This window comes from Pseudomonas nitroreducens (assembly GCF_010994165.1).
Taxonomy (GTDB): domain Bacteria; phylum Pseudomonadota; class Gammaproteobacteria; order Pseudomonadales; family Pseudomonadaceae; genus Pseudomonas; species Pseudomonas nitroreducens.
This window is the reverse complement of record NZ_WMBX01000007.1, coordinates 112,633-168,299: the sequence shown is the minus strand read 5'-3', so window position 1 is coordinate 168,299 and position 55,667 is coordinate 112,633. Positions and strand designations below refer to the sequence as shown.

The following is a 55,667-nucleotide window of genomic DNA, read 5'->3' as shown; positions in this document are numbered from 1 at the left end:
GGCTCTTTCCCGCAGACGGCCTCCATTCGCCTCGCGCGGCAGGCGTTCAGGCAGGGCAAACTGAGCGCCGCCGACTACACCGAGGCGATGCACAGCGAAATCCGCCATGCCGTGGAAATCCAGGAACAACTGGGCCTTGACGTGCTGGTACACGGCGAGGCCGAGCGCAACGACATGGTCGAGTACTTCGCCGAGCAACTCGACGGCTACCTCTTCACCCGCTTCGGCTGGGTGCAGAGCTACGGCTCACGCTGCGTGAAGCCGGCCGTGATCTTCGGCGACCTCAGCCGCCCGCAACCGATGACCGTGGAGTGGATCCGCTACGCCCAGAGCCTCACCGCGAAGGTCATGAAAGGCATGCTGACCGGCCCGGTGACCATGCTGATGTGGTCCTTCCCGCGCGAGGATATCTCTCGCGAGGAGCAGGCACGCCAGTTGGCCCTGGCGATCCGCGACGAAGTGGTCGACCTGGAGGCCGCCGGCATCCGCATCGTGCAGATCGACGAAGCCGCGTTCCGCGAAGGCCTGCCGCTGCGCCGCAACGACTGGGGCGGCTACCTGGCCTGGGCCACCGAAGCCTTCCGCCTGTGCGCCTCCGGCGTGCGCGACGAAACGCAGATCCACACCCACATGTGCTACAGCGAGTTCAACGACGTGATCGAGTCCATCGCCGCCATGGACGCCGATGTGATCACCATCGAGACCTCGCGCTCGGACATGGAGCTGCTGGAGGCCTTCGAGAAGTTCGAATACCCAAACGAGATCGGCCCAGGCGTCTACGACATCCACTCGCCGCGCGTGCCGGGCAAGGACGAGATGGTCAAGCTGCTGCGCAAGGCGGCACAGCGCATCCCCGCCGAGCGCCTGTGGGTCAACCCGGACTGCGGCCTGAAAACCCGCGCCTGGCCGGAAACCGAGGCGGCGCTGGTGAACATGGTCGCGGCCGCCCGCGAACTGCGCAAGGACCTGGCGCTGCTGGGCTGAACGCCGGTCGATGACGCCCCGTAGGGCGCATAACGCCCCAGGCGTTATCCGCCACGACGGATAACCCGTACCGGGTTATCCGCCCTACGTTACTGCTACCGCGTCGGTCCGGTAGATGAGCGCGTCGCCGGACAGGCGTAGTCTTGAAGCCCTTCGATCCACGGCACGCAGGACCAGACATGAAGCAGTTGCTCATCATCGGCATCGGCGCAGGCGACCCCGAGTACCTCACCGTCCAGGCCATCAACGCGATGAACCGCGCGGACGTGTTCTTCCTCATGGACAAGGGCGCGAGCAAGGACAAGCTGAACCGGCTGCGCCGGGACATCCTGCAGCGCTACGTCAACCACTCCGACTACCGCATCGTCGAGGCCGACAGCCCCGAGCGCGTGCGCGAAGGCGACTACACCGGGCAGGTGCGCGACCTCAACCACGCCAAGCAGCAGGTTTTCGAGCGGCTGATCAGCGATGAACTGCCGGAGGGCCAGTGTGGCGCCTTCCTCGTCTGGGGCGACCCATCGCTGTACGACAGCACCCTGCGCATCCTCGACGCGATCCTGCGCCAGGGGCGCGTGCAGTTCGACTACGAGGTCATCCCCGGCATCACCAGCGTGCAGGCCCTCGCGGCGCGCCACCGGGTGCCGCTCAATGCCATCGGCCAGTCGGTACAGATCACCACCGGTCGGCGCCTGGCCGAAGGTTTCCCGGACAACGCAGAGAGTGTCGTGGTGATGCTCGACGCCGAGGACACCTACCGCCAACTGGAGGACCCGCAGCTGGAAATCTACTGGGGCGCCTACGTCGGCACGCCCGATGAAATCCTCCGCAGCGGCAGGCTCGTCGAGGTTGCTGAAGACATCCAGCGCACCCGCCGGGCAGCCCGCGAGGCCAACGGCTGGATCATGGACACCTACCTGCTGCGGCGCGCGCCGAAAGGCGATTGAGCGACCACGCAGGGCGGATAACCTCTGCCGGGGTTGCGCCCTGCGGTTCCGGGCAGGCTCGGCAAAAGCGACTAGAGTGACTTCCGTTGTGTCGCCAACACCCGCCGGAGCGCACCGCTCATGCCGCATGCCACCCTCTCCCGCTTCATCGACCAGGCCACCCGCCTGAGCCGCGAGGAATCCGAACCCTGCCAGTGCGTGGCCTCGCTGGCACCCTTCATGATGGAACTGCTCGCCCATGCCGGTGACTTCCTCGAAGCGCACCACTACCAGAGCGACCCGGCCCACTATGCGCGCAACCTGATCTACCAGTCGCCGGACGACAACCTGTCGCTCTATGCCCTGGTCTGGTCCCCGGGCCAGTGGACGCCGGTTCACGACCACGGCAGCTGGGGTGTGGTCGGCATTGTCGAAGGCGTGCTGGAGGAGCGCAGCTACGTCTGCCTCTCGGCCGACCGCTCGCGAGACGACGGCATCGAACTGGTCAAGGGCGGCATGATCCTGCTGCCACCGGGTGCGGTGACCAGCTTCGTGCCCAATCCCGACCACATCCACGTCACCGGCGTCCCGGCCGACCGCACACGGGCAGTCAGCCTGCACCTGTACGGACGGATGATGAACAACTACCACATCTACGATGTCGAGGCCGGCACACGGCACTTCGTCGAGGTGGAGCACAACGGTTGAGCCGCCTTACAGCGTCCTGATCGACGTACTGATCGCCCTGGCGCACTCAATGGCCGCCGGCGCCAGGCGGCGCTCGGCATCCTCGCGACTCCAGCGGCTGGTGGGCGCCACCACGTGTACCGAGGCCACCGGGCGGCCCTGACTGTTGCGTACCGGCGCAGCCACCGCCATGTCTCCCAGGAACAGTTCCTCGCTGTTGATCGCATAACCCTTGCGGCGAATCTCGGCGATCTCGGCGAGGATTTCCTCCAGCGAAGTGCGGGTGTACTGGGTGTGGCTGGACAGGTCGCTGTCCCGCAGCAGCTCCAGCACCTCGTCGTCGCTCAGCGCACTGAGGAATGCGCGGCCCGAAGCGGTGCAGTACATGGGGATGCGGCTGCCGATGGGCAGGTGGATCGGGATGAATTTCGGCCCCACGAAGCGCGCCACGTAGAGCATGTCGGTGCGCACCGGCTCGGTGAGGTTGGTGGTTTCGCCGGTGGTCTGTGCCAGCTCCGCGAGGAAGGGGTTGGCGACGTCCACCAGGGTGTCGGCGGCGAGGTAGTTGTAGCCGATCTCCATCACCTGCGGGGTCAGCTGGAAGCGCTTGGTCTGGGGGTGCTTGCAGACATACCCCAGCGCTTCGAGCGTATGGATCATCCGCTGCGCGGAGCTCTTGGTAATGTCGGCGGCCTCCGCCACTTCCGCCAGGTTCATGGTGCGGCTGCGCGCGTTGAAGGCACGCAGCACGGCCAGGCCCTTTTCCAGCGACTGGTTGAACAGGCTGTTTTCGTTGTCGCTCATGTCTCGTCCTTGCGAAGGATCAGGTTCTTATTAGACTGCCAATATCGATATGCGATATTTATAAATCTCTTTACGATTTTTGTAAATCATTTATATTGCGACCAATGCCTCCTGCCGATACTCGAGGCTATCCATAACGCATAAAGACAACAAACCGCGTCAAATGGGAGTTCATCCATGCATCCTCGCTTCCGCGTGTTTTCCTGCGCCCTCGCGCTCGTCGCCAGCTGCGCCGCATCCCTGGCCGCCCAGGCCGAACCTCTGAAAGTCGGCGCCACCGCCACCGGCGTTCCCTTCACCTTCCTCGACGTCAAGACCAACAGCATCCAGGGCATGATGGTCGACTCCGCGCAGGCCGTGGCCAAGGCCGGCGGCTTCGAAGTGGAAATCGCCCAGACCACCTTCGCCGCGCTGATCCCCTCGCTCACCGCGAAGAAGATCGACCTGATCTCCGCCGCCATGCTGCGCACTCCCGAGCGGGAGAAAGTGGTGCAGTACTCCGACCCGGTGTTCGAGTACGGCGAAGGCCTGGTGGTACGCGCCGACGACGACAAGGCCTACACCAGCATGGATGACTTCAAGGGCGAGATCGTTGGCGCCCAGGTTGGCACCATCTTCATCGACAAGCTCAACCAGCGCGGCATCTTCAAGGAAGTGCGCGGCTACGACTCCCTCGCCGACCTCACCCGCGACCTGGCCCTGGGGCGCATCAAGGCCGGCTTCGGCGACCACCCGATCCTCGCCTACCAGATGGCCAAGGGCAGCCTGAAGAAGGTGCGCCTGGTGGACAGCTACCAGCCGCAGATCAAGGGCGAGGTCTGCCTGATCCTGCGCCAGGGCGATCCGGCTCTGCTCGCCCAGGTGAACAAGGGCATCGCCAGCATCAAGGCCGACGGCACCCTCGCCGGCATCATCGACAAGTGGCACCTGGACTGACGGTCGCCCTTCTCGCGCGCCTCCTGCGCCCGGCCACGGGCGCTCTCTGATTTACGCTCACGGACACTTCCCATGTTTCTCCAGAATGCTCTGGACTTCCTGCCCATTCTCCTGAGTGGCGCGGTGGTCACCGTGCAGGTCACGATTGCGTCGTTCCTGCTCAGCTCGCTCATCGGCCTGGCCTTCGCCCTGATGATGGTGTCGAAGATTCGCGCCGTGGCGCTATTCGGCATCTCCGTGGTCAACGTGATCCGCGGCCTGCCGATCATCGTGCAGCTGTTCTACATCTACTTCGTGCTGCCGGACTTCGGCGTGCAGCTCAGCGCCATGCAGGCCGGCATCATCGGCCTGGGCATCGCCTATTCGGCGTACCAGGCGGAGAACTTCCGCGCCGGCATCCAGGCCATCCAGCAGGGGCAGATCGAAGCCGCCGAATCCCTCGGCATGCGCGGCCCGATGATCATGCGCCGGGTGGTGCTGCCGCAGGCCTTCCGCATCGCCCTGCCGCCCTACGGCAACACCCTGGTGATGATGCTCAAGGACTCCTCGCTGGTGTCCACCATCACCGTGGCCGAGATGACCCGCGCCGGCCAGCTGATCGCCTCCTCGACCTTCGAGAACATGACCGTCTACACCTTGGTGGCCCTGCTCTACCTGGCCCTGAGCCTGCCGCTGTCGTACGCCCTGCGCCGCCTCGAAGCGCGCATCGCCACGAGGAAGAAAGCATGATCCGCATCCAGTCGCTGCACAAAAGCTACGGCAGCACCCGTGTCCTCGAAGGCATCGACCTGTCCGTGGAGAGCGGCCAGGTGGTGTGCCTGATCGGCCCGTCCGGCTCGGGCAAGTCCACCCTGCTGCGCTGCATCAACGGCCTGGAGACCTACGAGGGTGGCGACATTCTCGTGGGCCAGGAGCGTGTCGACCGCCACGCCAACTCCATCCACGAGATCCGCACCCAGGTGGCGATGGTCTTCCAGCGCTTCAACCTGTTCCCCCACCGCACCGCGCTGCAGAACGTGATGGAAGGCCCGGTGTACGTGAAGAAGGAACGCCCGGGCGAGGCCCGCGAGCACGCCCGCGCGCTGCTGGAAAAAGTCGGCCTGAGCCATCGCATGGATGCCTACCCGGACGAACTCTCCGGCGGCCAGCAGCAGCGCGTCGCCATCGCCCGCGCCCTGGCCATGCGGCCCAAGGCAATCCTCTTCGACGAGCCGACCTCGGCGCTGGACCCGGAACTGGTGGGTGAAGTGCTGGCGGTGATGCGCAAGCTCGCCGACGAAGGCATGACCATGGTCGTGGTCACCCACGAGATGGGCTTCGCCCGAGAAGTGGCGGACAAGGTGTGCTTCCTCTATGGCGGGCGCATCGTCGAGGAAGGCGCGGCCAAGGACGTGCTCGGCGCGCCGAGCCAGCCGCGCACCCAGGAATTCCTCCGCCGCCTGCTCAACACCGACGGAGGCCAGGCATGAACGCCCAGCCCCTGGCGCTGCCACCCTCGCTCTGGGCGGCCACCGCGAACGCCGGCCCGGCAACACCGGCGCTGGCTGAAGACAAGCAGGTCGACGTCGCCATCGTCGGCGCCGGCTACACCGGCCTGGTCACGGCGCTGCACCTGGCCCGCAATGGCGTGCGCGTCTGCGTGCTGGACGCCGGCGAGCCCGGCTGGGGCGCTTCCGGGCGCAACGGCGGGCAAGTGATTCCCGGCCTCAAGCATGACCCCGACGACCTGCGCCGGATGTTCGGCGGCGACAAGGCCGAGCGCCTGATCGAAGTTGCCGGGGGCGCTGCCGATGAAGTCTTCGCGCTGATCCGCCGCTACGACATCGACTGCGAAGCCACCCGCAAGGGCTGGATTCAACCGGCCGCCTCCCCGGCCGCCCTGCGCGCCATCGAAAAACGCGCCGAGCAGTGGCGCCAGCGCGGCGTGCCGGTGGAGATGCTCGAAAAGAGCAGCGTCGCCCAGCGCATCGGCAGCAACGACTACCTCGGCGCCTGGGTCGACCCGCGCGCCGGCAGCGTGCAGCCGCTGAGCTACGTGCGTGGCCTGGCCCGTGCCGCGCTGGCCGAAGGTGCCGCGATTCACGGCCACAACCGCGTGACCGGGCTGCGCCGCCACGGCAGCGGCTGGCAGCTCAGCACGTCGACCGGGCACAGCGTGACTGCCGAACGCGTTGTCCTCGCTACCAACGGTTATACCGACGACCTGTGGCCGAAGCTGCGGCAGACGGTGATCGCCGCCAACAGCTTCATCGTCGCCACCAAACCCCTGCCGGAGAACCTGCGTCGCAGCGTGCTGCCGGGTGGCGAGGTCTGCTCGGATGCGCGTCGCCTGCTGCTGTACTTCAAGCAGGACGCTCGCGGCCGGCTCTTGCTGGGTGGCCGCGGCCCATTCGCCGAGCCGCGCTCGCCCGGTGACTGGCTGCATCTGAAGCGTTCGCTGCTGGGGCTGTTCCCGCAGCTGGCCGAGGTCGAGTTCGAGTACCAGTGGAGTGGCCGCGTGGCGCTGACGCCGGACTTCATGCCGCGGCTGCACGAACCGGCGCCGAACCTGAGCATCCTGCTGGGCTACAACGGCCGCGGCATTGCCATGGCTTCCGCCCTGGGCCGCCACCTGGCAGAGCGCCTGCTGGACCGCGAGAAGGACTTCCCTTTCCCGGTCACGCCGGTGCGGCCGATCCCCTTCCACGGGCTGCAGCGCCTCTATCTCGGCGTCGGTATCGCCTGGTACCGGCTGCTCGACGCGGTCCTCTGACCGAGCCCGGCCTGACGCCTGCGTCAGGCCGGGCCTCCCTCCTGCATGGCCGCCAGGTACGCACGCGGCGGCTGCCCGGTGTGCTCGCGGAAGCAGCGGTAGAACACCGACAACGAATTGAAGCCCACCGCGAACGCCAGTTCGTCGATGCGCGCCGCCGGCTCCTCGCGCAGGCGCTCCAGCAGGTGGCCGATGCGCGCCTGGTTCAGGTAGCGGTAAAAGCTCTGCCCGAGCACCTGGTTGAGCAGATAGGAAATCTGGTTGCGCGTGTAGCCGGTGGCCCGTGCCAGGCGCTCCAGGTCCATCTCCGGATCGAGATAGGGATGGGCGCTGCCGAAGTAGGACTCGATATCCAGCAGCATCTTCCCCACCTGCGCGGAGTTCAGACCGAGGCGGCGCTGGTCCTTGACGCCCTCCTCGCGCTGCTCGCGCACGGGCGTGGCGTACTCATGGACACGCCAGATCAGCCCATCGCGCACGGTGATCGCCTCGCTGGCGCGGAACGAGGCCAGCCGGCTGCTGCGCCGCAGCGTCAGGCGCGAGCGGTACTGGATGAACGCGGTGTCGCCATCGGCACGGATCTGGTCGATATGCTCGATGTGATGCTGCGGGCTGCGCGGCATCGCCGTGCGGATGTAGCCGGGCAGCTCGCTGGCGGGGATTTCCAGGTCGTTGTAGAAGTCGCAGTACTGCACCTGCGGATGGAACATCGCCAGCACGCCTTCGACGTCGCGATTCATCCAGCACCGGTGGTAGCGCGTGACCACTTCGCGGGTGCGCTCGGTTTCTTCATTCATGGTTTTCCCTCCGCCCAGGCCCGCAGCGTAGGGCGCGAGGATCGCGCTGCACAGTGCCGCGGGTCCGCAGCAGCATCGCCGATTCCGCCCGTGCACGGAAGAACGACGCAAAACCGCGCCACGCCTAGTTTTCGGCCAGGGCCGAAAACAACAGAACAAGGCCCGATTCCCACCTGCCGATCGCATGGGCGCTGCGCAAGCCGGCGCCCTCAGGAGTGAAGATGAACAAGCGTGCTTTGGGTTGTCTGGCCGGCCTGCTGGCCGGTGTCGCGTTGCCGGTGATGGCGGCGCCGCAGGAAGTGCATTTCGCCAACTGGGCCGACTACATCGGGCCGACCGTGCTGCAGGACTTCCAGAAGGAAACCGGAATCAGGGTGGTGCTCGACGCCTTCGAGTCCGACGAAGTGCTGGAAACCAAGCTGCTCACCGGGCATTCGGGCTTCGACGTGGTGGTGCCCTCGGCGGACTTCCTCGCCCGCCAGCTCAAGGCCGGCGTCTACCGCCCGCTGGACGACGCGCTGCTGCCCAACCGCAAGAACCTCGACCCCGACCTGCTGGCCCGCGTCGCCCTGTCCGACCCCGGCAACCGCTTCGCCGTGCCTTACCTCTGGGGCACCGTCGGCGTGGGCTACAACCCGGCCAAGGTCAAGGCCGCGCTGGGCGCCGACGCGCCGCTGGACTCCTGGGACCTGGTGTTCAAGCCGGAGAACCTCGCCAAGCTCAAGGGCTGCGGCGTGGCCTTCCTCGACTCGCCGGCGAAGATCCTGCCGCTGGCCCTGCACTACCTGGGCAAGGACCCGAACAGCAACAACCCGGCGGACTACGAGGCGGGCACCAGGCTGCTGGAAAGCCTCAAGCCCTCGGTGACCTACTTCAGCTCGACCAAGTACATCGCCGATCTCGCCAACGGCAACGTCTGCGTGGCCATCGGCTTCTCCGGCGACGTGCTGCAGGCGCAGAAGAGCGCCCAGGAAGCTGGCGGTTCGGTGCGGGTGGAATACAGCGTGCCGAAGGAAGGCACCAACATCTGGTTCGACAACCTGGCCATCCCCAAGGATGCACGCAACCCCGAGGGCGCCCACGCATTCATCAACTACCTGATGCGCCCGGACGTGATCGCCAGGACCAGCGACTACCTGCACTACGCCAACGCCAACGCGCCGGCCAAGGCGCTGATGGACCAGAAGGTCCGCGAGAACCCGGCGGTCTACCCGAATGCCGAACTGGTCAAGGGCATGTATGTCAGCCTGCCGCCGAGCCCATCGATCCTGCGCCTGATCACCCGCGACTGGAGCCGGATCAAGTCCGGGGTCTGATTCCCGAACCGCTCCTTTTGCACCAGCAGCCCCGGTCGCCACGGCGTCCGGGGCTTTCTGCATTGGAAGCAGGCGCTTTTTTGCAGCGATTCCCAAGCCTTGCGGAAAGTGGATAGAACACACTCCCGCCTCCAGCCGACACTAGTCTCGCCTGGCAGCAAGATGCTGTGCGTGCATCCATTACAAAATCAAAACCGAGGCTTGTATGACCACCCCCGCCGAGCAACTGGAGCAACGGCTGAAGCAACAGAAAATCACCGAAGTCGAATGCGTGGTGAGCGATCTCACCGGCATCGCCCGCGGCAAGATTTCTCCCACCAACAAGTTCCTCGGCGAGGGGGGCATGCGTCTCCCCGAAAGTGTTCTGCTGCAGACGGTCACCGGCGATTTCGTCGATGACGACGTCTATTACGACCTGCTCGACGAAGCGGACATCGACATGGTCTGCAAACCCGACCCGGACGCCATCTTCCTGGTGCCCTGGGCGCTGGAGCCGACCGCGATGGTCATCCACGACACCTTCGACAAGGTCGGCAACCCCATCGAACTGTCCCCGCGCAACGTCCTCAAGCGCGTACTCAAGCTCTACGCCGACAAGGGCTGGAGCCCGGTGGTGGCGCCGGAGATGGAGTTCTACCTGACCAAGCGCAGCAGCGACCCGGACTTCCCGCTGGAAGCCCCCGTGGGCCGTTCGGGCCGCCCGGAAAGCGGCCGCCAGAGCTTCTCCATCGATGCCGCCAACGAATTCGACCCGCTGTTCGAGGACGTCTACGACTGGTGCGAACTGCAGGGCCTGGACCTCGATACGCTGATCCACGAGGACGGCCCGGCGCAGATGGAAATCAACTTCCGTCACGGCGACGCGCTGAGCCTGGCCGACCAGATCATCGTGTTCAAACGCACCATGCGCGAGGCCGCACTCAAGCATGACGTCAGCGCCACCTTCATGGCCAAGCCGATCACCGACGAGCCCGGCAGCGCCATGCACATTCACCAGAGCGTGCTGGACATCGCCACCGGCAAGAACATCTTCGCCGCTGAAGACGGCTCCATGAGCCAGCTGTTCCTGCACTACATCGGCGGCCTGCAGAAGTACATCCCGAAAGTGCTGCCGATGTTCGCGCCGAACGTGAACTCCTTCCGCCGCTTCCTGCCGGACACCTCCGCGCCGGTGAACGTCGAATGGGGCGAAGAGAACCGCACCGTGGGCCTGCGCGTCCCCGCTGCTCCGCCGGCCGCCATGCGCGTGGAAAACCGCCTGCCGGGCGCCGACGCCAACCCCTACCTGGCACTGGCTGCCAGCCTGCTCTGCGGCTACCTGGGCATGATCGAGCAGATCAACCCCAGCGCCGCCGTCCAGGGCCGCGCCTACGAGCGCCGCAACCTGCGCCTGCCGATCACCATCGAGGACGCACTGCAGCAGATGGAAGACTGCGCCGTGCTCAAGGAATTCCTCGGCGAGAAGTTCGTGCAGGGCTACGTGGCGGTGAAGCGCACCGAGCACGAGAACTTCAAGCGGGTGATCAGCTCCTGGGAGCGTGAGTTCCTCCTGCTGAGCGTCTGACCCTTCTCAACCGACTTCACAACAACAATTCGGGAGTCCCCATGAGACTGCTGCGCACCCTTGCGCCCTTCGCCCTGGCTGCCATTGCCTCGGCCGCACACGCTGAACCGACGGTCAGCATCTACAACTGGACCGACTACATCGCTCCGGACACCCTCGCCGGCTTCCAGAAGACCACCGGGATCAAGCCGGTGTACGACGTCTTCGACTCCAACGAGACCCTGGAAGGCAAGCTGCTGGCGGGCCGCTCGGGCTACGACGTGGTGGTGCCGTCCAACCACTTCCTGACCCGCCAGGTGCAGGCCGGCGTGTTCCTCGAACTCGACCGCAGCCAGCTGCCGAACTGGAAGCACCTGGACCCGACGCTGCTCAAGCTGCTGGAACAGAACGACCCGGGCAACAAGCATTCGGTACCCTACCTGTGGGGCACCAACGGCATCGGCTACAACGTCGCCAAGGTCAAGCAGGTACTGGGCGTCGACAAGATCGATTCATGGTCGGTGCTGTTCGAGCCGGAGAACATCAAGAAGCTCAGCACGTGCGGCGTGGCCTTCATGGACTCGCCCGACGAGATGATCCCCTCGGTGCTCAACTACCTGGGCCTGGACCCCAACAGCACCAACCCGGCGGACTACCCGAAGGCCGAGGCCAAGCTGGTGGCGGTGCGTCCGTACGTCACCTACTTCCACTCCTCGAAGTACATCTCGGACCTGGCCAACGGCAACATCTGCGTGGCCTTCGGCTACTCCGGCGACGTGTTCCAGGCCGCCGCACGGGCCAAGGAAGCGAAGAACGGCATCGAGATCGCCTACAGCATTCCCAAGGAAGGCGCGAACCTGTGGTTCGACCTGATGGCGATTCCCTCGGATGCGACCCATCCGGAACAGGCCCTGGCGTTCATCAACTACATCCTCGATCCGAAGGTGATCGCCGGCATCAGCGAGTACGTCGGCTACCCCAGCGCCAACGCTGACGCCAAGACCCTGCTGCCCGAGGAAATGCAGAACAACCCCGAGGTCTACCCGAGCCAGGCCGTGCTCGACAAGCTGTACATCGCCAAGGCGCCGCCGCCCAAGATCATGCGCCTGATGACCCGCAGCTGGAGCAAGATCAAGTTCAACCAATGATGCGAGAAAGTCCCATGAAGCACACCGAGGAGCACGCCGCGTCCTATTACGCCGCGACCGCCCGCGACCGTCAGCAGTACCCTTCCCTCACCGGGGATGTGCGGGCAGACGTCTGCGTGATCGGCGGCGGCTTCACCGGCGTGAACGCAGCCCTGGAGCTGGCCCGGCTTGGCCACTCCGTGGTGCTGCTGGAAGCCCGGCGCATCGGCTGGGGCGCCAGTGGACGCAATGGCGGGCAACTGATCCGTGGCATCGGCCATGACGTCAGCGGCTTCGCCAAGTACGTCGGCGAGGAAGGCGTGCAGTATCTGGAGCAGGCAGGTGTCGATTCGGTGGCCCTGGTCGCCGAACGCATCCGCGAGCTTGCCATCGAGTGCGACCTGCGCTGGGGCTTCTGCGAGCTGGCCAATACCCCGGCGCAATATGCCGCCATGGTCCGCGAGCAGGAATCGCTGAGCGCTTCGGATTACCCGCACGAAACCCGGCTGGTACCGCCGGAACGCATGCGCGAAGTGGTCGCCAGCGACTGCTACGCGGGCGGGCACATCGACATGGGCTCGGGCCACCTGCACCCGCTCGACCTGGTGAAGGGCGAGGCCCGGGCGGCCAAGTCCTTCGGCGCGCAGATATTCGAGCAGAGCCCGGTGCTGCGCATCGAGCACGGTGCAACCGCCGTCGTTCACTGCGCCCAGGGCCGCGTACTGGCGAACACGCTGGTACTCGGCTGCAATGCGCACCTGGAGGAGCTGGAACCAAAGCTGACGGGCAAGGTGCTGCCTGCCGGCAGCTACGTGGTAGCCACCGAGCCGCTGTCCGAGGAACTGGCGGCTCAGTTGATCCCGCAGAACATGGCGCTGTGCGACCAGAAGGTGGGGCTGGACTACTACCGCCTGACGGCCGACCGCCGCTTGCTGTTCGGTGGCGCCTGCCACTACTCCGGGCGCGACCCGGCGGACATCGGCGCCTACATGCGGCCGAAGGTGCTCAAGGTGTTCCCCCAGCTGCAACAGGTGAAGCTCGACTACCAGTGGGGCGGCATGATCGGCATCACCGCCAATCGTTTCCCGCAGGTCGGGCGGCTCAAGGCCCATCCCAATGTGTACTTCGCCCAGGGCTATTCCGGCCACGGACTGAACGTCACGCACTGGTCGGCCAAACTGCTCGCCGAAGCCATCCACCAGGGCGAGAGCAAGGGGTTGGACCTGTTCAGCGCCGTCCCCCACCTGACCTTCCCCGGCGGCAAGCTGCTGCGTTCGCCCCTGCTGGCGTTGGGCATGGCGTGGTATCGGGTGCGCGAGCTGATCGGCTGATCAATCGCGCTGCTGTAAACGAAAAGCCCCCGATTCGGGGGCTTTTTCTGTGATCTCTGCACGTCTCGGCCGTGGGGCCACCGTCCGCGATGGCTCAGCTACCGCTGCGTTGCAGGCAATGGGATCAGGCTCGGCCGCCCAGTTTGGCCGTCGTCTTCGGATACTCGCCGAACAGCGCGAAATAGGACTGGGAAAACCGCCCCAGGTGCCAGAACGACCATTTCATCGCCACCTCGGCCACGCTCATGCCGGATTCGGCGGCAGCCAGCAGGTCGCGGCGCGCGGCGTTCAGGCGGCGGTTGCGCAGCCAGACGATGGGCGGGATACCGGCGTAATGCAGGAACGACTGCTGCAGCGTGCGTGGCGAGACGCCCGCCTTGGCGGCGAGGTCGGCCATGCCGAACTGCTCGTCGGGGCAGTCGTTCACCACTTCCTTGACCCGCTGCACCACGCGCTTGGCCTGGACGATGGAGCGCGCGCGACGCTCGCCATCCAGGGGCGCCTCGCACAGCAGCGAGAAACAGTTGGACACGATGCTCTGCGCCACGCCCGGTGCATCCATCGGGTCATCGCCCGTCGTCGCGCCGGTCAGGAGGTTGCTCAGCGAGGTTGCCACCGACTGGCAGTGGCCCGAGCGCAGCGGCGTCAGCACCAGGTCGGCGAAGGCATCCGCCGGCTGGCCCCAATGCGCGGACTCCTTGATCACCACCGCCACCTCGCGGTAGTTCTCCGGGGTGACCCAGGCGTTGCGGGTTTCCCCGTCGAGCAGGTAGAGCGCGTTGTCGGACATGTCGAAGCTGAACACCAGCGCACCGGGCGGGGCATGGAATTCCTGCTCCACGCGCAGGTTCATCTGCTCCTCGTAGAGCTCGATCCCCTCGACCTCGGCATGCAGGATGCGCCCGGCGAAGCGCCCGGCGGACATCTGCGTGTACTGCTGTTCCCAACCAGGAATGGCTATTCGCTGCTGATCTACTTCTTGTGCTTCGACAACCCGGATCGCCATACCCAGCCCTGCTGGTTTTTTCAGATGGGGAAGGCTACCAACCGGCGTATACCGCGTGCAAGACGGGTTCAGCTGTCAATGGTCGGGGCAGCGTATTGCCGCAGAGCCGGAGCCCTGTGAAAACAGACAAGAAAACGAGGCGCCTGAGCGCCCCGTCATTCTTTCGAGCTTCCTGCAAGGATCCCTCCCGCCGAGTTTCCAGCGGGAAGGATCCGCCGATTTACCAGTTGTAACCCACCCCCGCACCGAGGGAGAAGTTGCTCTGGGTATCGACGCTACCGCCGACCTTGGTCGTCCACTTGCCGTCGTTGGAGACGTGCGATACGCCCACCGACACGGCCGACTGGCCATTGAAGTTGCCAATACCGGCGGCGGTGGTGCTACCGCCATTGCTCATCGGTTGCGGCAGGCTGGCGATGGCGATGGCACCGGCGATGCCGGCACTCAGGCGGTCGTCCTGCTCCTTCAGATCATTGCGCAGGCTGTTGAACTGCGAGTTGGTCTGCCCCGCAAGGCTGCCCAGCGCATCCTCCACCTGGCCGACGTTGACGGCGTCGGTACGCTCCACGCCTGCCGCCACGTGGGTGATCTGGCGCTCGTTACCGGCGCTACCGACGGCGACACTGTTGTCGCGCTCGGCTACCGAGTTGGCGCCGACGGCCACCGAGTTCCTGCCTTTGGCCTTGGCGTTGGAGCCCACCGCCGTGCTGCTGGCACCCGAGGCCTCCGCCCCCGGGGCGACAGCGACAGCGTTGGTACCGGTGGCGGTCGGCTTCTGCAGCTTCGCGGTATTGTTCACCGCGCCCATACTGCTGACGCTGTCTTCGACCTGAGTAACCCGGTTGTCGACCTTGGCGATACTCTCATCGACATTGGCGACGCTCCCGGCGATCCCTTCGACCCGGCTATCGGTGTAGGACTTCGATGCAGCCACTGCCCCATCCAGCTGACGCAGGTTGACGGCGTCGCCGGCTTCCTGGGCATCAGCCACGTTACTGATGGTGCGGGTCTCGCCAGTTGCAGCATTACCGACGGATACCGTGCCCACGACCTTGTCGTTGCTCGCTCCCGAATACTGCCCGACGTAGGCCTCGGCCGGCGCACCGCGACCGCCGTCGCTCGCCCCCTGCCCCAGCGCCACGCTGCCCTTGGCCGAAGCTTCGGCGCCCTCACCCAGCGCGACCGAACCGTCGCCGCTGGCCTTGGCATTGCCGCCGACGGCGATCGCATTGGCGCCGCTGGCCACCGAATCAGCCAGACTCGACGAGGTGTGGAAGTACTTGATGCCACCGCCGCTGACGATGTTGTTGACGCTGCTTTCCAGGCCGGTGACGCGACCGTCGATCACGGCGACCTTGTTGTTGGTATCGAACAGCTGCGCACCGTTGACCGCATCGGTGCTGTCTTCGGACAACTGGCCGGCCTTGACGTTGGTCAACTGGACGCTCTTGCCGGTACTCCCGAGAGTCACCTTGTCGTGCGCCGCCGAGTCGTAGACCAGGGCATCGGACAGCGTGCCGCTCATGCTGGCGAGGGTGGTGTTGATGCCACTGATATCCGTGGTGTTCTGGGTGACACGGCCATCCAGGCCGCTGATCGCCACCGTGTTGCCGGCGATATCAGCGGTGTTCTGGGTGGTACGGGTATTCAGGTCACCGATCGAGGCCGTGTGGCCGGCGATATCCGTAGCGTTCTGCTCGACCCGCTGATTGGTGTTGAACAGCTGGCCACCATTCACGGCCTCCTGGCTGTCGGCGGCCACGGTGCCGTCGGCCACGTTGATCAGCTTGCGCGCACCGGCGGTGCCGAGGAAGTCGACGGCGGCGCCATCGCTGTCCTTGCCCACGGTCAGGTTTTCACCGGCAGCGGACTGCTGGACCATGCCGATGGTGCCGCTGTTCAGGTTGGTGGTGATGCTGGTGATGTCGCCTTCCACGCTGCCCATGCGGCCATCGAGACTGGTGATCGAAGCGGCGTTGCTCGCGATGTCGGAGCTGTTCTGGGTGACACGGCCGTCCAGGCCGGTGATCGCTGCAGTATTGCCAGCGATGTCCGCAGTATTCTGCGCCACGTCCTGGTTGGTGCTGAACAGCTGGCCACCATTCACGGCCTCCTGGCTGTCGGCGGCCACGGTGCCGTTGGCCACGTTGATCAGCTTGCGCGCACCGGCGGTGCCGAGGAAGTCGACGGCGGCGCCATCGCTATCCTTGCCCACGGTGAGATTTTCACCGGCGGCGGACTGCTGGACCATGCCGATGGTGCCGCTGCTGAGGTTGGTGGTGATGCTGGTGATGTCGCCCTCGACGTTGTTCATGCGGCCGTCGAGGTTCGTCACGCTGCCTTCGACGTTGGTCACGCGGCTGTCGATGCCGGTGATCGCTGCAGTATTGCCAGCGATGTCAGCAGTATTCTGCGCCACGTCCTGGTTGGTGCTGAACAGCTGGCCGCCATTCACCGCTTCCTGGCTGTCGGCGGCCACGGTGCCATCGGCCACGTTGATCAGCTTGCGCGCACCGGCAATGCCGAGGAAGTCGACGGCGGCGCCATCGCTGTCCTTGCCCACGGTCAGGTTTTCACCGGCAGCGGACTGCTGGACCATGCCGATGGTGCCGCTGTTCAGGTTAGTGGTGATGCTGGTGATGTCGCCTTCCACGCTGCCCATGCGGCCATCGAGACTGGTGATCGAAGCGGCGTTGCTCGCGATGTCGGAGCTGTTCTGGGTGACACGGCCGTCCAGGCCGGTGATCGCTGCAGTATTGCCAGCGATGTCCGCAGTATTCTGCGCCACGTCCTGGTTGGTGCTGAACAGCTGGCCACCATTCACGGCTTCCTGGCTATCGGCGGCCACGGTACCGTTGGCCACGTTGATCAGCTTGCGCGCACCGGCGGAGCCGAGGAAGTCGACGGCGGCGCCATCGCTGTCCTTGCCCACGGTGAGATTTTCACCGGCGGCGGACTGCTGGACCATGCCGATGGTGCCGCTGCTGAGGTTGGTGGTGATGCTGGTGATGTCGCCCTCGACGTTGTTCATGCGACCGTCGAGGCTGGTGATATTGCCTTCTGCCGTGGTCATGCGGCCGCCCAGGCTGGCGATCGAAGTCGCATTGCTAGAGATATCGGCGGTATTTTGCGTGACGCGGGTATCCAGCCCGGCGATCGATACAGCATTGGCAGCACTATCCGTGGCGTTCTGGGTCACACGACCATCCAGTTTGCCCAGAGCACCATCCACCTTGTCAAAGCCCGCTCCCACATTGGTCGCGGCGCCACTGGTTCCGCCAATGGTATTGGTCTTGGCCAGCAGGTAACTCGGCGCAGTGATCGCACCGTTGGTGCCCACGGTAGTGCTCAGAGCCGATGCGGCTGTCGCGGCGAGGTTCTCCACCTTGGCGTCTTCCGACTGCAATTGGCTGACGTTGACTGCGTCGGTTGCCTGCGAGCCAGCTGCCAGGTTGGTCAAGCGGCGCTCCTGGGTGGATGCGCCGATGGACACTTCGCCGTTGGTGGCGGAAGCCACACCCGACAAGGTGGCGATTCCCGGGTTGTAACCGGCAGCGGCAAGATTCGCAGTGGTGCTGGAGTTGGCACCCAAGGCAACCGAGTTGCCCGCCGTGGCGACGGCGGAAGTACCCAGTGCCAGGCTGCTGGCGGCTGTTGCGCTGGCGGAAGTACCCAGCGCCAGGCTATCCACGCCCGAGGCATTGGTGCCATAGCCCAGCGCAATCGCATGGTCGGCCACCGCGTTAGCCAGGGTACCCATGGCGATCGAGCCGTTGCCCTTGGACGAGGAGTAGATGCCCATGGCGATGCCGCCGGAATCCTGCGCCATGGAGCCAAAGCCCATTGCGGTGGAGCCGAAGCCATAGGCGCGGACGGCACAACCGATAGCCGTGGAGTTGTACCCGTATGCCAGGGTCGATCCGTTATTGACCGCGGTACCGCCGGCGTTGTTGCCAATGTTGCCGGTGCCGCCGATGAACTGGCTCGAGCCCCAGTTGACGTATCCCGTGCCTTTGTTGGCCTGCGAGCCATAATCGACTGTGGTTGAGTATTGCGGAGCCAGGCTGCTGAACAGACTGCTCATGTTGCCCAGCGCCCCAGGACCGGTCGTGTAGGTAGCGGTGAGGTCCTGGCAGTCGCCGTCAGGCGTCATCGCCAGGCCCTGGTAGTTGGCTTGCGCCCCCCAGCCACCACTCGAACCGGCAGCCCGAGAACCGTTGTTGCCGTTGACCGCTGCCCCCGTGTCGGAGAACGACGCTCCCGCAAACGCCTCGGGCAGGAAGCCGAATACGCTCATGAGGGCAGCAGCGATCAGACCACCGATGCGCCCTGGCTTGGTCCGACTTTTGGCCGTCTCCGCAGCCGCGACATAGGTCCCTGTTTTTTCACACCAGATACTGCGATATACGCGATTCATAAGAATTTCCCTCATGCCAAACGTAGGAATCGTCTCGTTTAAAAATCGAAAAGAGACGGGATGAGCGCATGTTATGGAGAGGCAAATTCCTATGAACTCAGATAATCCCATTACTTAGGTAGGATGATTCCTAAGACCATTTCCGCATGAAGCACGGAATACGCAATAAACGACCAGAACATAAATCTGGCCGACTCGTTTGAATCGTCACTTACAGAAATAGGAGATATCTCATCATGATGATTTCTCCTACAGACTGGAGTTGGAACCTACTGGCTGCCGCTTCGTAGCCGAGTCAGATAAAGTACTGCCTGCATCTACTACCCGGCGTGCGGAAGTGCCCCCTCTCGCGGGTAAAAAAGCGGCAGCCTGAACCAGCCCAGGCGCGTCGTCGGCGAAGGCTCGAGCGCGCACAGAAAACAGAAAGGAAAACGCCAGGACTGTCCCACAGGGTAGGACAGTCCTGGCGATAAGAGCTGCTCCCCCGCGCGACGGGGCCACTGCACGGGGAAGAGCGGCTGGTATCAATCAGGGTAACGTCGTCGAAAGATAATAGTTCTTGCCAAGTATCACTCCCCGGCCGAGCCAGAGCTGGCCGTAGCGTTTCAACACCACCCCCTCCCTTTTTGACACGTCGTAACGCAGGCCGGTGTCGGAGCTGAAGGAGAACTGATCGCTAGTCAGGCGATCCAGGCGATACCGGGTACTCGCGGGCGGAATATGCTGTTTCAGATCGTTCAGATAGCGCGGTGCCAGCTCCGCGAACAGTTTGGCAGCACTGCTCCGGTAATCACTCTCGGTCAGGCCCGGCGTGGCAGCCAGACGCCCAGCGATGAGTGCAAAGACGTCCGCATTGGCGCGGCTTTGCGCAATCCGCAAATCCATCAGCCTGCCCAGTGCGACGCTATCGAGTGTGACGGCTGAATCCGCCTTCACTTCACTTTTCCTTGTCTCCTCACCTGCAACTTTCCTGGCATCAGCGACGCTCCGAGCAGCCTGTGGCGTCGTCTCATGGGGCCGCATGAAGTCCTCGGGGGCAACAGGGGTCAGTGCGGAAACCGCATGATAGGCGGCACAGGCCGCAGCCTGAGCAGCCGTATTGCCGTTGACCAGTAGAGCCAGAGCGTCATTCCCCTGATGCGGCACCGAAGTCGGGTCGATCCCCAGCTTTCGCAACTGGGCACTGTTCTGCTCCGCGGTAACGCCACCATTGGCCAAGGAGCACAATTGATGGACAAGGGCGGGAACGCTTCGGCCATTGAAGGTGGGATACAGGGAGCGCACCGCCTCCTGAATGACCGGCAGTGCGGGCATGCTGACCGAATGGGCGGACGGCCCAGCCCCGGAGCCTTCATGCGGGCCGCAGCCAGCCAGAGTGAGCAATACCGCCGAGAAAACGAGGGATTTTGAGTTCATAGCAGCACCAGTTAGAAAGAGTGGCTCTCCGATATTGAAAGTCTTCAGAGAATGACCTGGTGATACTAGGAATTTACCCACTCGTTCTCGGTCATAAAATCCCACAACTCATGTAGGATATTTCCTATTAAGAATAGAAATCCATCGAAGTATTTCCTACGAATAAGTCTCGGGCGCTTTGGTTGATCAATTAAAAACCTACGAGAACCTGCTCTCGAAAATTCATCCCCCTGCGAACTCCCACCCCGGAACTGTGAGCACAATCGTGACACCCCAGACACTCGCCTCAAGGTGAAGTGATGCTACTCGGCGCTATGTGCAGCCCCATGAATAAACCATCCCGAAGTACAAGGGTTTTCTCAAGGCTGAGCGGCGCTATCGGCGGGTGATGATCTGGGCGCGTGCACGCAGTTGCCCGCAGCCACCATCAACATCCTGCCCGGCGCTGTTGCGCACCTTGGTCAGCACCCCACGGCTGTGCAGATAACGGACCATCTCGACGATGCGGTCGCTGTCCGGGCGCTGGTACTGGTCGCCTTCCAGGGCGTTGAACGGGATCAGGTTGAGCACGGCGAACTTGCCCTTGAGCAGGCGCAGGATACCGTCGAGTTCTTCCTGACTGTCATTGATACCCTTGAGCAACGTCCACTGGTACTGGATCAGATAGTCCGTGGCGCGAGCGTAGGCCTCGCCCAGCTCCACCAGTTCGTCGGGGGTAATCTTCGGCGCACGCGGCAGCAGGTGCTCGCGCAACGCCGCATTGCTGGTGTGCAGCGAGAGCGCCAGCGCCGGCTTGATCCGTTGCTGCGGGAGGCGCTCGAACACGCGCGGGTCGCCGACGGTGGAAAACACCAGGTTCTTGTGGCCAATACCGCCGTCGGTGCCGAGGCGGTCGATGGCCTCCAGCACATTGTCGAGGTTGTGCGCCGGCTCGCCCATGCCCATGAACACCACCCTCTTCACTGGCCGCATACGCCGCGCGAGCACCAGTTGGGCAACGATCTCGCTGGTGGATAGCTGGCGCAGCAGGCCGCTCTTGCCGGTCATGCAGAAGCGGCAGCCCACGGCACAACCGACCTGAGTCGACACGCAAACGCCGCCGCGCGGCAGCAGCACGCTTTCCACCATCTGCCCATCGGCCAGGCGTACCAGCAGACGCTCGGAGTTGTCGCCGCCCGGGTGGCGCGACTGGATGGTCGCCAATGCATCCAGCTCGGCGGCAATCTGCGCCACGCCGTTGCGCACGCTCAGCGGCAGGAAGTCCTCGGTCGCCTGCCGCTTGGTGCCGGCATCCAGCGCCTTGCCCTGAAGCCAGGCACGCAGCATCCGGGCGCGATGCAGGGGCAGCGCGCCAAGGTCGGCAAGGCGTTGGTCGAGGTCGGATATTCGCATGGGGCGCGAATCCTACCACCCGCTGCCGGCTCGGCGTAGCGCTGCCGGTCGAAGGCGCGGAAATATCCGTCCTAGACGCCTTGCTGTGACAATCACGTGCATCTTCCTTTGAGATTCGTCTTATTCAGCAACCGTTCATCGGGGCCCTACAGTGCCGCCGCCCCCAATCCAATGCAAAAAGGGGCATTTGCATACAAGGAGTAAGCATGAAGAAGTTCCTGAGCGCCGCCGCACTCGTCTCGGTCGCCGCACTTGCCACCGGCTGCACCAGCTACAACGTCAGCCAGCCGATCGCCCCGATCGCCGGTGCCGTCAAGACCGACCTGAAGGCAGACGTTGCCGTCGGCGGCCCGATCAGTGGCCAGTCCCAGGTCAACATCCTGTTCGGCTTCATCAAGTTCGGCGGCGACAGCCAGTACGCCGATGGCGTCACCTACGGCGCCGAGAGCGGTTCGGGCATGAGCCTGGCTGCCTTCGACCCGGTTTCCTCGGTCAAGGCCGCTGCCGCTTACAAGGCCGTGAAGAGCTCCGGTTCCGATCTGATCGTCGCACCGCGCTACGAAGTGAACGTGCAGGATTACTTCATCTTCAAGAAGGTGGACGTCAAGGTCACCGGCAACAAAGGCAGCATCAACAACATTCGTTGATGGACGCCGGGCGGGGCATCGTGCCCCGCCTACCGCTGGAGCGACGGAGCAGGTGGTGCTAGGTTCAGTCCTTCTACACCGCAACAGGACGTCTTCATGCGCCGGACCGCTCCCCTCGCGCTCAGCCTCATCGCACTCGCATTCTCCAACCTCGCCCAAGCCACCCCGCCGGACTTCGATGCGAAGGTGAACAAGCTCGCCCAGCAGGTCATGCGCGAACAGAACATCGCCGGCCTGGCCATTGGCGTCACCAACCATGGCGAGCAGCATTTCTACAATTTCGGCGTGGCGTCGAAGCAGAGCAAGCAGCCGGTGAGCAGCGATACGCTGTTCGAGATCGGCTCGGTGAGCAAGACGTTCACCGCCACCCTTGCCGGTTTCGCCGAGGCCAGCGGCAAGCTCAAGCTGCAGGACAGCCCGACGCATTATCTGAAGGAACTGCGCGGCAGCGCCCTGGACAAGGTAACGCTGATCCAGCTCGCCACCCACGTCACCGGTGGTTTCCCACTGCAACTGCCCGACGAGGTGAAGACCCCCCAACAGCTCACCGACTACTACAGGACCTGGCAGCCGCAGTACCCCGCCAACACCCAGCGGACGTACGCCAACCCCAGTATCGGCCTGCTCGGCATCGCCACCGCGCGCGCCCTCGATGTGCCGTTCAAGACCGCGATGCAGCGCAACGTCTTCGCCCCGCTGGGGCTGAGCAATACCCATATCGACGTGCCCGTGACGCGCCAGGGTGTCTATGCCCAGGGCTACGACAAGGACGACCAGCCCGTGCGAGTGAACCCCGACCAGATCGCCGATGAGGCCTACGGGGTGAAATCCAGCAGCCGTGACCTGCTGCGTTTCGTCCAGGTGCAACTGGGCGAGGTCAAGCTCGGTGCCAAGTTGCAGGCGGCGGTGGATGCCACCCGCACTGGCTATTACCAGGTCGGCCCGATGACCCAGGACCTCGTCTGGGAGCAGTATGCCTACCCCCCCAAGCTCGCCGAACTGCAGCAATACAACGGCCCTTCGATGGTGCTGGAGAGCCAGCCGGTGAAGGCTCTGCGCAAGCCGCTGCCGCCGCAGCAGGACGTCTGGGTGAACAAGACCGGCGCCACCGGCGGCTTCGGTGCCTACGTCGCGTTCGTCCCGTCGAAGCAGCGTGGCATCGTCATCCTCGCCAACCGCAACTACCCCAACGAGGCGCGGGTGAGGCTGGCCTGGGACATCCTCTCGAAGCTGGATTGACGCGCTTGCTGTGGCAACGAATCTTGGCCGCGATGTCTCCCGGCAGCTCCGGCGCCCAGCGGTTCGCGAGCAAGCTCGCTCCAGCAGGGCCTCTCCCGAGGCGCGCGGCTTGTATCGATGCCGGTGATGTTCTGAATCAAAATGCCGGTAATGATCCCTGGCGGCGGAGCCTGTAGCGTGCTGTCCTGACAGACTCCGCCTCCAGAGGATCAGTGCCTTGCCCCGCCTCCCACTGCAACGCGCCCCCATCGGCAACTACGACCACTCCGCGCAATCGCGCGGAGGTCGCTTCCACAACCTCACCCCTCGCCCGGCCGACATGCCCGAGCCCAGCGCGAGGGTGCTCTGGGATGTACTGTTCAACAAACCGAAGAACACCGTGCCGCGCGCTCCAGTGCCCGTGCGCGCGCTGACTCCGGTCGAGCTGGACTCAGCGCCTGACCGTAGCCTGTATCGCCTCGGCCACTCCACCCTCCTGCTCAAGTTGCGCGGCGGCTGGTGGCTGACCGACCCGGTGTTCTCCGAGCGCGCGTCACCCTTCCGCTTCGCCGGGCCCAAGCGCTTCCACGCACCGCCGATTGCCCTGCGGGACCTGCCGCCGATCCGCGGCGTGATCCTCTCCCACGACCACTACGATCACCTCGACCGCGCGACCATCGCCGTGCTGGCCGAGCGCGCGGAGGTCTTCCTCACCCCGCTGGGCGTGGGCGACCGCCTGCTCGACTGGGGCGTACCAGCTGAGAAGATCCGCCAACTGGACTGGTGGCAGAGCACCACGGTGGACGGCCTGTGCCTGACCGCTACCCCGGCGCAGCACTTCTCCGGCCGCGGTGTACGCGACGGCAACCGCACCCTGTGGTGCTCCTGGGTGATCGAGGACGACAGCCTGCGCATCTTCTTCAGCGGCGACACCGGCTACTTCGACGGCTTCGCCGAAATCGGCCGGCGCTTCGGCCGCTTCGACCTGACGCTGATGGAAACCGGTGCCTACAACGAGCACTGGCCTTACGTGCACATGCACCCGCAACAGACTGTGCAGGCGCACCAGGACCTCAACGGCCGCTGGCTGCTGCCAATCCACAACGGCACTTTCGACCTGGCCATGCATGCCTGGTACGAACCCTTCGAGCGCGTGCTGGAAATCGCCGGTGAACGCGGCCTGCCCGTCACCACGCCGATGATGGGCGAGCGTATCGCCATCGAAGTACCGCATAGCGGTGAGCGCTGGTGGCGCGGCGTAGTGGCAGAGGAGGCCCGCGCACCGGCGCCGCGCTGTGGTTGTCGTGCCGCCCGCGAAGGATGAAACCACAGTAGCCTGACGCCAATCGCGAACCGAATCCGCTCCTACGCGCGGGGTGAAGTCGGCATTTGTAGGAGCGAGCTTGCTCGCTCCTACGAAAAGCCATGGATGCTCGCATACTCAATCGCTGGCCAGTTCGAACAGCTGCCAGCGCACCGAACTGACGCCCTTCTCCAGGCTGATGCGGCTGACCATGCGCTCCAGCTGTCCGGCGGCGCCATGGCCGCCGAGCAGTTCGGCGCGCACTTCCAGTTTCGCCGGGTTGGTTTGATCCTCGCTGTGCAGCGATTGCAGGCGCAGTTCGCTGCTGTCCAGGCTGTGCAGCATCAGGCTGCGCACCTGGATCTCGTCTTCGGCGCGGCAGATGATCGCGACCCCGTAGCGCTGCTCCGCTTCACTGGCCGGCACTACGTCCTGGTGGTTCAGGCGCAGGGCGATGTCGCGCAGCAGGATGTTGGCGCAGAGCACCACCACGCTGCCCAGCGCGGCTTCGAGCAACAGCCCCATGCTGCACAGCACACCGATGGCGGCGGTGCACCAGAGCGTGGCAGCAGTGTTGAGGCCGCGCACGTTCAGGCCATCGCGCATGATCACGCCGCCGCCGAGGAAGCCGATGCCGGACACCACATAAGCGGCGATGCGCGGAGCGTCGGCCGAGAGCCCCGGCATCGCCTGGGTCATCAGCACGAAGAGACAGGCACCGGTGCTGACCAGCGCATTGGTGCGCAGGCCGGTCAGGCGCTGACGCAGCTGGCGTTCGGCGCCGATCAGGGCGCCCAGGATGAGTGCCGCGGCAACCCGCAGCAGGAAGATTTTCCAATCCATGTTCCACCTCGTTTGCGGCGCTCGGCCGCTCCATGCGCCGGGCGATGCCGGCGCGCATTCGGGTGGTGGATTGCGAGGGAGCGAAGGGCCGGTTGGCCCCGCAGGGGAATGGTGAGACGTCATCCTGCGGCGGGATGCGTATCGCCACTGTCCGCAACGCAGCGAGACAGTGGCAGGGTTCTGCCGGACGGCTCGCTGTTCAGACCTGTCGCAATCGACCAGGGCAAGTGTCCAAGGCAGGACTCCTCTATTGATTCAAAAAAAGCGACCGGGCCCGGTGTGAGCACTGCCCGGGACAGCCCCGGCCGCGAGTCCTCATCATCCCCGGGCAGCCTTAAGGTTTCCTTAGTGTCCGGCCAATGGTTGGCATTGGCCGGGACAGGGTCCTACCATGCGCCCCTGCCCCGATCAGGAACACATCATGTCGTCCGCCATCGTCACCCGCGAGCACTGGATCAGCAGCGAGAAAGGCCAACTGTTCGCCCAGGCCTGGACACCCGCCGGGAACACTGGCGAGCCGATCCTGCTGCTGCATGATTCGCTCGGCTGCGTCACCTTGTGGCGCGATTTCCCGGAAAGCCTCGCCGGCGCCACCGGCCGCCCGGTCATCGCCTATGACCGCCTCGGTTTCGGTCGCTCAGAACGCTACCCCGGCGCCTTGCCCCTGGACTTCATCGACGAGGAAGCACGCACCGTCTTCCCTCTGCTGCAGCAGCACTTCGGTTTCGAGCGCTGCGTGGTGTTCGGCCATAGCGTTGGCGGCGCCATGGCCGTGACGTGCGTGGCACGGCATCCGCAAACCTGCGTGGCGCTGATCACCGAGTCAGCGCAGGCCTTCGTCGAGCACCGGACCCGCGACGGCATCCGCGCCGCGGAACTGGAATTCGCCCGCGAGGGGCAGTTGCAACGCCTGCAGAAGTACCATGGCGACAAGGCTTTCTGGGTGCTGCGCGCCTGGGTCGACACCTGGCTGTCGGACGACTTCAGCGACTGGAACCTGGACGCCGAACTGGCGCAGGTAAAGTGCCCGACCCTCAGCCTGCATGGCGAGCAGGACGAGTACGGCTCGGCCGCACACCCGCAGCGTCTCACCTCGATACCGGGCGTACCGACGATGCTCAGGCTGCTGCCCGATTGCGGACATGTTCCGCACCGCGAACAGCAACCTGCCGTGCTGCAGGCGGTGGCCGAGTTTTTCCAGCGCCATGTGCCCCAGGCCCCGTCAGTCGTGGGGCGCAGGTAATACCGTCTGAAAAATTGAATCCGGGTTCGTGCAGGGCGGTCACAACGACCAGGCGCCGTCGCTTCGCTTTCTTTTCCCAGGGAGCAGCCTCAAGGGCGCCGTCGCGCGGGTACCGGAAGGGCCCTGCGCAACGGCCGGACTGGTTTTGTCGCGCAGGTAGGTTCGATCATGTGCCGCCTTCATTTTCTTCCGCTGTTATTGCTCGCGCTCTGGGCACCCTCTTCCATCGCCGCTGAGCTGGGCACATCCAGCGATGAGAAAGCCCAGGCCGCCGTGACCAAGGGCGAAGTCCTGGAACAACAGGTCGCCCACCCCGCTACCGCGGTAACCACCGCAGCACCCATCACCAAGGCCGAAGTGAAAGCCGTCGACCCCGCCGGCAAGGCGCCGCTGGACGACGCCGTCGTCTGCCTGTCGCGGACCCTCTACTGGGAAGCCAAGGGCGGCGGCCGCGCCGACATGGAGGCGGTGGCCAATGTGGTGCTCAACCGCATGGGCCACGATGGCTTCCCCGACACCGTGTGCGGCGTGGTCAAGCAGGGCCAGGAGCAGAAACACTGCCAGTTCTCCTGGTGGTGCGACGGCCGCTCCGACCAGGTGGAGGAGAAGAACCGCTACGACATCGCCAAGGAGATTGCCCGCAAGGCGCTGAACCAGCAGCTCAGCGACCGTACGCGCGGCGCGATGTACTTCCACGACCGCCACGTCTCGCCGTCCTGGGCGAAGGAATACATCCGCACGGCCGAGACAGACGAGTTCGTCTTCTACAAGCCGCGCGGCGGCGATGCGCGTTAGCTGACGGCATTGCTGCCGTCGCGCTGGGCATCCATCCAGCGCACCAGGGCCTCGCCGAACTCCGGCGGCGCCTTGCGCCCGACGCGGCGTGCGAGATCGAGCACGGTGTGCTGGGCCAGCGCCTCTTCCATGCGTTTCTGCGCGGTCAGCATGACGGCGTGGATCGAGCAGGTACCGCAGGTCGCCCATTCCGGCGGCGAACCTTCGAACACCGCGCAGCGGCCGCGGATGTCGCGGCACTCGAAGATCTGCTTGTCGCCATCGATGGCCCTGACGATGTCCAGCACGGTGATTTCGTCCGCCGGCCGCGCCAGGCGGAAACCACCGCGCACGCCTTCGGTGGCTGCTACCAGCCCAGCCTTGGCCAGTTTGGTGAAGACCTTGGCCAGCAATTCCTGGGGCACACCCTGCAACTCCGCCAGCGCTCGCACGCTGGAGTCACGGCTGTCGCCCTTCTCATCCGTCAGAAAGAGCAGGCAGTGAATGCCGTACTCCACCCCTGCACTGTATAAAGCCATCACAAACTCCGACTAATTTAGTCGCACAAATATCAAACTACAGCCTGCACCCGACCAGCACTTAAGCATGCAACCAGGGGAATTGTAACCCGCCGAGCCCTGCTTGCAGTACTTCCAAGCGTGCGGAGAACAAACAGAAGCAGGACTACCGCCTCCGCCGTAGGGGTGACGAACGGTCGGAGTTTGAGGGAAAAACAATTGCCTCGGATAACTACGACAAATATAGTCGTAGTTATCCGAGGCAAGCCGGGAAGCAAACCGCTCCGATGTCGGGCACTCGGGAACTCTACAACCTGAATTCATCCTTTCGTCGGAGAGACCATGAAACAACGTATCCTGATCGTCGGCACCGGTTTCGCGGGTATGTGGAGCGCCCTGAGCGCCACGCGCCTGCTCGATCTGCACCAGCGCGGCGACGTCGAAGTCGCGGTGCTCGCCCCGCAGGCCGAACTGCGCATCCGCCCGCGCTTCTACGAGCCGAACGTGCACCAGATGGCCGCGCCGCTGGGCGACCTGTTCGGCGCCGTGGGCGTGACCTTCATCCAGGGCAGCGCCGAGCAGATCGACGTCGACGGGCGCCAACTGGATTACCGCGATGCCAGCGGTGAGATCGCCACCCTGGGCTTCGACCGCCTGATCCTCGCCAGCGGCAGCAAGGTTGCTCGCCCCGCCCTGCCGGGCATCGAACACGCCTTCGACGTCGACGACATCGACCAGGCCATGCGCCTTGAGACGCATATCCGCTCGCTGAACCAACTGCCGGAATCTGCAGCGCGCAACACCGTGGTCGTTGCCGGAGGCGGCTTCACCGGCATCGAGACCGCCACCGAAATGCCCGCGCGCCTGCGTGAAGTTCTGGGCGCGGACGCCAAGGTACGGGTGGTCGTGGTCGATCGCGGCGCCGAGATCGGCGGTGCGCTGGGCGTCACGTCGCAATCCGTGGTGGCCGAAGCCTCCGCCGAACTGGGCGTGGAATGGCGCCTGAAGGCCTCGGTGGAATCCATCGACGACAGCGGCGTCACTCTTTCCAACGGCGAACGCATCGAGGCGAAGACCGTGATCTGGACCGCCGGCGTGCGCGCCAGTTCGCTGACTGAACAGGTTGCCGGCGAACGTGACCGCCAGGGCCGCCTGCATGTGGATCGTAACCTCCAGGTGATCGGCCAGGATGCGGTTTTCGCCACGGGCGACGTGGCCTATGCCGCCGTGGACGACGCCGGCAACTACGCGCTGATGACCTGCCAGCATGCCATTTCCCTGGGCCGCTCGGCCGGCAACAACGCTGCCGCCGACCTGCTGGGCGTAGCCCCCATCCCCTACAGCCAGGAGAAGTACGTGACCTGCCTGGACCTGGGCGCCTGGGGCGCATTGTTCACCGAAGGCTGGGACCGCCAGGTGCGTTTCCTGCGCGAGGAAGGCAAGAAGATCAAGACCGAGATCAACACCGTGTGGATCTACCCTCCGGCCGCTGATCGAGCCACCGCGCTGGCAGCGGCCGATCCGATGATCCCGGTCGTGGCCTGATCGGTTGAGAAAAGCCCCGGTTGGCGCGAGTCTTCCGGGCTTTTTTACGGGCGGACCCAGCCTCACTCCTTGCATGCGCAGGCTCGCCGGGAGAAGACAGCCGCCCCTACGGATGCCGCACAGCGCGCGGCAGGCACAGGGCTTCAACCATCCGCGCCAGGGTATCGATCACTTCCTCGCGCCCCAGCAGCGGCTGCGCATCGCTCAGGTAACGCGCGCAGGTGTACTGCACGGAGTTGATCACCACGAAGAGCACCGCCGGCAGGTTGTCGATGCGGTAATCGTCGAAGTGCCGAATCAGGTACTGCCGGCACACCTCCATCATCTGCTGCTCCAGGGCATGGAACACCGGCGCGGAATTGAGCCGGTGCCAATGCCGCAGCAGCTCGCACTGCGCCGAATCTCCCTCCACCTGCTGGAAGATGCCCTCCAGCACCGCACGGGTGACGCTGCCGATGTCCGCGCCCAGTAGCGGCGTCACGCGCTCGTGCACCACCTTCATCAGCGTGCCGGCGCGCTGCATGAGCAGGGCCTCGACGATCATTTCCTTGTTCGCGAAGTACTGGTAAAGCGAGCCGACGCTCACCCCGGCTCGACGCGCGACGTGGTTCGTGGTCAGGCCATCCAGGCCGTGCTCGCCGATCTCCAGTGCAGCGGCCTCGAGCAGCACCGCGACCATCTCGCTGGCGCGCTGCTGCTTGGGTTGCTTCCTCATGCCTATCCCCCGATGCGAGTCGGATGCGAGTTGAATGCGAGCAAATACTCGCAATAGCGTAACTCGACGAATCCGCCCGGCAACCAAACCAAGGTATGAATCGATGTGCGCAACTGACCTGCCTACCCGTCACGGCGCTGACCTGCAGCGCGCTCGGCGCACCGCTGCGCCGGTCAAGCGCTTCCTCAAGGGCCCTAGCGAGCCGGATACCGCGACCTGGAAGGCCATCGGCGCGTCCCTCACGGTGGGCGATGCTCCCATGGATGCGCTGCTGGAGTGGATGTTCGAAGTCGGCCTCGGCAAGAGCATGCGGTTGTATGAACAGGCGCTGCACCAGGGCATTGCCGCCATCCCCGACGCACCCGAGGCACTGAGAACCTTCTTCGCCCGTGTCGAAACACCGCCCGCCTGGGTCGACCCGCAGCGCCTCGACGAGGGCGCCCGCGCCTGCGGAATTTCCGGGCTGACCGGTATGCGCGTGCTGCGCGACCTTGGCTTGCTGGCCGGATACCAGGCCTCCGCGATCAACCGTACCCTGGTACTCACCGGCGCGCTGGAAAAAGGCCCGCAGCGGCGTATCGCCGAGACCACCAAATGGTGGATCGACTGCACCCGCCCAAGGGGCATGGCGCGCGGCGCAGCGGGCTACCGCAGCACGCTGCACGTACGGCTGGTGCATGCATTGGTGCGACGTCGGGTGTCGCGCCTGGAGCAATGGGACTTCGCTCACCATGGCCTGCCCATCAACCAGGGAGACATGCAGGCGACCTATCTGGCCTTCTCGGCGATCTTCCTGATCGGCCAGCGCATGCTGGGCGTAGTCCTGAGCCAGCGGGAGCGCGAAGCCATCAGCCACCTCTGGCGCTACATCGCCTGGTTGATGGGCGTCGAGGAGCGCTGGCTGTGCGCCAGCGAGAACGACGCGATACGCGCGCTCTACCACAACCTGCTGTCCCAGGCACCGCCGGACGAGAGCAGCCGCATGCTCGGCTGCGCGCTGGTGGACGAACCCCTGCAGCGCCACTACGCCAACTTCCCCTGGTTGCGCGGGCGCCTGAACCGGGCGATCCACCTGAGCATCGCCAGCACCTTCATCGACGACCAGGGGCGACGCGCCCTCGGCCTGCCCCGCGGCAGCCTGCCTTGGTACCCGTTGCTTACGGCCCCGCCCCGCTTCCTCGGCCACTGTCTGCTGCGCGTCGTACCGGGCGGTCGCAACTGGCTGGTGCGCCGCGGCCTGCGAATCCAGGAGGATTACCTGCGCACCCTGTTTGGCGGTAGCGACCCCAGGCTGATCTCGCCCGTGCCTCTGGCCGTCGAGGATCGGCACTCCTGAGCTTGGCCATCCCGCCGGCGGATGAAAAAAAACCGCACTCCCGATGCCCTTTCGCGATCCATTACCGAAGAGACCTCGAGGAGCCGCCATGAGCACACCGCCGGAGCTGCTGGACCTGCCCCCCGACCTGCACTACGTCGACGACAGCCTGCCGGGCATCAGCCGGCGTCGCCTGCGCGGGCGCTTCGCCTACTTCGACCCGGGCGGCGAACGCATTCGCGTCGAAACAGAGATCGAGCGGATCGACCGCCTGGCGATCCCGCCAGCCTATATCGATGTGTGGATCTGCATCGACCCGCTCGGCCACCTGCAGGCAACCGGCCGCGACGTGCGCGGGCGCAAGCAGTACCGTTACCACCCGCGCTGGACCGAGGTCCGCGACAGCGCCAAGTACGAGCGCCTGCTGCGCTTCGGGGAAAGCCTGCCAGCGCTGCGCAGGCGTATAGAACGGGACCTGGCGCTGCCCGGCCTGGGAGCGGAAAAGGTCATGGCGACCGTGGTCGAACTGCTCGATCGCACCTTGATCCGCATCGGCAACGAACGCTACCGCAAGGAAAATCGCTCCTTCGGCCTCACGACGCTGAACAACCGCCATGTCGAAGTCCAGGGCACGCGCATTCGCTTCGCCTTTCGTGGCAAGAGCGGCATCCGCCACAGCGTGGACATCGAACACCCGCGCCTGGCGCGCATCCTCCGGCGTTGCCTTGAGCTGCCCGGGCAACAGCTGTTCCAGTACCTGGACGCAGACCGCCAGCGGCACATGATCGACTCCCGCGACATCAACGCCTACCTGCGCGAGCACGCCGGCGAGGAGTTCACCGCCAAGGACTACCGCACCTGGGCTGGCACCACCCTGGCCCTTGAGCACTGCCGCAGGACCCACTGGGAAGACGAGAAGAGCGCCAACCGCCAGCTCAAGTCGATCATCCAGCAGGTGGCCGACGAACTGGGCAACACTCCGGCGATCTGCCGCAAATGCTACGTGCATCCGCGGGTGATACAGGCCTTTCTTGCTGGCGAACTGAGCGGATTAGCGAAGGCGCGCAAGCGCAAGAACCTCAGCGCCGAGGAAGCTACCCTGCTGGCTTTTCTCCAGTCCGACTGAGCTGCTCATGGCGCCGCGAAGACTGCCGAAGCGGAAATGCCTAGACAAATGGCCCTCGGCCATTAGTGCGAAAAGCGTCTAATACGGCCAAACTGAAAAACTTTCATACGGGACTAACAGAGTATTCCCGCAACCAACTTCCGGCTCACAGAGTCGGTCCCCAACGGAGTGCCTAACCTTGCCCGCCGCAGAGACCGCCCTCGAACAAGCCATGGAGCGCTGCGCCCAGGAGCCGATCCAACTGCCCGGCAGCATCCAGCCGCAGGGATTCCTGTTGGTACTGGATGAATCCGACCTGCGTATCCTCCAGGCCAGCGAGAACGCCCAGCGCTGGCTCGGCCTGCCCGCCAGTGACTTGCTGGGCCGCGACTTCGCCGCACTGCTGGCCGATGACTTCGACCTGCGCGAACACCTCAAGCGCCTGCCCGACAGCGAAATATTCCCTTTCCACATCGGCGACGTCAGGCTGCGAAACAGCCCAGGCGCCGGTGAGCCCACCTCGGTGATGGTGCACCGCCACGATCAGGTCCTGATTGCCGAATTCGCGCCGCACCAGGAGCGTCCCGGGAACCCGTCCAACGTCGATTTCTATCCATTGGTGCGCGCCTTCGTGGCCGGCCTGCACAACGCCAACAGCATCGATGAGCTGTTGCAACGCTCGGTGCAGGAGGTCAAGCGCATTACCGGGTTCGGCCGGGTCAAGGCCTATCGCTTCGATGCGGAAGGCAATGGGCTGGTCATCGCCGAGGCGGCCGCCCCCGGCTATCCGCAGTACCTGGGATTGTGCTTCCCGGCCTCCGACATCCCCCGCCAGGCCCGTGAGCTGTACCGGGTCAACCGCATCCGGGTCATCGAAGACGCCAACTACCAGGCTTCGCCACTTGTACCGGTCGACAATCCCCGCACCGGGCGCCCGCTGGACATGAGCTTCGCCGCCCTGCGCAGCGTCTCGCCCGTGCACCTTCAGTACATGCGCAACATGGGCACGCTGGCTTCCATGTCGCTCTCCATCGTCGTCGATGGCCGCCTCTGGGGGCTGATTTCCTGCCACCACCGCGAGCCGCGCGCCGTCGGTTTCCAGACACGCACCGCCTGCGAGTTGCTCAGCAGCGTGCTGTCGTTGCAGATCGAGTCCCGCGAATCCCATTCAAATACCCGTCGATTGCTCGATCTGCGCCAACGCATCGTGCAGATGCTTTCCGCAATGGCCGACCACGACAGCATCAGCGGCGGCCTGCTGGAGCTGCCCGCAGTAATGCTGGAGTTCGCCGCGGCCACCGGCGCAGCGATCGTATCCGCCGAGCGGATCGATCTGCTTGGCGTCACCCCGCCAGCCGCGCAGGTCAACGCGCTGACTCACTGGCTGGCCAAGCGTGGCGGCGAGGTGGTGTTCCAGACCGACAACGTGAAGCGCGACATCGACGAACTGCCTGAACTCGCCCAGCATGCCGGCGGCGTGCTGGCCGTGGCAATTTCACAGATTCACTCGCACTACCTGGTCTGGTTCCGCCCGGAACAAGCGCGCACGGTAAATTGGGCCGGACGCCCGGCGAAGGAGATCGACGCCCAGGGCCAGTTGAATCCACGCCATAGTTTCGAGCGCTGGCGCGAGGAAGTACGCGGTTTCTCCGCCCCCTGGGAGCCGCTGATCGTCGACGCGGTGGTGGAGCTTCGTACCTCGGTACTGGGCATCGTGCTGCGCAAGGCCGAAGAACTGGCCCAACTGGCGGGGGAACTGCGCCGCTCCAACAAGGAGCTGGAAGCCTTCTCCTACAGCGTTTCCCATGACCTGCGCGCGCCGCTGCGGCACATTGCCGGCTACGCCGAGCTGCTGGGCGAAATCGAGGGAGAGGCGCTGAGCGAGCGCGGCCGTCGCTTCCTCCAGCACATCGAGGATGCCGCGCGCTTCGCCGGCACCCTGGTGGACAACCTGCTGAGTTTTTCGCAGATGGGGCGCTCGGCGCTCCGCCTGTCCGAGGTGGACCTCAACGCGCTGGTAGAAACCATCCGCACGGAAATGGAGCCCGACTACGTCGGCCGCCAGATCGACTGGAAGCTGGAGACGCTGCCGAAACTGATCGGTGATCCGGCGTTCATCAATCTTGCGCTGCGCAACCTGATCGCCAACGCCATCAAGTACACCCGTGGCCGCGAGCCGGCCCGCATCGAAATCGGCGCGAAACAGACGCGGGACGAAACCGAGATTTTCATCCGTGACAACGGAGTGGGCTTCGATATGGCTTACGCCAACAAGCTGTTCGGAGTGTTCCAGCGCCTGCACCGCATGGAAGAATTCGAAGGCACCGGCATCGGCCTGGCCAGCGTGAGGCGCATTATCGAGCGCCACGACGGCCGCGTCTGGGCCGAAGGAGTTATCAACCAGGGCGCGACATTCCACTTCGCCCTGCCCCGCCACCCACAGCCCCACTGAAGGAAAGCCATACGTATCATGCTCAAACCCATTCTCTTGGTGGAAGATAATCCCAGGGACCTGGAGCTGACGCTGGTTGCGCTGGAACGCAGCCAACTGGCCAACGAAGTCATCGTCATGCGCGATGGCGCCGACGCGTTGGACTACCTGCTGCGACGAGGAGCCCACGCCGAGCGTGCCGATGGCAATCCAGCGGTGCTGCTGCTGGATCTCAAGCTGCCCAAGGTGGACGGCCTGGAAGTGCTCAAGGTGGTGCGCGACACCCCCGAGCTGCGCAGTATCCCCACGGTGATGCTGACCTCCTCGCGGGAGGAGCCGGACCTGCAACGTGCCTACGAATTGGGCGTCAACGCCTACGTGGTGAAGCCGGTCGAATTCAAGGAATTCGTCACCGCGATTTCCGATCTGGGGATTTTCTGGGCCGTTCTCAATGAACCTCCGCCCGGATCGTTGCGTCTGAATCGTAGACGCAACCCGTGACGGAGCGGTGATGTCCGAAGTTCCGCTGAAACTGCTGGTCGTCGAAGACAGCGCCATGGATGCCGAGCTGACCCTGCTACGCCTGGAGCGCAGCGGCATGAAGATCGACGCTCGGCATGTCTTCGATCACAACGGAGTCGAACATGCCCTGCACGAGGGCAGCTTCGACCTGATTCTCTGCGACTGTGTGCTGCCCGGTTCCTCCGGCACCCACGTGCTGGCCATCGCCCAGCGCCTGGTGCCTGATACCCCGTTCATTTTCCTCTCGGGCATCTATGGTGAGGAACACGCGGTGGAGATGATCCGCCTCGGCGCCACCGACTACGTGCTGAAGAAGAACCTATCGCTGCTGCCCAAGGCAGTGCGCCGCGCCCTCACCGAAGTCCAGGAGCGACAGCGTCGACGTCGCGCCGAAGAGGCGTTGGCGGACGTCGAGGCGCGCGCGCGCATCGCCATCGACGCCGCCGGCATGGGCACCTGGGACCTGCGTCCGGAGGACGGCCTGCTGCTCTGGGACGAACGCTGCAAGACGCTGTTCGGCCTGCTGCCGGACACCGAAATGACCATGGATGTGTTCTACAACGGCATCCATCCCGAAGATGTGGAGCGGGTGCGCGAAGGCGTCGAGCGCGCCATGGACCCGCGGGGTAATGGTCGTTACCGCGTGGAATTCCGCATCGAACAGCCCGACGGGCTGGAACCGCGCTGGCTGCTGAGCAATGGGCAGGCGCGATTCGTCGATGACCGCTGTGTTCGTTTCTCCGGCGTGCTGCAGGACATCCACCAGCAACGCAAGGCTACCCAGGCCCTGGAACAGCTCAACGAAATGCTTGGCGAACGAGTCGAGCGCCGCACCCGCGAGCGCGACCGATCATGGGATCTGTCCCAGGACCTGCTCGCCGTGCTCAACAGCGACCTCACCCCGGTCGCCCTGAACCCGGCCTGGGAACACACCCTGGGCTTCCAGCGCCAGATGCTCTCGCGCATGTCGCTGTTGCAGCTGCTGCCCGAGCAGGACCAGGACGCCTTCCTCACCGAGTTGGCCGCCCTCGCCCACGGTGGTACCAGCGCGCGCTTCGATGGCCGCATACGCCACGCCAGCGGCAAGCAGCGCTGGCTTTCCTGGGTGGTGGTACCCGAAGACACCCTGCTTTACGTGGTCGCCCGCGACATTACCAGCGAGCGCGAGGCTGCGCTGGATCTGGCCGAAGCCAATGCCCGGCTGCGCGAGCAGATCGCCGAGCGCGAACGAATCGAGGCGGCGCTGCAGCAGATGCAACGGCTGGAGGCGGTAGGCCAGCTCACCGCCGGTGTCGCCCACGACTTCAACAACCTGCTGACGGTGATCCTCAGCGGCTCCACCTTCCTCGAGCGCGACCTGGCGAAGGGTGATTACGAAAAGGCCGGCAAACGCTTGCAGCACATCCGCGAGGCCGGCGAGCGCGGCGCCAAGCTGACCGCGCAGATGCTCGCCTTCTCCCGCCGGCAGCGTCTGGAACCAGTGCCGCTGAACCTCAACGACACCCTGAGCGGCCTGGAAGAGCTGCTGGCCCGCTCCCTGGGCGGCAATATCTCGGTGCGCCTGGAACTCACCGATGGCCTGTGGCAGGCGCTGACCGATCCGACCCAGACAGAGATGATCATCCTCAACCTGGCGATCAACGCCCGCGACGCCATGCCGGCCGGCGGCCAGTTGATCCTTTCCGCTCACAACATGCACATCAGCCACAGACCCAGCCGCCCGGAGCATCCCGAACCGGGGGACTACGTGGTGTTGTCAATCCGCGACACCGGCTGCGGCATGGACGAGGAAGTGCTGGGCAAAGTGTTCGAGCCCTTCTTCACCACCAAGGACATCGGCAAGGGTTCGGGACTGGGGCTGGCGCAGGTGTTCGGCTTCGCCAAGCAGTCCGGCGGCGGTGTGCACATCGACAGCGAGCCGGGGCGCGGAACCCAGGTGAACGTCTACCTGCCGGCCGTGGAACGTGCGCAAGCGGCTGACGACAGCGTACGTGACCCCAGCGGCGACCTCACCGATAGCGGCCACGACCGCAATATCCTGCTGGTGGACGACGACGACCTGGTGCGCGAACTGCTCGGCGACGCCCTGCGCCTCTACGGCTACCGGGTGCGTCAGGCCAACAGCGGGCAGCAGGCTCTGGAGATGCTCGACGAACACGTCGACCTGCTGCTCACCGACTTCGCCATGCCCGAACTCAACGGTGCGCAGATGGCGAAGATTGCCCGCGAGCGTTTCCCCTACCTGCCGGTGGTGTTTCTCACCGGCTACGCCGAACTGCAAGGACTGGAGCTGCCCGGCAGCCTGGTGATTCAGAAGCCGGTACATCACGAGGAACTGGCCCGGTCCCTTGGGGAACTGCTGGGCATCGGCTGAATTCGACAGCAAGATTGTTCAAGCCACGCGCCAGGCTTCTCTGCGACGCTGAAGGCACTTATCGGCCTGCAAGAAACGCTCATGTCCCAAGATCAGCTTCCTTCACGTGCCTTCCTCAAGGGCGCCATCGACATCATGCCGCTGTCGCTCGCGGTCCTGCCCTGGGGGCTGCTCGCCGGCTCCCTGGCCATCGACGCCGGGCTTTCGCCACTGCACGGCCAGGGCCTGTCCGCCATCGTCTTCGCCGGCGCTGCGCAACTGGTGGCCATCGGCATGCTCAAGGGCGGCGCCGGGTTCTTCTCGATCATGATCACCACCCTGCTGCTGACCTCGCAGCACCTGCTCTACGGAATGACCCTGCGCCCGGTGCTCTCCGGCCTGCCGGGACGCTGGCGCGCGGGCCTGGGCTTCCTGCTCACCGATGAATTCTTCGCCCTCACCAGCGGCCACGACCGCCAGACCTTCAACCGCTGGTACGCCCTGGGCGTGGGGCTGACGTTCTACATCGCCTGGAACCTCTTCACCCTCGCCGGCGTGCTGGTGGGCACCAGCATTCCCGGTCTGGAACACCTGGGCCTGGACTTCTCCATCGCCGCCACCTTTGTCGCGCTGATCGCGCCGGTGGTGAAGAACATCCCCACCCTGATCTGCGTCGCCGTCTCGCTGTTCTGTTCGGTGCTGTTCAGCTACTGGCAGGTCGGCTCGGCACTGGTGCTTTCCGGGCTGGCGGGCATGTTCGCCGGCTTTGTCTGCCAGAAACTCTCGGGGGGGCGCGCATGATGGTCTGGGCAGTGATTTTCGGCATGGGCCTGATCGTGTTCTTCAACCGCTACGTATTCCTCGAACCGCGCCTGCCGATCCGCCTGAGCAGCAACGTGCGGCAGTTCCTCGGCTTCGCCGTGCCGGGCATGCTCACTGCGATCTGCGGGCCGATCGTGTTCCTGCCCGAACATCAGTTGAACCTGCGCCTGGACAACCCCTACCTGCTCGGCGCCGTGGTCGCCGTGGCGCTGGTGCTGTGGACGCGCAACGTGCTGCTCAGCGTGATCCTCAGCATGGGCGCGTTCTACCTGCTGCGCTGGTGGCTGTGACCGACGCCGGGCTTCAGCCCGCCGCGCCCCGCCCGTAGTACGCCAGCACCAACTGCACCAGCGCTTCCTCGATGCCCTCCCGCCGTCCAGGGATCAGGGCGCCGGGGTCGTCCAGCAGGGCACGCAGGACACCGCCCACGGCATGGGCGAGGACGAACACCTCGGCCTCGTCGAGCTTGCGCAGCTGCTGGTCGTGGTCGACCAGGCCATGGGTCACCAGGTGGGTCATGACGCTGCCGCGCAAGGCGGGCAGCGGGCTGCCGCCGCCGCGCGTCATCAGGTAGTGCATCAGCGCCTTGTGCGCGCCGGTGCGCCCGCCATAGGCGCTGACGGCGGCGTGAATCACTGCGCGGATGCGCTCGCCGGGCGCCTCCGGCGGGCGGCCGGTGAGCGCGCCCATGATGCCGGTAGCCAACGCTGCCAGTTCGCGCCGGGCCAGCTCGTCGAGGATCCGCTCCTTGTTGGGGAAGTACTGGTAGAGCGAGCCGACGCTGACCCCCGCCAACTCCGCCACATGGTTGGTGGTGAACCCCTCCAGGCCGCGGCGCTCCAGGATGCGCCGCGACGCCTCCAATATGAGCTCGACCTTCTCCAGCGCCCGCGCCTGCCGCGGCAGGCGGCGGTTATCTGGATGATTTTCCGCTGTTTTTCGGTTCACCTGGGGCCACCGGGAAAGCGAGTACAGCAAGCGTCGCGTCCTACCTATCATGGCAGCCACATCGAGGCCGGCAAGTCGAGCGGATGAACCGCAGCGGCCGGCGCAGGAGACCCGCCATGAGCCACAAGAGCCACACCGCCCCGCTGGACGACGACATCTGCGTGCACATCTTCGCCGCGTCCGGCGCCATGGTCGGCGTGTGCCTGACAGTGGTGGGCATCCTGCGCATCATCGTCGGCCAGCACCGCGTCGACCTGATCGGCCAGGACATGCTCGCGCTGAACACGGTGATCTACCTGGCGACCACCCTCACCGCCTATTTCGGCCTGCGGACCCGCAAGCTGCAGCGCAATCACCGTCTGGAACGCGTCGCCGACACCCTGTTCCTGGCAGGCCTGAGCATCACCACCCTGACCACCGCCTTCATCGCCTGCGCCATGTCCTGCTGCTGAAACGCCGCTTGAATTCCGGCATCGCTATTTTGAAACAGGTATTGCGATCAGCCTGCCGTTCAGAAGAAAGGACATACAAACCGCCAGGTACGCCAAGCAAGCCATCGCCGCGCCGAGGCTGACCGAACCGGAGATGGCCGCCTGCCAGGCTGCGACAACCCTGTTCGAGCGCACCGAGGCGCGCTGGTGGGTTTCCGCCAGGGCGGGAAGGAAGTCACCGGCACTGCCTTGCTTGGCCACCAGCGGCAAGACCCACCACCCCATCGTCCAGTACAGCGGAGCGGATGCCGGCCGGGTCCCGGGACCGCCTTCGAAATCGCCCCGCAGGCGCTGCTGGCGGCACACGCATACGCGGTATGGAACTGCCAGCGGGTCAGCGTGCAATTACCCGTCCGGCCTCCAGGCGTAGGTCCACATCAAGGCCCCGGGCAAGCCGCCATTTATCAGCCTGCCTGCATGGACTCATTAGCAGAACTTCAGTGTCGACCAGTTCATGACCCACGGCGGAGTTTCCGCGACCAAGCCCGAGGCCAGGGGGATCAAGGGTTTGATGCCAGTTCCCGCCTCGGCGGAAATTGGCATCAAACCCGTCCCTCGAGCGATTCGATCATTCATACCAGTTTTCTTCATGGGTCCCCCCTGCGGCTGCTCACTAGACTGTGGTCACTCGCGAGCATCACCCCACTGCACCTCCTTACCGAGAACATTCCAATGAAACTGCTCACTGCCAGTACCCTGACCCTTGCCGCCCTGCTCGCCAGCCAGGCGTCCATGGCCGAAGAATCCGCCCTGATGACCAACCGTCTGACCCAGGCCAACTACCAGGCTCTGCAGGCCACGCACGACAAGACCGACGCCGGACAGCAGACCGCTCAGAACGCCCAGCCGGGCGTCGAGAAAAAGGCCGAGCAGGACAAGCACTGCTGATACCGCTTCACACCGGGAGCGCGCTGTCGCTCCCGGTTCCCGCGCCCCCACTCCCTCTGCATCCCACCCTGCCTGTCCCTTATGCCACCCTGCAGGAATGCGCCGTGCGCGCGATTGCGGCCCACCACCCTCCTGGAGAAGCGACCCGCTCCTACCGGTATACTTCGCACAAAACATCAGCAACAGCTGATGTCAGTGCAATCAAATATGAATTTTTCCTGATGCGGCAGCGCCCTACTCTGGCCACGCGCTGCACTGACAGCGCCAGCTACTCAGCCGTCCTTTAGAGACGCGGGTTCTCGATAACAACTCCAACTGCCCCGAGGATCTCCCATGCGCCCCGTCATGCCTGGCCGTGAATCCCCCTATTCCCTGAACCCCGGAGGCCGGCATGTCTGACCTTCGCAGCCCTGCCGTCGCTACCAGCAACGGCGACGAAAGCCTGCTCGCCAGCCACGTCTACCGCCAGGAGCTGGACCGCGGGTTGAACCTGTGGTCGTCGTTCTCCGTCGGTTTCGCCACCATTTCCCCGGTCGTCGGCATCTACTCGGTGATGTCCCTGGGCGCCATGAGCGTCGGGCCGTCCTGGGTATGGGTCGTGCCCCTGTGCCTGCTCCTGCAACTGACCGTGGCACTGGTGTACGCCGAGCTGTCCTCGCAGTTCCCGCTGGCTGGCGGCTGCTACCAGTGGGTGCGGCGACTGATCGGCGACCGCGCGGCCTGGTTCACCGGCTTCCTCTACCTCGCCTCCGCCCTCGCCTCGCTGACCACCGTCGCCTACCTGGGCGGCTTCTGGCTCGGCCTGCTGGTGACCGGCGAACCGCCGTCCGCCAATGCGCAGGTACTCTGCGGCGCGGCGTTGCTGGCCCTTGGGTTGGCGGTCAACCTGCTGGGCATCAACCCGCTGAAGTACTTCGTCAACGCCGGCATCTTCGCCGAGGCCATCGCCTCCATCGGCATCGGCGTGCTGTTGCTGCTGTTCTTCCGCAACCACTCCTTCGAGATGCTGTTCAGCAGCCTCAATGCCCTGGAAGTCTCCGGCGGCACCTACTGGAGCGGCTTCCTGACAGCACTGGCGGTGGGCGGCTGGGCCTTCCTCGGCTTCGATGCCTGCTCGCAGATTTCCGAGGAAACCACCGACGCCCGCGTCTCCACGCCCCGCGCCATCCTGCGTTCGATGCTGGTGGTCGGGCTGACGGTGATGCTCACCGCCTTCGCCGTCACCCTGTCGTACAAGGACCCGGCCGCCGTGGTCAGCGGGCAGGTCATCGACCCGGTAACCCCGGCGGTGGTGGACGCTTTCGGTGCCTGGGCCGAGCGGCCGTTCGTGGCCATCGTGCTGGTCGCCTTCGTCGCCTGCGTGGTCTCGGTGCAGACCTACATCGGCCGCGCCATCTTCGGCATGGCCCGCGATGAAATCCTTCCCGGTTCCGCCCTGCTGCGCCGCGTCGACAAGCGCAAGGTACCGATGGCCGCGATGGTCTGCAGCACCCTGCTGGCCAGCCTGGGCCTGGCCCTGGGGCTGAATGCCACGGCGGTCGGCACGCTGATCGCCTTCGGCAGCGGCGGCTTCTTCTTCGTCTTCCTGATCGTCGCCGCCAGCGCGCTGTATGCACGCCTGACCGGACGCTGGAACCCGGACAAGGGTGCACTGAAACTCGGCCGCAAGGGCCTGCTGGTCAACGTCATCGCCGTGGTCTGGCTGGTGTTCGAGGCGATCAACGTGGCCTGGCCGCGGGAGATGCTCGCCCCGCCCGGCGCGCCCTGGTTCCAGGTCTGGGCGGTGGTCGTGGTGTTCTCCGCCCTCGCCCTGTTCGGCCTGGCCTACCTGTTCATCGCCAAACCGCACCGCCGCATCGCCACCAGCCTGAGCTTCGCCGGCCGCGCCGTCGGCTGAGCGCTCACCTGAACGCCTGGCGCCGGGCCTGTCCGGCGCCCTGTTTCCCACTTCCTCCCGCCGCTGGCTTTGCACGAGCCGGCACGGGCAGGCCATGCCTGAAATCCGGAGCTTGTCATGTCCACCCTGAACTACTGGAACTACCCCACGGAAATCCTCTGCGGCGTCGGCGCCCTCGATCAACTGGCCGAGCGCTGCCGCCTGGCCGGCATGCTCAAGCCGCTGCTGGTCACCGACCCCGGCATGCTCGAACTGCCGCCGCTGCACGAAGTGCGGGGCCGCCTGGAAGCGGCCGGCATGGACTACGCGCTGTTCCACGGTTTCTCCAGCAACCCCGCGCTGGAAGAAGTCAGCGCTGGCGCCGGCGTTCTGGCCGAAGGCGGCCACGATTCGCTGATCGCCCTGGGCGGCGGCAGCGCGCTGGATGCAGCCAAGGGTATCGCCCTGCTCAGCCGCGATGCGAACGGCCTGCACAACTTCGAATGGTCGCAACTGATCGAGCGCTACCCGACCCTGGGCGACCACCCCGCCCTCGACCTGCCGCCGCTGATCGCCATTCCCACTACCGCCGGCACCGGCTCCGAACTGGGCCGCGAGGCCGTGCTGACCGATACCGCGCGCGGCATCAAGATAGTCGTCGGCCACCGCGAGCTGCTGGCCCGCTCGGTGATTCTCGACCCGGTACTGACCGTCGGCCTGCCGAAGTCGCTCACCGCCGCCACCGGCATGGACGCCCTGACCCATCACCTGGAGTCGCTGTTCTCGCCGCTCTACCACCCGATGTCCGCCGGCGTAGCCATCGAAGGCGTGCGCCTGGTGAAGGAACACCTGCAACGCGCCGTGCGCAACGGCACCGACCTCGCCGCGCGCGAAGGCATGCTGGTGGCTTCGGCCAGTGCGGCAGTGGCCTTCCAGAAGGGACTCGGCGGCGTGCACGCGCTGGCCCACCCACTGGGCGCCAAGCACCACAAGCACCACGGCCTGCTCAACGCCGTGCTGCTGCCGTACCTGCTGGTGGCCAACCGCCCGGCCATCGAAGCCGACGCCACGCGTCTGGCGCGCTACCTGGAACTGCCGGAAGCGAGCTTCGAAGGCCTGCTGGGCTGGGTGCTGGAACTGCGTTCGGCGGTGGGCATTCCGCATACGCTCAGGGAACTGGGCCTGGACGGCGAGGACGCGCTCTGGATCGGCGAACAGGCGGTGGCGGATATCTCCTCCTCCGACACCAACGCCCTGCCGCTGCAGGCCGAGGACTACTCGCGCATCTACCTCAACGCGGTCAACGGCGTGCTCGCCTGAGGGCTAGCCGAGGCCGTGCACGCTCAGCAGGTCCTCGATGAAGGCACGGGCGGCCTCGCTGCGCGGCCGCCCGGCGTAGGTGATCATGCTGTGCGTCACCTCGTAGCAGAGCTGCTCCGGCAGCAGCGGCTTCATCCGCCCGCGCTCGACCCAGATGTTCGCGTAGTGGGTCGGCAGGTAGCCCAGGTGCGTGCCGGCCAGCACCGAATGCGCCACCGCCTCCATGTGATGCGCGGTGGCGCTGCTGCGTTCGGGGCGGAACGGCAATTCCTGGTCCGCCGGCAGGAAGCCATGGCGCACCCAGTTGTACTCGGCGATCTGCTCCAGTGTCGGCTCGTGCGCCGCGAACAGCGGGTGGCGCTCGCCGCAGAACACGCCGATCTCTTCCGTGTACAGCGGCAGGTAATCCAGGGTCGGGCGCGCGCGGCTGAAGTAGGAAATCGCCAGGTCCAGCTGGCCGTCGATCACCGCCAGCTCCAACTCGGTGGGCGAATTCACGTAGAGGTTCAACTGCACGTCCTGCTCGCGACCGTGGAAGGCCGCCAGGGTCTCGTCGAAGCGCGCCTGCGGCAGGGTCGTGACGTTGTCCGCCAGCCCCAGGTACAGCTCGCCCACCAGCTTGCCCGAGAGCGCCTGCGCCTGGTCGCGGAACAGGCCGATGGCGTCGAACATCGCCTGGGACGCCTCGAGAATCCGCTGCCCTTTCGCGGTCAGGCGGAAGCCGCCCTTGCCGCGTTCGCACAGCCGATAGCCCAGGCGCTTCTCCAGGCTGCCGATGTGCATGCTGATGTTCGACTGGCTCATGTTCAGCTCGGCCTGCGCCGCGGTGAAGCCGCCGCACCTCACCACGGAGGCGAAGATGCGCAGCAGGCGCAGATCGAGGTCGGTGAAATTCCTGAGCATGGGCAGCGTCCGTCGCTGGGCGGGCGGCTAGTCTACTGCACGGGGCACGGCCAGTCCCGCTGGTGCGATCCGATGGAATCCCTGGCGCGCCCGCGAGTCCCTGCTCAGGTAGCCCTGATGGAGAGAAGCCATGCTGCTCGAAGGTTCCTGCCACTGCGGCGCCGTGCACTTCAGCCTGCACAGCGCCCATCCCTACCCTTACCAGCGCTGCTACTGTTCGATCTGCCGCAAGACCCAGGGCGGTGGTGGCTACGCGATCAACCTCGGCGGCGAGGCCGCCAGCCTCAGGGTGCGCGGGCGCAAGCACATCAGCATCTACCACGCAAAGCTCCGTGAGGAAGGTCAGCGCACGCGTACCAGTGGCGCCGAACGGCACTTCTGCAGCCTGTGCGGCAGCGGCCTGTGGCTGTACGACGCGCGATGGCCGGAACTGATCCACCCCTTCGCCTCCGCCATCGACACCCCGCTGCCCGTGCCCCCCGAACACACTTACCTGCTGCTGCGCTCGAAGGCCAGTTGGGTCGAAGTGCAGGCCACGCCCCATGACCTGCAATTCGACGATTACCCGCAGGAGTCCATCGCCCAATGGCACCAACGGCTGAGCCTGGAAAAGTAAGGGTCACGCCCGCCAGAACGGCTTGGCGATCTCCGTCGCCACCTGGCGCCGCGTCAGGCCGATGTCCTCGATCAGGTGCGGATTGGCCCTGGCCATCACGGCAAGTTGCTGGCGAAGCCGGGCGCGGGCCTGCCAGAGCGCCAGCAGTTCGGGCACGGCCGACGGGCTGAAGTGCCCCGAAGGAGCTTCCGACAGCAGCAGACGGGGAGTATCGTTCATGACAGCCTCCATGGACTCGGACCTCATGGGTCAAGCATGGAGAGCACCCGGCAAGCCGTCCTTAAGTGACGCCAAACACTTCCAAAAACTTGCAAAGGGGGCGGCATGCAGCAATCGCGTCTGGCTTTCGGCCCCTTCGTGCTCGATGGCACCAGTGGCACGCTCAAGCGCAACGACGTTCCCGTGGCCGTCGGATTCCGTGCGCTGAACCTGCTGAGCGCCCTGCTCCAGCGGCCGGGTGAAATCCTCGGCAAGGCCGAGCTGATGGACGCCGCCTGGCCGGGCCTGGTGGTCGAGGAAGGCAACCTCACGGTGCAGATCGCCCAGTTGCGCAAGGTGCTGGGCGAGGCCCCCGACGGCAGCTCCTGGATCACCACGGTGCCCCGCGTCGGCTACCGCTTCAGCGCAAGCGTGGAACCCCTGGCCGAGGCGTTGCGTGCTCCGCTGGCGTTGCCGGATGAGCCTTCGATTGCCGTGCTGCCCTTCGTCAACGGCAGCCCCGATGCCGAGCAGGACTATTTCGTCGACGGCCTGACCGAGGATCTGACCACCGAACTGTCGAGGGCTTCCGGCCTGTTCGTGATCGCTCGCACTTCGGCGTTCGCCTACAAGGGCAAGGCCATGGACGTGCGCGAGATCGCCCGCCAACTGGGCGTGCGCTACCTGCTCCAGGGCAGCGCGCGCCGCGCCGATGCCCGCGTGCGGATCAACGCCCAGCTGGTGGATGCGCTCAGTGGCGAACAACTCTGGGCGGAACGCTTCGACCGCGAACTGGCGGCCGTCTTCGCCGTGCAGGACGAAGTCGCCGGGCACATCGTCCAGGCCCTGCTCGGCCATCTGCGCACGCCCCTGCCGCGCAATCGCCCGAGGAACATCGAGGCCTACGAACTGTGCGTGCGCGCCCGCCAGCTGATGGACGACTCGCCACTGGCCGCGCGCGAAGCACACCTGATGCTCAGCCGCGCCATCGCCCTCGATCCGCAGTACGCCGAGGCGCGCCGCTGGATGGCGATGAATCACTGGATGGGCTGGATACACAGCGGCGGCCCCACCCAGGCTGAGCGCGGCGCGGCACTGCAGCGGGCGCGCGAGGCCGTGGCCATCGACCCCAATGACGCCGGCTGCCGCTGGAGCCTGGCCTACCTGCTGACGTACGAACGGCAGTACGCCGAAGCCGACCGGGAGTTCCAGCACGCCATCGAGCTCGACCCGAACGATGCGGACGCCTGGGCGGCGCTATCCGACGTCACGGTACTGGCCGGGCGTATCGACGAAGGCCTGGAGCACATCCGCCGGGCCTTTCGCCTCAACCCCTTCCCCGCCGGCTGGTACTACCTGACCCTCGGCCAGGCACAGTACGCCGCGCGCGATTACCAGGGCGCCATCCAGACCCTGCGCCGCGACGAAACCTACCGCAGCAGCTCGCGGCGCTTCCTCGCCGCCAGCCTTGCGCAACTTGGCCGGCTGGACGAGGCCCGCGCGGAAACCGAATTCTTCCTGGTGGGCAATCCAAGCTTCACCATCCGCCACTGGGTAGAGACCGAACCCCTGCGTGACGCGGCAGTGCGCGAACATTTCGTCGAAGGCTTCCGCCTGGCCAGGCTACCGGAGTAGGCAGCCCATCACGCAATTGTCATCTGCGCCGTTCAGCATGGGCGCTCATGTATCGCCCGCCGAACTCCGGCGGTGCGCTCGTCGCCAGCGCCAGATGACGGACCATGACGGTAGACACGAGCACCTCCCGCAAGCAGTTCCTGATCCGTTCCGAGCACATGACCGCCGACGATTTCGGCGAGCTCTACACGCGGATGTTCGGCAGCCTCTATTCGGGGATGCCGCGGCCCGAAAAGCCCATCGCCATCGGCGGCGTCTATGGCCGCTACGAGGGCGTGAGCTTCCGCCGCCTGAGCTTTCGCGGCGACCTGCTGACCGAGATGCCGGACCTCGACGACGAGATCACCTTCATCTTTCCCAGCGCCGGGCGCGTGGTCTTCAACCAGTCCGACGAAACCATCGGTACACCGCGCGTCGGCCTCGCCATCGAGAAGGCCTCGGTGCGTTCGGTCGGTTTCATCGATGGCCACGCACACCACGGCCTGTCGGTGCGCCGCTCGCTGTTCGCGCGCCGGCTGGCAACGCTGCTGGGCCGGCCGATCAGCCACAAGGTGCGCTTCCAGCCGCGGGTCGACCTGCGCAACAAGGCCTTCCAGGGCATCAAGGCGATCGTCGCCATGGCCACCGGCAACGAGTTCGACCTGCTGATCAATTCCAGCGCGCTGATGCCGGCACGCCTGCAGGAAATGCTGGTGGATTCGGTGCTGGAAATCTGGCCGCACAACTACAGCGACGCGCTCAGGCGCCCCGCGCCGCAGATCGCGCCGCGCCACGTGAAACTGGCCATGGACTACATCCAGGAGCATCCGGACGCCCTGATCAGCGGCAGCGACCTGGCCGAGCTGACCAACGTCAGCCTGCGCGCCCTGCAGGAAGGCTTCCGCCGCTTCGTCGGCAGCTCCATCGTCGCCTACCAGCGCGAGGTGCGCCTGCAGCGCGCCTACGACGCGCTGCAGCAGGACGGTTCGCAATCGGTCAGCGAGATTTCCCTGGCCCTGGGCTTCAGCAACGTCGGGCGCTTCTGCCAGTACTTCCAGAGCGCCTACGGCATGAGCCCGGCAGACCTGCGCAGGAACCTGTCGACGCCTGCCTAGGGAAGCCACCGGCTCTGTTCGCGACGCCTGCTCCGTTTCCAGAGGAAAACTCTGGGCCACCCGGGGGCGTAGGGCGCATAACCCGGAATGGGTTATCCGCCGCCCTGGCGGATAACGCCGTGGGCGTTATGCGCCCTACGTGTTGGAAAGCAAAACGGCCCGCCGCGTTGGACGCGACGGGCCGCTTACCTAGGCCGCCACCGATCAGAACTGGTAGCTGGCCTTCAGGCTGCCACTGGCGCCGTGGCTGCCGCTGCCGCCCAGTGCGCCGACTTCGGCGCCGACGCTGAAGTCGCCCTGGCTGGCGGTCAGGCTGAACGCGCCGCTGAACTGGTCACGGTTGTCGAAGGCGGCACGCTGGGAAACGTCCAGGCCCAGCAGGTGGCCTTCGCTATCGACCTTGTAGTCGCCCAGCGCGTGGTCGTAGCCGACCTCCAGGCCCGGCACCATCTGCCAGCCACTGCCCAGGGCCACCGGGGCGAACGAGACCTTGAGGTTGGCGTAGACGCTGCGGCGGTTCTCGCTGATATCGTTGACGTCCAGCGCCAGCCCACTGCCCTTTTCCTGGAAGCCATCCAGGTCCAGGTGGCTGTAGCGCAGACCGATGCTCGGCTCCAGGGTCACGGTGGACACCGCCGTGCGGTAGCCCAGCGCGACGCTGGCGCCGCTCAGGTTGCCGCTGGTGTCGCCCTTGGCTTTGCCCAGGCCGCCACCGATATCGCGCTTGCTGTCGTAGTCGAGCCAGCCATGGCTCAAGTCGGCGTCGACGAACAGGCCCTGATCCAGGCCATCGAGGGCGAGGCGCGCACCGCCACGGACAAAGGTCAGGTCGGTGTCGACATCACCGCCGCTCCCCCCGACGCGGCCCTTGCTGTAGCCGAAGCCCGCATTGCCACTGAGCTGCTCGGAAAAGCGCTGGGTGACGCCGACCATCAGGCCCTGGGTGTGTTCGTTGCTGCTTTCGGCGTTGGAGGTCGCGGAGTTGCCCTGATAGCCGGCCAGCGCCGTGGTCCACAGGCGGGTCTGCCCGGTCTTCAGGTCGACGCCGCTGGCGTAGGGCGCGGCAGCGCGGTCGATCAGCGCATCCTGGCGCAGCAGGTAGCTGGCTGCGTCGGCGTGCACCTGGCCGCCGACGGTGGACTCCACACCACCGAGCGTGCCGGCATCGATGGCCGACTGCAGGTAGTAGTTGTACGCGGTGTAGGCACCGGAGAGGCTGCTGTTCTGCAGTTGGGTCAGCAGCTGCGCGCCCGCGGCGGCGTTGCCCGAAAGGCCAAGAGTGCCCGGCAGGCTGTTGTAGTAGACCATCTTGCCGCGCAACACGTAGAGGGTTTCCTGGGACAGGCCGAGGCCCTCCTTGAGGTAGTTGTCCATGCTGCCGTACCGGGCGGTGACTTCGTCCAGGCCCGCCTGCAGGTAGCTGGCCTGCACGCCGATCAGCGGCGCGTAGATGGCCGCCATGCTGGCCGGAATCATCGCCAGGGTCGCCTTGATGCGGGCGGCAGTGTAGTCGTTGGTGGCCAGGTAGTTTTCCATGATGGTCTGGCTGTCCACCCCGGCGATGCTCAGCAGCACGGCGGCGGTCCAGCCGGTGCGGTCCTTGCCGGCGGTGCAGTGGAACAGCGCGGCACCGTCGGCGCCGGCCAGTTCGTTGAAGAGCACGGTGAACTGGCTGCGCATGCCGGCGTCGCTGACGAAGGCGCGGTTGGTTTCCTCCATCATGGCCACGGCCTGGGCCGCGCTGGTGAAGGAGATATTGGTAATGTTGGCGCCCGAGGTGGTGCTGCCGATGATGTCGATGTTCTGGTAAACCGCCCCGGCCGGCAGGGTGTCCGGCGTGGCAGCCGCCTCGACGGGCGTGCGCAGGTCGTAGACGTTGCCGATGCCCAGGCTGTTCAGCACCGCCAGGTCGGTGCCCCTGGGGGTCAGTGCGTTGGAGCGGTAGAACACGCCCGAGCGCATCACGCCGTCGTGGAGCGTGGTGTATGCGGTGGTGGTGCCGGCGATATCGCGGAAGTTGTCGATGCCGGCCAGGCGCGGGGTATCCAGACGGTTGGCCTCGTCCGCATTGGCGCAGGCGATGGACAGGCTGAGCAAGGACAGGGAAAGCAGAGCACGATGGAACACGGTGTAGCCTCTTTGAGCTTGGTTGGCGGGGCTACTATCGGGGGCCTTCGGGGCTCGAATGTGACAAGTCGGCGCCCATGAAAAATGGGCGCGCGATTGGTCCGTGGACTGCGTTTTCTGTCCGTGAGCGGCGCTTTTCTAGTCTTCGTGCCGGTCGGATGACTCGCGGTCGCGCTCATAACGGTGACGCATCGCGAAGTCCGGCAGCCAGGCTTCGCGGCGGCAGGTCCACAGCTCATAGGTGGGCTGGAACTGGTCCGGCGCATCCAGCGCGCCAAGGGCCACCTCGATCTCGCCGGGACTGCGGCCGAATACCGATGAACCGCAGCGTGGGCAGAAAACACGCCCGGCGTATTCCCGCGCTTCGCCGTCGATGCGCACGGCATCTTCGGGGAAGATCGCCGAGGCATTGAACAGCGCACCATGGTGCTTGCGGCAGTCCAGGCAATGACAGATGCCTACCCGGTAAGGTTGCTCGATGGCTTCGATACGCAGGTTGCCGCACAGGCAACCGCCAGTGATCTTGCCCATATTGCACCTCCTCATGGAACTGAGCGGGGTTTCCCCTCGCCTGACCTAGCTGCAGAGAGGGGTGTCGCCTGTTGACCTTTTCAGGCCGGTATACGGTCCTGCCAACCGACGCGCGGCAGTGCTCGAGGATGGTCGCCGCCGACCGATTTGGCCGTTTCGCGATATTCGTCGTCCGGATCGCGTGAGACAGCTTCCAGCAGCGCGCCTAGCATAGACCACCCAATTCGAAGAACCCGGCGCCCCGCCCGCGCGCCCTACCTTGCTGCCCCGGAGTCCCATGTCTACCACTGCTTCCCCCCTGGCCACGCCGACCGTGGCCAGCCAGGCCAGCCCGCTGGTGATGCGCGTGATCGGCGCCTGCGCCCTCGCCCACCTGACCAACGACCTGATCCAGGCCGTGCTGCCGTCGATCTATCCGGTGCTCAAGGCCAACTATGGCCTGAGCTTCACGCAGGTCGGCCTGATCACCCTGACCTTCCAGCTGACTGCCTCGCTGCTGCAACCCTGGGTCGGCTACCACACCGACCGCCACCCCAAGCCCTGGCTGGCGCCGCTGGGCAGCGTCTGCACGCTGATCGGCATCCTCATGCTGGCCTTCGTTGGCAGCTTCCACGCCATCCTGCTGGCGTCGGCGCTGGTGGGCATCGGCTCCTCGACCTTCCACCCGGAAACCTCGCGCATCGCGCGGCTGGCCTCCGGCGGGCGCTACGGGCTGGCGCAGTCCACCTTCCAGGTCGGCGGCAACGCCGGCAGCGCCTTCGGCCCCTTGCTGGCCGCAGCCATCATCATTCCGTACGGCCAGGGCCACGTGGCGTACTTCGGCTTGTTCGCGGTGTTCCTCGTCGGCGTGCTCTGGGGCCTGAGCCGCTGGTACCGCAACCACCTAAGTCTGTTCAAGCTAAAGGCCGGCGGCGTGGCTACCCATGGTCTGTCCAGGGGCCGGGTGAGCGCTTCGCTGGTGGTGCTGGCGCTGCTGGTGTTCTCCAAGTACTTCTACATGGCCAGCTTCACCAGCTACTACACCTTCTACCTGATCGAGAAGTTCGACCTCTCGGTGGCCAGCTCGCAGCTCTACCTGTTCGGCTTCCTCGGCGCGGTGGCCGCCGGCACCTTCTTCGGCGGCCCGGTGGGCGACCGCATCGGCCGCAAGGCGGTGATCTGGTTCTCCATCCTCGGCGTCGCGCCCTTCACCCTGGCGCTGCCCTACGTCGACCTGTTCTGGACCAGCGTGCTGAGCCTGGTGATCGGCTTCATTCTCGCGTCGGCCTTCTCCGCCATCGTGGTCTACGCCCAGGAACTGGTACCGGGCAACGTCGGCATGATCGCCGGGGTGTTCTTCGGCCTGATGTTCGGCTTCGGTGGCATCGGCGCGGCGTTCCTCGGTCACCTGGCCGACATCCACGGCATCGAGTACGTCTACACGCTGTGCTCGTTCCTGCCGCTGATGGGCTGCATCACTATCCTGCTGCCATCCACCAAAAAAGCCTGAGGCACCAAGCCTGGCGAACCAGGTGCGCCGGCTGGATCAGCCCTTCCGGCGCTCCGGTTCGGTCGCGTGCACGAACACCGTGTAGGTGTCAGCCGGGTGCGCCACGCCGGCCTGGTCCAGCGCGCGGGCGATGGAGCCGCGGTGGTAGGTCGCGTGGTTGAGGATGTGGAAGAACATCTCCTCGCGGGTCAGGCTGCCGCTACGGCCGTCGGTGAAGCGGAAGCGAATGACTTCGCGCCCCTGCTCCGGGGTCAGCGCGGCGAGCTGCTCGACGTACCACTGGCCGGAGGTCAGCAGGCGCTCGCGCAGCTCGTCGTAACCGGGCACCACCTGGGTATTGGTGGCCGGGTGCGCGTCCGCTTCGCCCTTCAGCCGTGCGCGGAACAGGTCCTCGACGATGGCCATGTGGTTGAGTTGCTGGAGCGCGAAGGCATGCTCCTCGGGGAAGCGCCCGGCGTCGATCTGGGCGATGGCGTCCAGCGCCCGAAGGTCCGACCAGCACTTGTAGGCGAAAGCCTGGGTCAGCATCGCGATTCCTCGTCAGTGGCGAAGGCGGCACTGTAGCGCATCCGGGGCTTGGGTTGTGCCGGCCCAGCTGCCAGACTGGCGATAGCCCCAAGGACGATTCGCTGCCATGAAAACCCCCGATATAGAAGCCATCCGCGCCTTCCTGCTGGTCGCCGACCTGAAGAGCTTCACCCGCGCCGCCGAGGTCGCCGGCACCACCCAGGCGGCGATCAGCCTGAAGATCAAGCGCCTGGAAGAATCCCTCGGCCGCGCCCTGCTGGAGCGCACACCGCGCCGCGTCACCCTGTCCGCCCAGGGCTCGGTGTTCATTGCCAGCGCCCGCCGCCTGCTGCAGAGCTACGACGACACCTTGCGCTGCTTCGACGCGCCGCGCCGTACCCTGCGCATCGGCGTAAGCCATCACATCCTCGGGGCGGACCTGAGCCACTGGCTCCAGCGTCTGGCGCAAGCCGATCCGGAGGTGATCGTGGCCTTCAGCCTGGGCACTTCGCGGCAGATGCTGGAGAGCTACGAGGAAGGCGCGCTGGATATCGCACTGATCCTGCGTCACGACAACCGCCGCCAGGACGGCGAGGTGATCGGCAGCGAACGCTTCGGCTGGATGGCCGCCGAGTCGTTCGAACTGGACGATGGCGCACCACTGCCACTGGCGATCCAGCCGGCGCCCTGCGGCATGCGCAGCATGGTCAGCAGCGCGCTGCAGGGGCAGAACCGCAACTGGAGCGAAGCCTTCGTCGGCTCGGGAATTCTGGCCATCGGTGCAGCGGTGTCGGCCGGTATCGGCATTGGCGCCATGGTCGAGCGCATGGCGCCGTCGGGCTGCGTCGATGTGCGCGAGCGCTTCGGCCTGCCTGAGTTGCCACCCCGCGACGTGGTGCTCTATTGCGCCCATCGCGACGCCCAGACACGCGCGCTGATCGGCGCACTGAGCCAGGCCATCACTGCCTGAGCCTCAGTGCAGGAGCACGCCCAGCCGCGCCAGGAACAGCGCCAGGGCGACGGTCAGCGAGCCGCAGAGGGCGACGGCAGCGAAGTGGATAAAGGCGATGTCACGAGCTTGCAGCGGTTCCTGGTCCATGAACGGCACTTCCTGAATGACGGTTGGGAGCCGCCAGTATCGAAAGTGCCGCCCACGGCAAACAGCGCACGCCGGCTATTTCAGCGATAAGCGAAACGCCTCAGTAGCCCGCCTGGCGATCCACGGTGTGCAGCAATTCGCTGCCTTGCAGATCCCGCAGGATATTCTTCGCCACCACCGCCGCGCCGCCTTCCACCTGCATGGTGCTGGCGATGTGCGGAGTGACCCACACCCGCGCGTGCGACCACAGCGGATGCCCTTCGGGCAGCGGCTCCTGCTGGAATACGTCGAGAATCGCCGCGCCGACCTGCCCCGCGTCCAGTGCCGCGACCAGGTCGGCCTCCACCACATGTTCGCCGCGGCCGACGTTGATCAGTCCGGCGCCCCTGGGCAGTTGCGCCAGCGTCTCGCGGTTGAGGATGCCGCGGGTGCTGTCGGTCAGCGGCAGCAGGTTGACCAGGATGTCGCACTGGGAGAGGAAGCTCGCCAGCTCCCCGGGGCCGGTGTAGGTCTTCACGCCGTCCAGCTCGCGGGCTGAACGGTTCCAGCCCAGCAGCTGGAACTTCAGGTGACGCAGTTGGGCCAGGCATGCCTGGCCCAACTGGCCGAGGCCCATCACGCCGACCCGGCTGGTCGAGGCCGGGAGGATGCTCAGCGGCTCCCACACCTGCGCTGCCTGCGCGGCGCGGTAGGCCGGCATCTCGCGGTGCAGCGCCAGCGCGGACATCACCACGAACTCGGCCATGATGTCCGCCAGGGACTCGTCGACCATACGCACCAGCGCCACCGATGGGGGAATCTTCGCCAGGTCGAACTGGTCCACCCCGGCGCCGGCCGCGAACAGCACGCGCAGGCTGGTGTAACGCTCGATATCGGCGACTGCCTTCCAGGTCAGCAGGTAGGTGACACGCGCCGGCTCGACCGCGTCGAAGCCCTCGACGAACTCCAGGTCCGGCACCTGGGCGGCCAATAGAGCCCGCCATTTTTCCGCGTGTTCGGGTTCGGCGTTGTAAAGAAAGATCACATCCTGTTCCTCACTCTTGTTCTCTGCACGTCCGGCCAGTTAACCAGCCGACCTGCGCGAGGAACACCATCGACAAGGCACTGCGGGCACGCAGACTGACTCGTCGGGCGCCTGCGTGACTTGGCGGAACGCACAC

General features: G+C 65.5%; 51 protein-coding genes and 2 pseudogenes (2 of these 53 only partly in view). 33 read left to right on the top strand and 20 right to left on the bottom strand.

Going from position 1 to position 55,667, the window contains the following annotated elements:
* The 3 genes from metE to GJV37_RS26740 all read left to right on the top strand — a co-directional run.
* A protein-coding gene (gene metE, locus GJV37_RS26750) for a 5-methyltetrahydropteroyltriglutamate--homocysteine S-methyltransferase (RefSeq protein WP_037010597.1) crosses the window boundary here: on the top strand, positions 1–984 show its 3' portion. Its footprint begins 1,344 nt before the window's first position; 984 of the gene's 2,328 nt are visible here — the last part of the coding sequence; its start codon lies beyond the left edge, outside the window; the stop codon is at positions 982–984.
* 179 nt (positions 985–1,163) lie between these two features.
* Positions 1,164–1,928, top strand: coding sequence for a precorrin-6A synthase (deacetylating) (gene cobF, locus GJV37_RS26745; protein WP_170859453.1), 765 nt, complete (start codon positions 1,164–1,166; stop codon positions 1,926–1,928).
* A 120-nt stretch (positions 1,929–2,048) separates the two neighbouring features.
* Positions 2,049–2,615: a cysteine dioxygenase family protein gene (locus GJV37_RS26740; RefSeq protein ID WP_037010595.1), complete on the top strand. Its 567-nt coding sequence runs from the start codon at positions 2,049–2,051 to the stop codon at positions 2,613–2,615.
* 6 nt (positions 2,616–2,621) lie between these two features.
* Here GJV37_RS26740 and GJV37_RS26735 read toward each other — a convergent pair whose 3' ends face one another.
* Entirely contained in the window at positions 2,622–3,398 is a 777-nt protein-coding gene (locus GJV37_RS26735; protein WP_037010593.1) for an IclR family transcriptional regulator, read from the bottom strand.
* Positions 3,399–3,575: 177 nt separating this feature from the next.
* On the opposite strand from GJV37_RS26735, the gene GJV37_RS26730 reads away from it, so the two are divergent.
* From GJV37_RS26730 to GJV37_RS26715, 4 genes are all read left to right on the top strand, one after another.
* A complete protein-coding gene (locus GJV37_RS26730; RefSeq protein ID WP_169887154.1) occupies positions 3,576–4,334 on the top strand; it encodes an ABC transporter substrate-binding protein in 759 nt (252 codons plus the stop codon).
* Between the two features lie 72 nt (positions 4,335–4,406).
* Entirely contained in the window at positions 4,407–5,063 is a 657-nt protein-coding gene (locus tag GJV37_RS26725) for an amino acid ABC transporter permease (protein ID WP_038803618.1), read from the top strand.
* Entirely contained in the window at positions 5,060–5,803 is a 744-nt protein-coding gene (locus tag GJV37_RS26720; protein ID WP_024767240.1) for an amino acid ABC transporter ATP-binding protein, read from the top strand. The genes GJV37_RS26725 and GJV37_RS26720 overlap by 4 nt, the downstream gene beginning before the upstream one ends.
* Entirely contained in the window at positions 5,800–7,086 is a 1,287-nt protein-coding gene (locus tag GJV37_RS26715) for an NAD(P)/FAD-dependent oxidoreductase (RefSeq protein ID WP_170859452.1), read from the top strand. The genes GJV37_RS26720 and GJV37_RS26715 overlap by 4 nt, the downstream gene beginning before the upstream one ends.
* 23 nt (positions 7,087–7,109) lie before the next feature.
* On the opposite strand, the gene GJV37_RS26710 is transcribed toward GJV37_RS26715, so the two are convergent.
* Positions 7,110–7,883: an AraC family transcriptional regulator gene (locus tag GJV37_RS26710; RefSeq protein ID WP_084359674.1), complete on the bottom strand. Its 774-nt coding sequence runs from the start codon at positions 7,881–7,883 to the stop codon at positions 7,110–7,112.
* A 221-nt stretch (positions 7,884–8,104) separates the two neighbouring features.
* On the opposite strand from GJV37_RS26710, the gene GJV37_RS26705 reads away from it, so the two are divergent.
* From GJV37_RS26705 to GJV37_RS26690, 4 genes are all read left to right on the top strand, one after another.
* A complete protein-coding gene (locus GJV37_RS26705) occupies positions 8,105–9,199 on the top strand; it encodes a polyamine ABC transporter substrate-binding protein (RefSeq protein WP_170859451.1) in 1,095 nt (364 codons plus the stop codon).
* A gap of 205 nt (positions 9,200–9,404) precedes the next feature.
* Entirely contained in the window at positions 9,405–10,763 is a 1,359-nt protein-coding gene (locus GJV37_RS26700; protein WP_084359672.1) for a glutamine synthetase family protein, read from the top strand.
* 41 nt (positions 10,764–10,804) lie between these two features.
* Positions 10,805–11,890, top strand: a complete 1,086-nt coding sequence (locus tag GJV37_RS26695; protein WP_024767285.1) for a polyamine ABC transporter substrate-binding protein — start codon at positions 10,805–10,807, stop codon at positions 11,888–11,890.
* 14 nt (positions 11,891–11,904) lie between these two features.
* The gene (locus tag GJV37_RS26690) at positions 11,905–13,200 is read left to right on the top strand and encodes an NAD(P)/FAD-dependent oxidoreductase (RefSeq protein WP_170859450.1); all 1,296 of its coding nucleotides are present in this window, start codon (positions 11,905–11,907) and stop codon (positions 13,198–13,200) included.
* 124 nt (positions 13,201–13,324) lie between these two features.
* Here the strand turns inward: GJV37_RS26690 and GJV37_RS26685 are convergent, their stop codons facing one another.
* The 5 genes and pseudogenes from GJV37_RS26685 to GJV37_RS26670 all read right to left on the bottom strand — a co-directional run bounded on the left by GJV37_RS26685 (position 13,325) and on the right by GJV37_RS26670 (position 21,431).
* Positions 13,325–14,206: a helix-turn-helix domain-containing protein gene (locus GJV37_RS26685; protein WP_170859449.1), complete on the bottom strand. Its 882-nt coding sequence runs from the start codon at positions 14,204–14,206 to the stop codon at positions 13,325–13,327.
* A gap of 220 nt (positions 14,207–14,426) precedes the next feature.
* The gene (locus tag GJV37_RS26680) at positions 14,427–18,503 is read right to left on the bottom strand and encodes a YadA-like family protein (RefSeq protein WP_246228448.1); all 4,077 of its coding nucleotides are present in this window, start codon (positions 18,501–18,503) and stop codon (positions 14,427–14,429) included.
* Positions 18,504–18,506: 3 nt separating this feature from the next.
* Positions 18,507–18,623, bottom strand: a pseudogene (locus GJV37_RS29915) (ESPR domain-containing protein); the annotation flags it as partial.
* A 528-nt stretch (positions 18,624–19,151) separates the two neighbouring features.
* Entirely contained in the window at positions 19,152–20,039 is an 888-nt protein-coding gene (locus GJV37_RS26675) for a hypothetical protein (RefSeq protein ID WP_037010947.1), read from the bottom strand.
* Between the two features lie 375 nt (positions 20,040–20,414).
* The gene (locus tag GJV37_RS26670) at positions 20,415–21,431 is read right to left on the bottom strand and encodes an RNA methyltransferase (RefSeq protein ID WP_193453132.1); all 1,017 of its coding nucleotides are present in this window, start codon (positions 21,429–21,431) and stop codon (positions 20,415–20,417) included.
* Between the two features lie 206 nt (positions 21,432–21,637).
* On the opposite strand from GJV37_RS26670, the gene GJV37_RS26665 reads away from it, so the two are divergent.
* The 3 genes from GJV37_RS26665 (at position 21,638) to GJV37_RS26655 (ending at position 24,620) form a co-directional block, all read left to right on the top strand.
* Positions 21,638–22,078: a hypothetical protein gene (locus GJV37_RS26665; RefSeq protein WP_024763830.1), complete on the top strand. Its 441-nt coding sequence runs from the start codon at positions 21,638–21,640 to the stop codon at positions 22,076–22,078.
* A 96-nt stretch (positions 22,079–22,174) separates the two neighbouring features.
* On the top strand, positions 22,175–23,317 hold the full coding sequence (gene ampC, locus GJV37_RS26660) for a class C beta-lactamase (protein ID WP_193453131.1): 1,143 nt from the start codon (positions 22,175–22,177) through the stop codon (positions 23,315–23,317).
* Between the two features lie 232 nt (positions 23,318–23,549).
* Positions 23,550–24,620, top strand: a complete 1,071-nt coding sequence (locus GJV37_RS26655; protein WP_425326848.1) for an MBL fold metallo-hydrolase — start codon at positions 23,550–23,552, stop codon at positions 24,618–24,620.
* Positions 24,621–24,737: 117 nt separating this feature from the next.
* Here GJV37_RS26655 and GJV37_RS26650 read toward each other — a convergent pair whose 3' ends face one another.
* Positions 24,738–25,442: an MgtC/SapB family protein gene (locus GJV37_RS26650; RefSeq protein ID WP_084357136.1), complete on the bottom strand. Its 705-nt coding sequence runs from the start codon at positions 25,440–25,442 to the stop codon at positions 24,738–24,740.
* A 421-nt stretch (positions 25,443–25,863) separates the two neighbouring features.
* On the opposite strand from GJV37_RS26650, the gene GJV37_RS26645 reads away from it, so the two are divergent.
* Both GJV37_RS26645 and GJV37_RS26640 read left to right on the top strand, forming a co-directional pair.
* Positions 25,864–26,685 (top strand): alpha/beta fold hydrolase, encoded by an 822-nt coding sequence (locus GJV37_RS26645; protein WP_193453129.1) that lies wholly within the window; start codon positions 25,864–25,866, stop codon positions 26,683–26,685.
* Positions 26,686–26,853: 168 nt separating this feature from the next.
* Positions 26,854–27,480, top strand: coding sequence for a cell wall hydrolase (locus GJV37_RS26640; protein ID WP_193453128.1), 627 nt, complete (start codon positions 26,854–26,856; stop codon positions 27,478–27,480).
* Here GJV37_RS26640 and GJV37_RS26635 read toward each other — a convergent pair.
* Positions 27,477–27,998: an RrF2 family transcriptional regulator gene (locus GJV37_RS26635; protein WP_024763824.1), complete on the bottom strand. Its 522-nt coding sequence runs from the start codon at positions 27,996–27,998 to the stop codon at positions 27,477–27,479. The two genes, GJV37_RS26640 and GJV37_RS26635, sit on opposite strands and share 4 nt — an antisense overlap.
* Positions 27,999–28,319: 321 nt before the next feature.
* On the opposite strand from GJV37_RS26635, the gene GJV37_RS26630 reads away from it, so the two are divergent.
* Entirely contained in the window at positions 28,320–29,522 is a 1,203-nt protein-coding gene (locus tag GJV37_RS26630) for an NAD(P)/FAD-dependent oxidoreductase (RefSeq protein ID WP_065085665.1), read from the top strand.
* Positions 29,523–29,628: 106 nt separating this feature from the next.
* On the opposite strand, the gene GJV37_RS26625 is transcribed toward GJV37_RS26630, so the two are convergent.
* Positions 29,629–30,237 (bottom strand): TetR/AcrR family transcriptional regulator, encoded by a 609-nt coding sequence (locus GJV37_RS26625; protein ID WP_024763822.1) that lies wholly within the window; start codon positions 30,235–30,237, stop codon positions 29,629–29,631.
* 103 nt (positions 30,238–30,340) lie between these two features.
* Here GJV37_RS26625 and GJV37_RS26620 point away from each other — a divergent pair, with 103 nt between their 5' ends.
* The 7 genes from GJV37_RS26620 to GJV37_RS26590 all read left to right on the top strand — a co-directional run bounded on the left by GJV37_RS26620 (position 30,341) and on the right by GJV37_RS26590 (position 39,075).
* Positions 30,341–31,573 carry an oxygenase MpaB family protein gene (locus GJV37_RS26620; protein WP_065085664.1) on the top strand — a complete coding sequence of 411 codons (1,233 nt, stop codon included), beginning with the start codon at positions 30,341–30,343 and terminating at the stop codon, positions 31,571–31,573.
* A gap of 88 nt (positions 31,574–31,661) precedes the next feature.
* Positions 31,662–32,678 (top strand): DNA topoisomerase IB, encoded by a 1,017-nt coding sequence (locus GJV37_RS26615; RefSeq protein ID WP_193453127.1) that lies wholly within the window; start codon positions 31,662–31,664, stop codon positions 32,676–32,678.
* A gap of 211 nt (positions 32,679–32,889) precedes the next feature.
* A complete protein-coding gene (locus tag GJV37_RS26610; RefSeq protein WP_193453184.1) occupies positions 32,890–35,109 on the top strand; it encodes an ATP-binding protein in 2,220 nt (739 codons plus the stop codon).
* Positions 35,110–35,127: 18 nt separating this feature from the next.
* A complete protein-coding gene (locus GJV37_RS26605) occupies positions 35,128–35,589 on the top strand; it encodes a response regulator (protein ID WP_024763819.1) in 462 nt (153 codons plus the stop codon).
* Positions 35,590–35,599: 10 nt separating this feature from the next.
* Positions 35,600–37,984, top strand: coding sequence for a response regulator (locus GJV37_RS26600; RefSeq protein ID WP_024763818.1), 2,385 nt, complete (start codon positions 35,600–35,602; stop codon positions 37,982–37,984).
* An 81-nt stretch (positions 37,985–38,065) separates the two neighbouring features.
* The gene (locus tag GJV37_RS26595) at positions 38,066–38,764 is read left to right on the top strand and encodes an AzlC family ABC transporter permease (protein WP_193453126.1); all 699 of its coding nucleotides are present in this window, start codon (positions 38,066–38,068) and stop codon (positions 38,762–38,764) included.
* Entirely contained in the window at positions 38,761–39,075 is a 315-nt protein-coding gene (locus GJV37_RS26590; RefSeq protein ID WP_024763816.1) for an AzlD domain-containing protein, read from the top strand. The genes GJV37_RS26595 and GJV37_RS26590 overlap by 4 nt, the downstream gene beginning before the upstream one ends.
* A gap of 13 nt (positions 39,076–39,088) precedes the next feature.
* Here the strand turns inward: GJV37_RS26590 and GJV37_RS26585 are convergent, their stop codons facing one another.
* Positions 39,089–39,733 (bottom strand): TetR/AcrR family transcriptional regulator, encoded by a 645-nt coding sequence (locus GJV37_RS26585; RefSeq protein ID WP_243779852.1) that lies wholly within the window; start codon positions 39,731–39,733, stop codon positions 39,089–39,091.
* A gap of 116 nt (positions 39,734–39,849) precedes the next feature.
* Between GJV37_RS26585 and GJV37_RS26580 the strand changes: the two genes are divergently transcribed.
* Positions 39,850–40,185, top strand: a complete 336-nt coding sequence (locus GJV37_RS26580; RefSeq protein WP_024763813.1) for a hypothetical protein — start codon at positions 39,850–39,852, stop codon at positions 40,183–40,185.
* A 24-nt stretch (positions 40,186–40,209) separates the two neighbouring features.
* Here GJV37_RS26580 and GJV37_RS26575 read toward each other — a convergent pair whose 3' ends face one another.
* Positions 40,210–40,434 carry a hypothetical protein gene (locus GJV37_RS26575; protein ID WP_170859438.1) on the bottom strand — a complete coding sequence of 75 codons (225 nt, stop codon included), beginning with the start codon at positions 40,432–40,434 and terminating at the stop codon, positions 40,210–40,212.
* A gap of 462 nt (positions 40,435–40,896) precedes the next feature.
* Here GJV37_RS26575 and GJV37_RS26570 point away from each other — a divergent pair, with 462 nt between their 5' ends.
* The 3 genes from GJV37_RS26570 (at position 40,897) to GJV37_RS26560 (ending at position 44,308) form a co-directional block, all read left to right on the top strand.
* Positions 40,897–41,112 carry a hypothetical protein gene (locus GJV37_RS26570; protein ID WP_024763811.1) on the top strand — a complete coding sequence of 72 codons (216 nt, stop codon included), beginning with the start codon at positions 40,897–40,899 and terminating at the stop codon, positions 41,110–41,112.
* A gap of 391 nt (positions 41,113–41,503) precedes the next feature.
* Positions 41,504–43,009 (top strand): APC family permease, encoded by a 1,506-nt coding sequence (locus GJV37_RS26565; RefSeq protein ID WP_193453125.1) that lies wholly within the window; start codon positions 41,504–41,506, stop codon positions 43,007–43,009.
* Between the two features lie 117 nt (positions 43,010–43,126).
* Positions 43,127–44,308: an iron-containing alcohol dehydrogenase gene (locus GJV37_RS26560; RefSeq protein WP_193453124.1), complete on the top strand. Its 1,182-nt coding sequence runs from the start codon at positions 43,127–43,129 to the stop codon at positions 44,306–44,308.
* A 3-nt stretch (positions 44,309–44,311) separates the two neighbouring features.
* Here the strand turns inward: GJV37_RS26560 and GJV37_RS26555 are convergent, their stop codons facing one another.
* Positions 44,312–45,211 carry a LysR family transcriptional regulator gene (locus tag GJV37_RS26555; protein WP_037008992.1) on the bottom strand — a complete coding sequence of 300 codons (900 nt, stop codon included), beginning with the start codon at positions 45,209–45,211 and terminating at the stop codon, positions 44,312–44,314.
* A gap of 130 nt (positions 45,212–45,341) precedes the next feature.
* Here GJV37_RS26555 and GJV37_RS26550 point away from each other — a divergent pair, with 130 nt between their 5' ends.
* Positions 45,342–45,827: a GFA family protein gene (locus GJV37_RS26550; protein WP_170859436.1), complete on the top strand. Its 486-nt coding sequence runs from the start codon at positions 45,342–45,344 to the stop codon at positions 45,825–45,827.
* Positions 45,828–45,830: 3 nt separating this feature from the next.
* Here GJV37_RS26550 and GJV37_RS26545 read toward each other — a convergent pair whose 3' ends face one another.
* A complete protein-coding gene (locus tag GJV37_RS26545) occupies positions 45,831–46,046 on the bottom strand; it encodes a DUF1127 domain-containing protein (protein ID WP_170859435.1) in 216 nt (71 codons plus the stop codon).
* A 105-nt stretch (positions 46,047–46,151) separates the two neighbouring features.
* On the opposite strand from GJV37_RS26545, the gene GJV37_RS26540 reads away from it, so the two are divergent.
* Together GJV37_RS26540 and GJV37_RS26535 are read left to right on the top strand one after the other, a co-directional pair.
* The gene (locus tag GJV37_RS26540) at positions 46,152–47,660 is read left to right on the top strand and encodes a winged helix-turn-helix domain-containing tetratricopeptide repeat protein (protein ID WP_170859434.1); all 1,509 of its coding nucleotides are present in this window, start codon (positions 46,152–46,154) and stop codon (positions 47,658–47,660) included.
* Between the two features lie 104 nt (positions 47,661–47,764).
* Positions 47,765–48,754, top strand: coding sequence for an AraC family transcriptional regulator (locus GJV37_RS26535; RefSeq protein ID WP_240967317.1), 990 nt, complete (start codon positions 47,765–47,767; stop codon positions 48,752–48,754).
* Between the two features lie 204 nt (positions 48,755–48,958).
* Here the strand turns inward: GJV37_RS26535 and GJV37_RS26530 are convergent, their stop codons facing one another.
* Positions 48,959–50,881, bottom strand: a complete 1,923-nt coding sequence (locus tag GJV37_RS26530; RefSeq protein ID WP_170859433.1) for a tyrosine-protein phosphatase — start codon at positions 50,879–50,881, stop codon at positions 48,959–48,961.
* A 138-nt stretch (positions 50,882–51,019) separates the two neighbouring features.
* Positions 51,020–51,412, bottom strand: a complete 393-nt coding sequence (locus GJV37_RS26525; protein WP_024763804.1) for a GFA family protein — start codon at positions 51,410–51,412, stop codon at positions 51,020–51,022.
* Between the two features lie 277 nt (positions 51,413–51,689).
* Between GJV37_RS26525 and GJV37_RS26520 the strand changes: the two genes are divergently transcribed.
* Positions 51,690–52,901: an MFS transporter gene (locus GJV37_RS26520; protein WP_037008986.1), complete on the top strand. Its 1,212-nt coding sequence runs from the start codon at positions 51,690–51,692 to the stop codon at positions 52,899–52,901.
* Positions 52,902–52,937: 36 nt separating this feature from the next.
* On the opposite strand, the gene GJV37_RS26515 is transcribed toward GJV37_RS26520, so the two are convergent.
* Positions 52,938–53,429 (bottom strand): DinB family protein, encoded by a 492-nt coding sequence (locus GJV37_RS26515; protein ID WP_037008984.1) that lies wholly within the window; start codon positions 53,427–53,429, stop codon positions 52,938–52,940.
* Between the two features lie 106 nt (positions 53,430–53,535).
* Here GJV37_RS26515 and GJV37_RS26510 point away from each other — a divergent pair, with 106 nt between their 5' ends.
* Positions 53,536–54,378 carry a LysR family transcriptional regulator gene (locus GJV37_RS26510; RefSeq protein ID WP_193453123.1) on the top strand — a complete coding sequence of 281 codons (843 nt, stop codon included), beginning with the start codon at positions 53,536–53,538 and terminating at the stop codon, positions 54,376–54,378.
* A gap of 3 nt (positions 54,379–54,381) precedes the next feature.
* On the opposite strand, the gene GJV37_RS29720 is transcribed toward GJV37_RS26510, so the two are convergent.
* From GJV37_RS29720 to GJV37_RS26500, 3 genes and pseudogenes are all read right to left on the bottom strand, one after another.
* Positions 54,382–54,507 (bottom strand): hypothetical protein, encoded by a 126-nt coding sequence (locus GJV37_RS29720; RefSeq protein WP_256576486.1) that lies wholly within the window; start codon positions 54,505–54,507, stop codon positions 54,382–54,384.
* Positions 54,508–54,607: 100 nt separating this feature from the next.
* On the bottom strand, positions 54,608–55,531 hold the full coding sequence (locus GJV37_RS26505) for a 2-hydroxyacid dehydrogenase (RefSeq protein ID WP_024763800.1): 924 nt from the start codon (positions 55,529–55,531) through the stop codon (positions 54,608–54,610).
* Between the two features lie 119 nt (positions 55,532–55,650).
* A pseudogene (locus tag GJV37_RS26500) lies at positions 55,651–55,667 on the bottom strand (GlxA family transcriptional regulator) (its annotated part continues 764 nt past the right edge of the window); the annotation flags it as partial.

What these genes read in the sequence shown, in the direction of transcription:
- cobF (WP_170859453.1), top strand. Translation starts at nt 1,164, where the DNA reads ATGAAGCAGTTGCTCATCATCGGCATCGGCGCAGGCGACCCCGAGTAC.
- GJV37_RS26740 (WP_037010595.1), top strand. Translation starts at nt 2,049, where the DNA reads ATGCCGCATGCCACCCTCTCCCGCTTCATCGACCAGGCCACCCGCCTG.
- GJV37_RS26735 (WP_037010593.1), bottom strand. Translation starts at nt 3,398, where the DNA reads ATGAGCGACAACGAAAACAGCCTGTTCAACCAGTCGCTGGAAAAGGGC.
- GJV37_RS26730 (WP_169887154.1), top strand. Translation starts at nt 3,576, where the DNA reads ATGCATCCTCGCTTCCGCGTGTTTTCCTGCGCCCTCGCGCTCGTCGCC.
- GJV37_RS26725 (WP_038803618.1), top strand. Translation starts at nt 4,407, where the DNA reads ATGTTTCTCCAGAATGCTCTGGACTTCCTGCCCATTCTCCTGAGTGGC.
- GJV37_RS26720 (WP_024767240.1), top strand. Translation starts at nt 5,060, where the DNA reads ATGATCCGCATCCAGTCGCTGCACAAAAGCTACGGCAGCACCCGTGTC.
- GJV37_RS26715 (WP_170859452.1), top strand. Translation starts at nt 5,800, where the DNA reads ATGAACGCCCAGCCCCTGGCGCTGCCACCCTCGCTCTGGGCGGCCACC.
- GJV37_RS26710 (WP_084359674.1), bottom strand. Translation starts at nt 7,883, where the DNA reads ATGAATGAAGAAACCGAGCGCACCCGCGAAGTGGTCACGCGCTACCAC.
- GJV37_RS26705 (WP_170859451.1), top strand. Translation starts at nt 8,105, where the DNA reads ATGAACAAGCGTGCTTTGGGTTGTCTGGCCGGCCTGCTGGCCGGTGTC.
- GJV37_RS26700 (WP_084359672.1), top strand. Translation starts at nt 9,405, where the DNA reads ATGACCACCCCCGCCGAGCAACTGGAGCAACGGCTGAAGCAACAGAAA.
- GJV37_RS26695 (WP_024767285.1), top strand. Translation starts at nt 10,805, where the DNA reads ATGAGACTGCTGCGCACCCTTGCGCCCTTCGCCCTGGCTGCCATTGCC.
- GJV37_RS26690 (WP_170859450.1), top strand. Translation starts at nt 11,905, where the DNA reads ATGAAGCACACCGAGGAGCACGCCGCGTCCTATTACGCCGCGACCGCC.
- GJV37_RS26685 (WP_170859449.1), bottom strand. Translation starts at nt 14,206, where the DNA reads ATGGCGATCCGGGTTGTCGAAGCACAAGAAGTAGATCAGCAGCGAATA.
- GJV37_RS26680 (WP_246228448.1), bottom strand. Translation starts at nt 18,503, where the DNA reads ATGAGCGTATTCGGCTTCCTGCCCGAGGCGTTTGCGGGAGCGTCGTTC.
- GJV37_RS26675 (WP_037010947.1), bottom strand. Translation starts at nt 20,039, where the DNA reads ATGAACTCAAAATCCCTCGTTTTCTCGGCGGTATTGCTCACTCTGGCT.
- GJV37_RS26670 (WP_193453132.1), bottom strand. Translation starts at nt 21,431, where the DNA reads ATGCGAATATCCGACCTCGACCAACGCCTTGCCGACCTTGGCGCGCTG.
- GJV37_RS26665 (WP_024763830.1), top strand. Translation starts at nt 21,638, where the DNA reads ATGAAGAAGTTCCTGAGCGCCGCCGCACTCGTCTCGGTCGCCGCACTT.
- ampC (WP_193453131.1), top strand. Translation starts at nt 22,175, where the DNA reads ATGCGCCGGACCGCTCCCCTCGCGCTCAGCCTCATCGCACTCGCATTC.
- GJV37_RS26650 (WP_084357136.1), bottom strand. Translation starts at nt 25,442, where the DNA reads ATGGATTGGAAAATCTTCCTGCTGCGGGTTGCCGCGGCACTCATCCTG.
- GJV37_RS26645 (WP_193453129.1), top strand. Translation starts at nt 25,864, where the DNA reads ATGTCGTCCGCCATCGTCACCCGCGAGCACTGGATCAGCAGCGAGAAA.
- GJV37_RS26640 (WP_193453128.1), top strand. Translation starts at nt 26,854, where the DNA reads ATGTGCCGCCTTCATTTTCTTCCGCTGTTATTGCTCGCGCTCTGGGCA.
- GJV37_RS26635 (WP_024763824.1), bottom strand. Translation starts at nt 27,998, where the DNA reads ATGGCTTTATACAGTGCAGGGGTGGAGTACGGCATTCACTGCCTGCTC.
- GJV37_RS26630 (WP_065085665.1), top strand. Translation starts at nt 28,320, where the DNA reads ATGAAACAACGTATCCTGATCGTCGGCACCGGTTTCGCGGGTATGTGG.
- GJV37_RS26625 (WP_024763822.1), bottom strand. Translation starts at nt 30,237, where the DNA reads ATGAGGAAGCAACCCAAGCAGCAGCGCGCCAGCGAGATGGTCGCGGTG.
- GJV37_RS26620 (WP_065085664.1), top strand. Translation starts at nt 30,341, where the DNA reads ATGTGCGCAACTGACCTGCCTACCCGTCACGGCGCTGACCTGCAGCGC.
- GJV37_RS26615 (WP_193453127.1), top strand. Translation starts at nt 31,662, where the DNA reads ATGAGCACACCGCCGGAGCTGCTGGACCTGCCCCCCGACCTGCACTAC.
- GJV37_RS26610 (WP_193453184.1), top strand. Translation starts at nt 32,890, where the DNA reads ATGGAGCGCTGCGCCCAGGAGCCGATCCAACTGCCCGGCAGCATCCAG.
- GJV37_RS26605 (WP_024763819.1), top strand. Translation starts at nt 35,128, where the DNA reads ATGCTCAAACCCATTCTCTTGGTGGAAGATAATCCCAGGGACCTGGAG.
- GJV37_RS26600 (WP_024763818.1), top strand. Translation starts at nt 35,600, where the DNA reads ATGTCCGAAGTTCCGCTGAAACTGCTGGTCGTCGAAGACAGCGCCATG.
- GJV37_RS26595 (WP_193453126.1), top strand. Translation starts at nt 38,066, where the DNA reads ATGTCCCAAGATCAGCTTCCTTCACGTGCCTTCCTCAAGGGCGCCATC.
- GJV37_RS26590 (WP_024763816.1), top strand. Translation starts at nt 38,761, where the DNA reads ATGATGGTCTGGGCAGTGATTTTCGGCATGGGCCTGATCGTGTTCTTC.
- GJV37_RS26580 (WP_024763813.1), top strand. Translation starts at nt 39,850, where the DNA reads ATGAGCCACAAGAGCCACACCGCCCCGCTGGACGACGACATCTGCGTG.
- GJV37_RS26570 (WP_024763811.1), top strand. Translation starts at nt 40,897, where the DNA reads ATGAAACTGCTCACTGCCAGTACCCTGACCCTTGCCGCCCTGCTCGCC.
- GJV37_RS26565 (WP_193453125.1), top strand. Translation starts at nt 41,504, where the DNA reads ATGTCTGACCTTCGCAGCCCTGCCGTCGCTACCAGCAACGGCGACGAA.
- GJV37_RS26560 (WP_193453124.1), top strand. Translation starts at nt 43,127, where the DNA reads ATGTCCACCCTGAACTACTGGAACTACCCCACGGAAATCCTCTGCGGC.
- GJV37_RS26555 (WP_037008992.1), bottom strand. Translation starts at nt 45,211, where the DNA reads ATGCTCAGGAATTTCACCGACCTCGATCTGCGCCTGCTGCGCATCTTC.
- GJV37_RS26550 (WP_170859436.1), top strand. Translation starts at nt 45,342, where the DNA reads ATGCTGCTCGAAGGTTCCTGCCACTGCGGCGCCGTGCACTTCAGCCTG.
- GJV37_RS26545 (WP_170859435.1), bottom strand. Translation starts at nt 46,046, where the DNA reads ATGAACGATACTCCCCGTCTGCTGCTGTCGGAAGCTCCTTCGGGGCAC.
- GJV37_RS26540 (WP_170859434.1), top strand. Translation starts at nt 46,152, where the DNA reads ATGCAGCAATCGCGTCTGGCTTTCGGCCCCTTCGTGCTCGATGGCACC.
- GJV37_RS26535 (WP_240967317.1), top strand. Translation starts at nt 47,765, where the DNA reads ATGACGGTAGACACGAGCACCTCCCGCAAGCAGTTCCTGATCCGTTCC.
- GJV37_RS26525 (WP_024763804.1), bottom strand. Translation starts at nt 51,412, where the DNA reads ATGGGCAAGATCACTGGCGGTTGCCTGTGCGGCAACCTGCGTATCGAA.
- GJV37_RS26520 (WP_037008986.1), top strand. Translation starts at nt 51,690, where the DNA reads ATGTCTACCACTGCTTCCCCCCTGGCCACGCCGACCGTGGCCAGCCAG.
- GJV37_RS26515 (WP_037008984.1), bottom strand. Translation starts at nt 53,429, where the DNA reads ATGCTGACCCAGGCTTTCGCCTACAAGTGCTGGTCGGACCTTCGGGCG.
- GJV37_RS26510 (WP_193453123.1), top strand. Translation starts at nt 53,536, where the DNA reads ATGAAAACCCCCGATATAGAAGCCATCCGCGCCTTCCTGCTGGTCGCC.
- GJV37_RS29720 (WP_256576486.1), bottom strand. Translation starts at nt 54,507, where the DNA reads ATGGACCAGGAACCGCTGCAAGCTCGTGACATCGCCTTTATCCACTTC.